The organism is Leptothoe spongobia TAU-MAC 1115, assembly GCF_018739885.1.
GTDB classification, from domain to species: Bacteria; Cyanobacteriota; Cyanobacteriia; order Phormidesmidales; family Phormidesmidaceae; genus Leptothoe; species Leptothoe spongobia.
In genome coordinates this window covers 1-57,671 of sequence record NZ_JADOES010000010.1, presented here as the reverse complement: position 1 = coordinate 57,671, position 57,671 = coordinate 1, and the positions used below count along the sequence as shown (strand labels likewise).

Sequence of the window (57,671 nt, the reverse complement as noted above, 5' to 3'; positions counted from 1 at the left end):
ATCAGCCAATGTACAGAATTCGTACAAACAGCCACCGTGCCTTCTACGTATTATTACTAGGGTGATGAACGTATCGCTGTTTGATTTTGCTTTGTGGGATGGCTAAAAGCGTTCCACATCATTAAACGTGGTCGTTTCGGCTATAGCTGCCTCACCGCAGGTTTTGGGGGTCGGAAATAGCTTAGTTGGATTGGCGAGTCCCTCGGTATTAATCGCATGGCGGACCCATTGCATAGTTTCAAGGTCAGCGTCAGTAAACATTTGTGGCATATAGCAGCGTTTGTCTGCTCCGATGCCGTGTTCACCGGAGATACTGCCTCCGGCTTCGACGCAGAGTTTGAGGATTTCGCCACCCAATGCTTCGACGGTTTCGAGCTGACCAGGGATAGCATTGTTGTACAGAATTAGCGGGTGTAGATTACCATCTCCAGCATGAAAGACGTTGGCAACGTCATAACCATATTTTTGGCTTAATGTTTCGATCTCATTGAGGACATGGGGTAGTTGGGCTCTGGGAATGACACCATCTTGAACGTAATAGTCGGGACTGAGTTTGCCCATGGCGGCAAAAGCGGCTTTGCGACCTTTCCAAAGGCGTAGGCGTTCTTCGGGGGTGGTTGCGATCGCAACGCTCCGAGCCCCATTTCCCTTAACAATTTCACTCACCTTTTGAGCACTGGCTTCCACATCTGCGGGAGAGCCATCCACTTCAACGATGAGAATTGCAGTTGCATCACGGGGATAGCAATCAAGGGCAACGACTTTTTCAACGGCGTTGATACTAAAGTTATCCATCATTTCCATTCCAGCTGGAATAATGCCCGCACTGATAATATCGGAAACGCTCTTGCCTGCGGCTTCGACGGTACTAAAGTCGGCTAGTAGTGTTTGGGCACTTTCCGGTGATTTGAGGATGCGTAGAGTAATTTCGGTGGCGATTCCTAGGGTCCCTTCGGAGCCGACAAAAATGCCAGTCAGGTCGTAGCCTGGAGTTTCTGGCATGTCGCCAACATCGACGATATCGCCGTTAGGTAAGACTAGCTTTAGTCCTAATACATGGTTAGTTGTGACGCCGTATTTAAGGCAGTGAACACCGCCAGAATTTTCGGCAATGTTACCGCCAATGGAGCAGACAGACTGGCTGGATGGGTCGGGAGCGTAGTAAAAGCCTTCACCGCTAACGGCCTGGGTCACCCAATTGTTGATGACACCGGGTTGGACGACGATGCGCTGGTTATCGTAGTCGATGTCCAAAATTTGTCGCATACAGGCGGTGACGATCAGTACACTGTCTTCGATGGGGAGGGCTCCGCCTGAGAGACCGGTGCCTGCACCACGAGTAACAAAGGGGATCTGATTGCGATCGCAGATTTTAACGGCTGCTGCTACTTCTTCAGTGTTTTTTGGCAATACGACAATGGCCGGTCGCTGACGATAGCTGGTGAGACCGTCACATTCATAAACGAGTAACTCCTCTTTGCGACGTATCACCTGGTCATCATTGAGTACCTGCAAAAAATCTTGAACAATTGGTTGCCAGTCTCGTTGTCTGGAGGATGTTGTTTTATTGAGGGCTGCACCAGAAGTCATCTATCGTCTGCCATGGGCATTAGGTATAGCTTGATCCTAACGCAGCACGCCAACGAGTAATCCTTGAATCAAATAATTGATTTTGAATGCTTCCAGTCTCCTTGGATGGTAGGTAATGCCCATTGGGTGGTGGGTTCCCACCCTACACCAACCTTTCTCCATGGAGCATCTTGTTGGCGGCATCTAACAGGGCTTCTTCCAAGTATGGTTTGGTAAAGTAACCACTAGCTCCCAGATCGACGGCCATCTGACGATGTCGATCTGCACCCCGTGATGTCAGCATGGCAATGGGAATTTGCTGGAGTCCATCATCTTTTTGCAGACGAGACAGGAGCTCTAATCCATCCATTCGTGGCATTTCGATATCACAGAAAACTAAATCACAGGGCAATCCAGAACGTAGTTTTTCCCAAGCTTCCTGACCATCTCGGGCCTGCTCCACCCGGTAGCCCACCTTATTAAAGCTCATAGATAGGAGCTCACGTACCGTGATGGAGTCATCCACAATCAAAACTGTAGGTTCAGACTTCACCTTAGCGGGTTCTTCTTGGGATGGAGCAGATTCTTCCAATTGAGACCATACAGCGGTAGTAGGATCACGACGAACTCGACCCAGGGCTAAATCAATTAGTTCCAGAACATCGGCAATTGGCATTACTCGTCCATCACCTAAGACGGTAGCTCCGGCAATACCCGTAGGCTTGGGTACAGGACCTTCTAGCTGTTTGATGACAATCTCTTGTTCACCCATTACTTGATCTACTTCTAAGGCGATGAAACTATTGGCACTACGCAATACCACAATGGAAATCATATTCTCATCTTGGTTCCCGCCATATACTCGTCCCCGACCTAGGGTGCGGTTAAACGACAGCAGATCCGATAGGTTTTGGAAGGGTAGCAAGGTATCGCGCCAGAGAATACAATCCTCATCTTGATCATTTTTCTGAATACGCTCTCGTGACACGTCAAACATGTCTTCCACACCGTCCATGGGGAAGGCGATGCGAGCCTGATTGCTAATACAGCTTAGGGCTTTAGAAATACTGAGGGTGAGGGGTAAACGAATAGTGAAGTTTGTTCCCCGTCCAAGTTCAGAATCGATGGTGATATTACCTCGAATATCTGCCAAGGATGTGCGCACCACATCCATGCCAAATCCTCGTCCGGCAAAGTCATCTGCTTGATCTCTGGTACTAAAGCCAGGATGGAACAACAGGTCATAAACATCCAAAACTGTCATTGTTTGGATATCTGATTGAGAAATCAATCCTTTCTGTAATGCCTTTTGCTTAACAATATCAGGATTAATACCGGCTCCATCATCTCCGACCGAGATAACTGTTTGATTGCCTTGGTAAAATGCCCGGACTGTAATAACACCTTCTGGTGTTTTCCCAGCTAACCGTCGCTCATCGGGGGTTTCTACACCATGGGTAATGGCATTGTTTACTAGATGGGTCATAGGATCATAGAGCTGTTCTAGGATCATCTTGTCGATCAGGATGTCGCGACCCTCAACGATTAGGCGAGCTTCTTTGCCACACTTGACGGAGATATCTCGTACTGCTCGAGGTAAGCGAGATGCGGTTTGGGCAAAGGGTACCATGCGAGCTTTATTAAGGCCTTCCTGTAACTGATTGGTTACCTGTCTAAACTGACGAGTGACTTGATCAGAGGATTCGACCGTATAGGCAATGTCAGACGCTGATTCTCGAACTCGCACAATCAGCTCAATCATTTCTTGAGATAAGGTATGGAACCCGGTGAACCGGTCCATTTCCAGAGCATCAAAAGATTCACCTGTGGCGTGATCGCTCAAATCTGTCTCGGCAGGAGTACTTGTAGACGCTGTCTGATATGATTGTCGGCTAGAGATCAAAGAGCTTTCCAATAGTGAGCGCTCATAGAGGTCACGCATCCGCTGACCAACATCATTGAGTTGTTGCACCTGGAACAATAGATTATCTAAAAACTGACGCAGGCGTTCCTGATCCTGCTCTAGAGTATTGCGGTTGACTACCAATTCCCCAACCAGATTGCTCAAATTATCTAAGTGACTGACCGATACACGCATAGTTTGATCGGTCACTATGCGACGACTGGATAATCGGTTAGATGTAGGTCGATAAGAGGTAGAGCTGGCTGAAGTTGGTGCTAAAGTTTGGTCGGCGTCCTGTAATAGAGCCTCAAGATCGCCAAATTCATCATCGCCGGATGTTGATGCTGCTGGGGGAGTTGGACTAGTTGACAATGTTGAGGGAGCTGGGCTGACTGACTCTTCAGAGGTATCTAATAGAGCTTCGAGATCACCAAATTCATTGTTGTCGTCAGTCTCAAGAGTCGTCGCTTGACTAATCTCTTCGGGGAGTTCTGAGGAAAGTAAGGAGTCTAATGGTTCTAAAGCTTGCTCGCTTGATATAGTGTCTGGTGTATCGAACAAGTCATCAACTGCCGAGGGTGACTCAGCTGGTTCTAAGGCCTGTTCGCTCGATGGAGTGTCTGCTGGTGTATCGAACAGGTCATCAATTGCCGAGGGTGACTCAGCTGGTTTTAAGGCCTGTTCACTCGATGGAGTGTCTGCTGGTGTATCGAACAAGTCATCAACTGCCGAGGATGACTCAGCTGGTTCTAAGGCTTGTTCGTTCGATGGAGTGTCTGCTGGTGTCTCGAACAAGTCATCAACTGCAGGGATGGACTCAGCTGGGTCTAAGGCCTGTTCACTCGATGGAGTGTCTGGTGTCTCGAACAGGTCATCAATTGCCGAGGGGGCTTCTGCAGCAGGAGTCTCAGTAGAGGAAACCTCAATAGTTGAATCTTCTAGTTCGTTAAGTGAGTTTTCCAGACCCAGTTCATTGAGTTCTGGATTGAGGTCAGTGAACGGCGCGGGTACCACCTCATCAGTTGCCATATCAGTCAACAGATCGGTCTCTGTATCGTTATTTAGGCTAGTTTCAACATCATTCTCCAGATTGTTATCATCAGTGACAAAGCCTGTGACAATGCCATCGTCTTCAAGATCTAATAGATCAAATTCAATGTCGTTAGATGGAGGCTCACTGACAATGTCTGTTGATTCGAGATTGCTATTGGTAGGATTTAAACCGCTTAGGCTTACATCCAGATCAGTCATATCTGAAATGCCAGTCGCTGACTCAGCCAATTCTAGGTTTTCTAACCCATCGTCTAGCCCAGCTATATCTGACGCAAGCTCTGCTGGACTGTCATTAAATAGATTATCTACAGCAATTTCAGATGCGATATTGTCACTAAACGGATTGTCTAGTCCCTCATCTAAGGAGAAAACATCGAGCTCAGGCTGTGTCCCATCACCAGGTAAATCAGGATTTTCAAGGTTCTCACCAAAAAGACCATCAAATCCCTCGTTTAGAGATGATGAGGTACTAGTCTCTTGAGCTGAGTCGTTAGTTAGCTCAGGACTAGTATCGCCAAATAAGCCATCATCAGTCGTTAACTCAGGGCCAGTATTATTAAATAGATCGTCTAGTTCTGCCTTTGGAGAGTCTGTAGAAGCTACATCAGCCCCAGCTTGCGTTGGTTCTGCTATGGCTGCATCTAGGTCAATATCCTCAACAGATGCCCACACATCATCCAACTCCAGGCCGTCTAGGTTGTTGTTGTCGGGTATGTTTTGTGTTGATGTATCTATATCAGTATCAGTGATGGCAGCATTATCAAGGCTTTGTTCTGGATTGGAGTCCCAGATATCTGGTGATAGCTCGCCTAATGGTGTTGGTGCAGAGGCACTGTCTGAACGATTATTTTCTGTCCAAAGCGCGTCATCTAAAGAACCAGATACTGCTTTTTGAGGGGGCTCGGCAATGGCCTCATCCACAGTGAAGAAATCATCAAATTCGGACTGCTCAGAATCCGAGCTATCAGATGTTTCAGGTGTACTTGTGTCTTCACTAAAGAAGCCGCTGTTTGTTGCTTTGGTCGCGACTTCTAGACTATCGCTGAGTAAAGCGTCAGTTTCTGAAGTGACGGTAGCATTGTCCAAGGCTAAATCGATATCTGTTAGGTCGTTGCTGGTGGTTTCTAAGGAAGTGAGTGCACCAAGTTCATCCAGATTACTGGATATGTCTAAATTCTCTTGAATACTAGGTTCTGGTAAACTTTGATCTACGTCACCGAATAGATCGTCAACGCTAGCTACTTCATCGGTTGTTGCCATGTCGCCAAATAAACCATCAAGAGGGCCAACATTCTCAGCTGGTGAGGTGTCGGTCGGCGACAGATTGGTTGTATCTGATGGTTGATTTGGATCTTCTAAGCTGTTATCCAGGTTGTCTAAGCTATCGGTATTATCAGTATCGCCAAATAGGTCGGCTAGCTCACTGCCTGATTCAAAGTCATTGAGGTTAGTCCCTAGCTCTGATGAGTCATCGTTTAACAGATCCTCAAAGTCGGGTGAAATGTCGATATCTAAGGACTCTGAAGGCGATGTACCTTCGGTGATGGGCACTTCCTCTTCTTGCCAGTCACTGTCGAGGGCATCTCCACTAGTTTCGAACAAGTCGGCTAAGCTAGTGAGCTCTGCAGCGCCTACTTCTGGGCCAGACGGAGTAGAGACTGCGTTGTTTAGAAGGTCATCTATGGAGATACCATCCTCGGTTGGTGAGGGTGAGGGTTCTACGCTGTCAATGTCTAAATTGGGTTCTAATGCTGACAAATCATCAATATCGATCGCGTCACTATTAGCGGTGACACTAGTATCTTCTGACTCATTGGTTGTAAACAACGCATCGTCTGCAAATAGATCATCCAAGCTATCGGGAGTATCTACGACATCTTCTGGGGCTGCCCCCAGTGTCTGTAATTCTTGAGATAGTAATATTTCACGTTCCCGACCAGCTAAAACGAGGTCCTGTGCTTTTTTGATTTCTTTGATGAGCACTGGGGCTAGGGTGCGGTAGTCATTGTTGCGATCGCACACGGCCCAGCGACCATGCTTCACCAGATTCATCCAAGTGGGCAAATTAAACTGCTCACCAAACCTTTCTAACATTTGGCAGCAGGCCTCTAACGCCAAGCGACTTTCATCCGTATCGGCCTGCTTGAATCGAGCCAGCATCTCTCTAAGAGCGGCTGATACATCGCTACTAAATACAAGCTTCAAAGCGCTTTCTTCAACTGGTTGAGGCGAAGGAGATGTAAAGGCGACAGGAGCAACCTCTTCCAACACTTCGTTGGTATCTGCATCAGCTACAAGTTGGTCCAGATGTTCCTGAAGTTGCTGAAATACTGGCTCTACACCAGCCATGATGCTTTGTTCTTTCTCCTCGGTCAGACCAAATGGTCCCTGCAGCTGTTCGAGCAGTTCTTGGAGGGCATCAAATACCCGTAAGAACATAGATTCTAGGGACCGATCTACCTTAATTGGAGCTTCTTTGAGCAGCTTGAAGTAATCCTCCATGCGATGGGCAGTGCGCTGCATACTTTCAATGCCCAGCATCGCCGCCCCCCCTTTGACAGAGTGAGCGGCCCGAAAAACTTCATTGGCCATCTCTGGATTGACAATGGTGGCCTGAAGATTTAGCAAACCCTGCTCAATAGTATTGAGATGATCCTTGGCTTCTTCAATAAAGTAGCCTAATATACGCTGTTGTTGTTCAGGCAGCATCACCCTCGTCTCCCTAGATAAAAATTGTCTTTATCCCTCGACAAATAATCGGACGTGAATAGACTACTTATTCTCACTTTCTACCTTAAATCGCTCAACGGATGTCAGCAGATCACGGGCTACACCCACTAGATTTTGGAGAGAGCCCGATACCCGCTGAGACTCTTGAGAGGTTTCTTGGGCACTTAGTTCAACCGATTGCATAACTTGAGCAACTGCCCGTGAGGTTTCCGTTTGCTCAACTGTATCCGCTGTAATAGAACGTACCAACACATCAATACGGTTCGATACTTGAATAATATCCTCCAAAGAACGTTTTGCCTGTTCTGCCAATCGTGTCCCTTCGATTACCTGTTGAGTGCCCTCTTCCATGGCAGTCATTACACTACTAGTCTCACCCTGAATTTGCAGAACGATTTGTTCAATCTCTTTCGATGCTTTCGCGGCTCGATCAGCCAGCTGGCGAACTTCATCGGCCACAATAGCAAAGCCGCGTCCTGCCTCTCCCGCACGAGCTGCTTCAATACTAGCGTTGAGTGCCAAGAGGTTAGTTCGAGATGCAATTTGCGAAATCAACGCCACAATCTTAGAAATTTCCTGGGATGATTCTGCTAAGCGCTTTACCTTCCGTGTGGTTTCAGCAACCGTTTCTCGAATCTCTAAAATACCGGCTACAGTTCGCTCCACCGCTTCACCACCGCGCAGAGCTGTGGCTGAAGCTGAGCGAGCTACCTCTTCAGCTTCTTTTGCACTGTCTGCTACCCGCTGAATTGATTCAGTCATCACCTGAACAGAATTCAGGGTAACGGCCAACTCTTCAGCCTGGCGCAGGGCATCTGCCGATAGGCTACGAGCAAACATCTCATTGTCAGAAGAACTCTTAGTCACCTGTAGAGCGGCTGCACTCACTTGTTGCACAATCTCTCGCAAATTTTGAATGGTGAGGTTAAACGAGTCAGCAACCGCACCCAATACATCCGCTGTAACTTCTGCCTGTACCGTCAAATCACCACGAGCGGCTCCTTCTACATCGTCTAGCAAACGAATCACTTGACGTTGGAGGTCTTCTTTTGCCTGTTCTTGCTCTTGTGCTTTGCGTTGAGCTTCGCTGGTGGTGGTAAGAATTACCCGAGCCATCTGATTAAACCCTGTAGCCAACTGTCCTAAATCATCGCTGGAGTAGGCTGTTGCCCGAGCATTTAGATCGCCTTGAGATACCAGATCAAACTGCTGTTGTAAGTTGTCGATAGAGCGTTTGGCCTGGCGATCGATTAATACGCCTAAACCCAATACAGTCAAGAAGCTTGCGATACCGGCCGCGCTACCCATGATTGCAGGCCGTACCCTAACAATAAGATTGCGATCCTTCTGAGAAATATTATTGGACAAACCTCCCAGAGTAACCGAGCTAACGCTAGCAACAGCAATCAACGATACCAGTCCAGCGACACTTGCCATGAGCAAACGCTTGGTTGCTAGTGGCGCATTGCTTAACCAGCTGAGCGTACTCTCATCCTGCACTTCAGGTACAACCACAGGGGATTCATCACCTTGGGTGAATGATGGCAGTTGATCAGCGGTTTCGATGCTAAAAATGTCATCTTCCCCAATAATTGCCTGATCATCATCTTCGACCAAACTAAAACCAGATCCCCCACGGAGTGCGGGATCCTCAGAAAATACCCCTTCTGAGTTATTGACAGATGGTTCCGTAAATTCAGTAGATCCTTCAGAAAGGTCAAATTCCGGTAGGCTTCCTAGATCGTCAAACTCATCAAACTCATCTAGAAAGTCAATGTCTCCCCCTTGCTGACTTTCCAATCCCTCCATAGTGTCGACACCTGGAAAAGTTTGTTCCCCAGCCGGAAAGGTTTGCTCACCAGTTTCGTCATCTATTAGTTCATCAGGCGAAGCCTCAATACCCGAGAGTGTTGAGGCTTCATCAAAATCCTGAAAATCCTGTATAGCATCAGCTGGAATACTTGCCTCAGGCTCCATCATGAAGAGCGTTTTATCTTCTGGCTCTTCTAACAAATTTGATTCTGTCAAATTTGATTCTGTTGGTGGATTATCAATGCCGGGAGTATTGTCAGTTTCGAGGAAATTATCCACATCGGGAAAAGCGTCATAGTCACTTTCGGAGACTTCTCCTGATGGAAATGCTTCGTCAAAATCGTCTTGATCAAACTGTGATAATTCTTGGGTTGATGTGGAGGGACCATCTCGTACAATGCTGTCGAGAGTAATTTCCTCTTCCTCCGAGGATTCAACCAGACCTTCTAAGCTACTGTCTGCAAATGGATCTAAAAGTTCAGCATTACCCAAATCTCCACCGACTGACAAATCGCCCAAATCTCCAATGGAAAACGGATCATCACTGGCTAAGTCGATATCTTGATCACCAGAAGTGCTTTCATAATCAGCTGTGGCATTAAAAGGGTCTGCTACAGCTTCAGTAGCAAGGTCATAGCTATCGTCACGGGCTACGACATTTGGCTCTACAGCATTAGTATTTAAATCAGTAGGGGGGGCTGCGGCTGATTCACCTTGAACACTAGTACCATCTTCAAAGGACAAATCTAGTCCGGCACTTAAGTCGTCTCCTTCTTCCCCCATATCTCCATAGAGCTCTATGGAATCGAATAAACCGTCTGCAGTAATATCCTCAATGCCATTGTCATCAACTGCCTGTGCCTGGCCAACATCCATCTGTTCAGCGTAGGTAAGACCATTATTGGCATAATTGACAAACTCAGGATCAGACGTGAGCTCCAAGACAGATTTGTATTGGGTCCGAGCAACATCGTATGAACTGAGTCCATAGCAATAGATATGACCCTTGAGCAAGAGCACATTCGGATCGCTCGGGTAGTTTTCCGCCAATTGCTCAATGATGTCAGCAGCTTGCTCATAACTGCCTTGCATGTATGCGCGCTCTGCCGCTTGATATGTTTGAGCGTAGTCTATACCCGATGCCATCTGTATTCTCCTGCCAGTCTAAACATCTCCATTTGTCGAACCCGTTGAATTAAGCGGCCCAGCGTGCTGAGCGTAATATGGCAACGTGGTCTAGTAGGCGTAATGAGCGATCCGTATTTGCATCTAATACCCATTCGCCTCTTAGAAAAGGTGCCATCGTATCGGAGTAATCGCGAGACATCTTCATACGCTCCGCATCTAGCCAATCTGTCCCAACTATCTGATTAACGGCTAAGCCTAACATAGTCCCCTGATGTTCGACAGCGATTACTGGAATTTCTGCTCTGTCTGTATTCATCGGCTGAGGGTAGCCAAGAAACTGTCCGAGATCAGCGACCCAAATCACTCGCCCTTGCTCATTTAAGGTCCCAAGCAATAAAGGCGATACGTTGGGGACGGGGGTGATGCGATCGGGGGGATTTTCAATAATTCGGCGAATACCAATGGCAGGTAGAGCAAATTCATCCCTGGAGCCCACATAAAATCGCAAATGAAGTTCACCATCAGGCGTTTCAATTTTCTGTAGTTCAGGGTCTTGATCTTGCCCTACTCCGGTTTGAAAGTCTGGATTACCTACCATCGGCCCCTGTCACCTCACAAATCATTGACATTTCAATCGCGTAGCAGCTGTTTGACCGTTCCCACTAGCTCAGTTGGCTGAAATGGTTTTGCTATATAAGCATCGGCTCCTTGTTTCATACCCCAATAGCGGTCAAACTCTTCACCTTTAGATGAGCACAGTACAACGGGCAAATTTTGAGTTGCTGGATCAGACTTAATCCTTCTACAGACCTCATAACCATTCATACGAGGCATCACGATGTCTAGTACAACGAGATCGGGTAGATCTCCCTGAATATGAGCTAATGCTTCAACCCCATCGCTAGCAACGGTAACTTGAAGACCATTACCCTGGAGTAAGTCAATAATCATTTCTCTCTGGGCAACGCTGTCTTCCACCACTAAAACCGTACTCATAACCTGAATTTCGCCGTTTAAGACCGGTTCATATCTTGATTCAACTCATTATGCCCTTCTAAGGGGAAATAACTATTTAAGTTGAGTCGTATGCCCAGTTGAGTTTGACCATTTTGGTCAAGCAGCGATTGGTTGACCATCTAAGGCTAGTAATGCACACCCTACCGCTTGTGCCTAATAAAATACCCACCCACATCAAATTTATTAAACTTTCATCAAAATTCTTTTATTAGTTTTGTTTGTGAAGTGTCCGAACGGTGCTTAGGAATATATACGAATAATTCTAAATAAGGCTATAGAAAGCAGTGGCTTTCATCCATTAGGGTATTACTGATTACTCCAGCTTTCAGGGTTTAAAGTGGCTGATATCTCTTGTTCGAGAAGGGTTTCAGGCGCAAGGCGCTTGGGATTTCCCCGACCTACATATTTTTCTACCAAGGCTAATAGTTCGGGTTCGCCAAACGGTTTGGTGAGATAGTCTGTGGCTCCGACCATATTGGCTTTGACTCGATCGACGAAGCTATCCTTCCCCGTCAGCATCACAATGGGGACCGATTGAAACCAGGGTGCTTGTCTGAGCATCGCACATAGCTGATGGCCTTCTAGCTCAGGCATTGCTACATCACATAGGATGAGGTCTGGCTTGAGACTAAAAAGTAAACTCAGAGCTTTGACTGGATTGGCAATTGATGTGACTTCATAACCATAGGCATCCAGCATCATTTCTATGGCCTGGCGCACAGCTAGGGTGTCGTCAATACATACGATCCGAGGGACGGTATTGATAATTGGTTCTCTGACTTGCTGTTCCGAGGTTGTTTGCGGACGGTGTAGTAGCTGGAGCTGTCCTTTTTGGATGTAAGGGTAGAGCCCATTAGCAACGCTAAAAATATTGCGATTGAGATGACGAGAGATCCGGATAATGGACGTTTTACCATTGGCCATGGTCAGCAATGGCGGCAGGTTTTCGGCTGTTTCTAGTTGATCCTTATCCACTAATAGGGGGCAATCGTAAAATGAGCTAAAGTGAGGCTGGAGCTGTAACCATCCCTGGAGCTGGCGAATCACTTGTTTTACGAGGGGTAAGCTGCTAAATTCGGTCAATTGAGGACTCAGGGATACGCGGAAGCGAAAGGAAAACCGTCCTTGGTGTAGGCTGATGACCTCAAATAGCGTTTCTTCGATTAGGCGGTATAGGATGGAACGAGCTTGTTGGGTGGTGAGATAGTTATTTTCTAAAAGCCACCAGAGTGCTCCATATTCTGGTGGTCTCAGGGGTGCCAAATTCGATAAGTTAACGCTAGCCCAATTTATAGAAAGTTTAAGGGGGTGCAAAATATCTTGCAGTCTTTCGAGTTGCTCATTGGTCCGTCCGGCGTAGAGGACGCCTCCATTGGCAAAGAACACGAGCCATGAGTTGGATGGCTCTTCGAAAGACTCAATGTAAAGTTCTCCGGTTTGCTGACCAATATCAATCAGTTGAAAAATACTGCGAATATCCAGCTCGCTTAACTGGCCCTGCATAGATTCTGTCCTAGGGTTTTCCTGAGTTTGTCTTGGAAAATTGAAGGCTTGCTATAGAAGCGGCTGCTAATAGTGCAATTTTTAGCTTCATAGAGTAATCGGTCTTGGAACTTGGTAACTAGGTTAGCTACATTGAGGCACGGCATTAGCTACAATTATTAGCATTTAACTGCAGCTATACAGTTTCTATATGGGGTGACTCTTTCATCCGGATGGTTTAGCTACTGTTTATAAAGTTACATTTTTTATGTGAATGGTATGTGTTGGAGCTTGTTTATTACCCGTATGTGCACGTAGGAATGTACATATTAGGGGTAAAGGTATTACATTCTGGCTTAATGACTAGGGATTATTAGCTAAGCTCTAGTTCATTAGGGAATTGTTTTAGAAATAGAGTTTTCTACTTGAGACGGATACACTAAGTGAACTGCTTGAAATTACTATGTACAATCTCGACTGAATAAATATTTCTTGATTATTGATTTTGCTCCAATATTTTGATAGATCAAAGTTCCCTGGGTGGTGCCTTGGGCTTCTATATTACTAGCTGAACGAGACGTGGATGTTGTGTAGGTGAGTAGCTGTTATTCATAGCTATTTGTATAGACGAAGGGGATGCCAGCGTGCGTTATTTGGCCGAAGTTCAGAAAAAAAGCGGTTTTATGGGTGGCAATCGAGCTGAGTTTAAACTCTTAGCTTGTGAGCGTTCAGAGCAAAATTGGAGTGCTGTATCGGGGGATGAGTTGGTTCCTGCTCCAGATGATGCGGGTTATGGTTCCGGCACTCTTGTTTTAATTGAACTTTCTAATGGTCGTCAGGTGCAGCGCCACTACGAGGCAGGACGTCAGTTAGTAAGTATTCTGCAAAATTTTTCTAGTCTCAACAAAAAATTTAAGACCCAGGAAGATGAGATTGAGCAGTGGAAGGAGTCTTTGACGTATCAAAGTCAGGCACTCAATCAGCGTGAGTTGGAGCTGGATACCCGTGAAGATGAGGTCAAACAAGCGGCAGCCGATCTAGATCAGTTAGAGGACCAGAAGACACAATTAGAAACGTTTCGTAGTGAGCTAGATCAGCAGAAGCAGGACTATGAACGTAAAAATGCTGAACTTGAGGGAGCTTGGGCCCATCTAAATGGGGAAAAGCAAAAGCTGGAAGAGCAGCACGAAGCTGTATCGGCCCAAACTGGTTTGGATTCGGGGCAGACGCAAAAGCTGCGAGATGCTGTAGAGCATCTGATGGCCAATGTGTTACCTATGGAGGATCTACGTCAGCAGTTAGGTGGTACAAGGGAGGTTTTGGGGGTACATCAAGTACAGCTTCAGGACGGGCAGCATGCAGTCAGCGAGCAACAGGCTCAGTTACCCACTAAGGAAGGCGATGTTGAGCGGTTTAGGCAATCTATTCAGGAGCTTTATGTTGCTTCTGATGCGGAGCGTTCAGCTTTAAATGATCTGTGTTTAGAGCTTCAACAAGCGAGGGTTGAGCTGGCGCAGAAAAAGCAGCAAAATCAGCTGGTATCAGAGCAGGTTAATCAGCAGAGTGGTGTCTATCAGAAGGTCTATGAGCTTCTAAATACCGGCGATCAGGTGCGTTTGGGTAAAAAAATTGATCTGACCAAGCTGGAAGAGATGTCTGTAGAAGACCTGGAGACGTTGGTTGGGAACATGGAGACCGACTTGGAAAAGATGTCTCGGTTTGTCAGCGATCAAGAAGAAGAGCTGAACTATCAGCAGCAGGCAATTGATGAACTCAAGCAAAAGGCCGAGGCTGCTAGTGAGTACGATCGGATGCAAATTGAAGCTGATATCGGCGATGAGCAGGATCGCTATGACATGCTCAATAAGACTCTGGTGGGACAACGACGTAATCTGCTGGAGCGAGAAGAGGTATTGAGTCAGCATCGAGCAGTTTTGCTGCGACGCCAAGGGCAGGCAACGGTTGATAGTCCAGTGGCGAATTCTGCTGATTTGGAGCCGGTACTAGAGCATATTGACCAGGTGCGTCAGCAGCTGGCGACTCAGGCAACGGAGCTAGAAGAGTTAATTGCTGATTTAGAAGGTCGTTGTGAAACGCTGCAGCAGCAGGTAGATGCTAAGCAGGCTGATCTATCGACGAAACTGGCAAGCCTTGAGAAGGAACGATCAAACTTGGAGCAGGCTGTGAAGGATTGGGCCGGTTTGGAGAGTGTGATCGCCACCCGCAATGATTATCTTGGGTCTGCTATGGATAAAATGAACGCTGTACAGCAAATGCTTGAAAGCGTTTTTGGTACTTTAGAACGTTTTCAAGAGGTTAATGACTATCAGCTGCAAGCCATTGCTGAGATGCAACAAACGATTCAAAGCTTGTCTAACGAGCCAGCGGCAGCTTAATCTTGAGTCCTATCCATCGCACTTGCGCCATGATTTGGGTAAACGAGCATATTGATCCGTCAGGTATTATTTATTCGGCGATTGCTTGCTGCGATCGCAGCGCTGCCGAAGATTGCCATGATACGTTTCAAGCTGCCCTCACGGACGAGCAAAAAGAAGCGGGTTGGGTTGCTCGATTACGTACCGTCGATTCCTGGGATGATGTTCCCATCAGTGCTTTAAAGCTTTCATAAGGTGGGGCAAACGCCCACCATCCAAAATAAATTATGTCCGAGCATTTTATTAAGCTGAGTCAATTTCTCAAGTTCAACGATTTAGTACAGTCTGGTGGCGAAGCTAAGCATTTGATCCAAGCAGGGCATGTATTGGTCAATGATGAAGTGGAACTGCGACGAGGCCGTAAATTATATACAGGGGATCGAGTCACATTTGCTGATCAGACTTATGATGTCGTCTCCGATGTAGATAGTTCAGACGGTTCCAGCTAAACCCTGCTTAAGTTCTTTAAAAATCGCATAATAAATAAATCCGCTTGGATGATCAAGTGGAGCATCCAGGCGGATTAAAACCGATATTCAAAGATAACGGTGTGTCTGTCTTCTATTTGCGTAAAGGAGCAGACTGTAGATTTTTCTTAGCAGGATGAGTATGCCCGTTATTGTTGATGGGCACAGGGACGCTATGATCACCGTTTTTATGGTTATTGCTAGCCCCTGCAGGTCGTGGCTGAATTAGGCCATACCCACCATGATTTCGTTCATACATGACGTTGATCTCATCGGTTTCTGTGTTGTAAAACACATAGAAATCGTGATCAATAAGCTGCAAATTTTCTAAAGCCTCCTGTACTGACATGGGAGTCATGGCAAAGTACTTAGTCCTCACCACTTCTTCTGGTAGCTGAGGTTGACGCTGTTCTAATAGTTCAGTTACCTGCAAATCGGCATCTTGAGAACTATCATCAACAGTCATAGATCGCACTGATACATGTTCAGAACTGCGACGTTTTTCTTTATATTTACGTAGCTGTCGGCTAATTTTATCAGCGACTAGATCAATGCTGGCATATAGGCTGTCACTGCTTTCTTCTGCGCGTACCACAGCCCGATTTACATAGACCGTAACTTCAGCACACTGTCGGGTGGGCATTTTTGTTCCACCAGCCACAGATAAGCACACATCAACCTTATTGATCATTCGTTGAAAGTGGCTAACTGACTTTTCAATTTTTTGAGAAACATGCTGACGAATAGCCTCTGTGATTTCAATATTTTTTCCTTGGATAACAAGCCTCATAAAGCTGCCTCCACTGATAGAAGATAAGCGATTAATTTCACTTTAGCACTTTAATTTTGAGAGAGTTTTCTTCTTTGAAAAGATTTTTATCCGTTGATAATTCTTTAGATTTAATGTGGGATCATTTTAGTTGCAATGGTTTTATTTAGGTCTGTATTTTCTTTTATGATGGGACTCCCAGCGGTTTTTTGAAGCTTTCATCGGTATAGGCCAAGGTGCTGATTCAATCCTATTTTAATTATTCTTTAATCTTGATGCATGTCGGTGTTTATATTTAATTAGTTCTTCTTTAAAGGTTTGATTGATGATTGTCGAATTCAAATCTCAGTAAATATATGGCTGGCTAAATTACGTATCAACCCTCACAAAATTGATGTTTTTGTGATGATTAAAGATAGAAAACTTATTGTTCAAGATCTTGGATTGATGGCCTATGAATTGGTCTGGCAACATCAAAAAAAAGAGGTGTCTGCTCGGAAGCAAGAGCCTATGCTGGACGATGTTTTGATTCTGGCTGAGCATGCACCGGTGTATACCCTGGGGACGGGCTCTCAAACCCAGTTTGTCCACTTTGATTTAGCCGATCCGAGCTATGAAGTGCATCGAGTGGAACGTGGGGGGGAGGTGACTTATCATTGCCCTGGCCAATTGGTGGGATATCCTATTCTGAATTTGCGCTATCACCGGCAGGATTTGCACTGGTATCTACGTCAGTTAGAAGAAGTTTTAATCCACTGCCTGGCTCACTACGGACTTTTGGGAGAACGCGTCAAAGGGCTGACGGGTGTATGGATTGACGGCTATAAAGTGGCTGCCATCGGCATCAAGGTCAGTCGATGGATCACCATGCATGGTTTTGCTCTCAATGTATGCCCTGACCTGGCAGGGTTTAAGTTAATTACTCCCTGTGGTATTGCCAATCGGCCCATAGGTTCTATGGAGCAGTTTGTGCCTGGTATCGCTGTCGATGAGATTAAGGCAGTGCTTGTAGCGTCATTTGCTGAGGTGTTTAACCTATCGAATGCAGTGGTTGGATTTGGATACTGACCATTGTTAAGCCATGGTACCAATCAGCGATATAAAAATTTAGGTACGGGTGAGTGGGTGTCAATTTACACACAGATAGACCTGTGAGACTTGGTTAGCTTTAGTTGTGGGCTCGCTAGTAAACCCCAATAGTGGTTGTGAGTTACCGTCTATGATGGCGAACCGCCTTATAGGCCAATACAATGGTTTGATAACGGACATTTAGCCTATGCCCGACCATAGTTTCCCTGAATCCAAGTCAATCAATAGAATACACTCGTCTATCCATACCCTAGTTGGAGTTGAGCAGACATCTAAATCTGTTTTTCCATCATTTGTAGAGTCCAAGCAGGACTCCTGGGGTGGCATTACTTTACAAGCTCGTTATCAGCCTGAGGTCAATAGCTCGCCTCTGAGCCCATTAACATTCCATGCTGAGCCCTTGGCTCCTTTGCGCCAGCGTGATCAACAGGCCTTGGAGGAAATATTTGATGATACCCAGGTTGAAGACATTGTTGCTGATATCTGTATGAGGCTTAAGCAACTATGTCCTGAACCCTGCTGGGATGATGATCCTTTTGAATTTTTAAAAGGATATGTGTAAGTTAAGTTTGTCCCGCAAGGTTGCAAGGATTGCTACCAGAACAGGGGCCGTAAAGCTCATGGGTGCTTTAAATATTTTATGGAAGCCTTTTGAACTTTAGATTTGCTTAGGCAAGCATCAAAATAGCCCACCTGTTCCTGACATTGGAGCAGGTGGGCTATTTGTTCTACTAAGACTAGAACGGGATTTCGTCGTAGTCGGGGGTGCTGCTGGCTGGCTGTGTGGCTGTGGGAGGACTGGTGGGGGCGGCGGCGGCAGGACTACTATTGCCTTGAGGGTTGTTTCCTTCGGCAATGGGAGCAGCCTCTGCCATCATCATGGCCTGCATTTCAGCAATACGATGCAGGCGTTGTACAGTGATTTCTGCCTGTTTTTCGCGAAATCCTTCAGGCCGATCCACGCTTTTCATCGTCAAGCGACCTTCAATCACTACCCGATCACCTGGACCGTAGCTGGCATCCTGAATAGTCTGCGCCAGATTACCCCAGCCTATGGCCTTAAATTGGGATGGACTATCATCCGGACGCAGACCGGCTATTTTGACCTTGAATTCGGCAATGGGCGTTTGATTGTCGGAGGTATAGCGCAACTGCGGTACCTCAACGATCTCGGCCATTAGGATGCAATGGTTCATACGACTTGTTCTTCTCGAATACCCTGCTCTTTTTCAATGAATCCTTGAACTCGCTGACGATAATCTTGCAGATGGGTATCGACCCAATCTCGATCGGCGCTATTAGCAAAGATATGAACAAGTGGATCGCCTGCGTCCGGTAGAATCAACACCCAGCTATTGCTAGCGCGGTCAATGACCTTGACACCATCTACCAGTTCAAGGGTATCAGCAGGATGACTTTCCACAAGATAGCGCATGAGGGCACCCTTGATGGTCCATGGACAACGCAGGGTTTGGACACGATGGGAAATCCGAGGTAAATCACCCCAAATCCGGCCCAGAGACTGTTCCTGAATTGTTAACATTTCTATCAGTTTGGCGATGCAGAACATGGCATCGAAGCCTGGATGAAGTTGGGGGAAAATGAAGCCCATGTCGCCACTGCCTCCAAGGACAACATTGTCGCTGGCCTGACAGGCTTCCATCAGAGCCGTTGGATTGGCTTTGGTGCGAACTACGTTACCACCATGACGGCGGGCAATTTGTTCGATGGCTCCTGAGGTATGTACAGGGACAACAACGGTTCCCTTGGGCTGAGCCGTCAGGATCATGTGGGTCATTAGGGCCGTCAGCATCTCCCCACGAATGGGTGAGCCTACTTCATCCATCAGTACCAACTGCTCTCCATTTGCCGCTACCTGTACGCCAAAAGTAGCTTGTAAAGCTTGGACCACTTGCCCTAGCTGTCCTAGCATGCTCTCGCGTTCGTTATTGGAAGGGGCCGCCTGGCTTAGACTGGCATTTAGCACGACCGCATCACAGCTAAATTTTCCTAGCAAACGAGGCAATACGGCTCCTGAGACCGCATAGGCATAGTCGATCACTACTTTGGATTTGCTGTGGCGAATGGCTTCAACATTGAGACGCTTTTCAAACTCAGTTGTGTAGATTTCAACCAGGTTTGCCGGGTAAGCCACTTCACCAATTTCATGGATTTGAGAGCGTCTTAGATTTTCTTTGAAATAGGCACCTTCAATTTTCTTCTCCTTTCCTTTGGGAATGTCGATGCCGTTTTTATCAAAAAACTCAATCAGGATTTGATCCGCTCGATCAGGATGGATGCGTACATGGATACCGCCTGCAACATCCAGAGTGGGCAGAATGGCACGGGCTAATGGGATTGCTGTGGCCTCTAAGTTTTGAATGTTAATGCCCACGGACATTAGTCCGGCGATTAGCGATCGCGACACCATCCGTGAAATACTGCGTTGATCCCGTGAGACAGTCACATGGGATCCCGGTTTTAGGGTAGAGCCATAGGCTGCTCCCAACTTGACTGCAAATTCAGGGGTAATGTCGATGTTGGCCAAACCTGTGACGCCACGCTGACCAAACAGGTTACGTTGGGCCGTATTACCCCAAATCAGGTTGATATTTAGCGTTGCGCCAGATTCGATCCGCTTACTCGGCCAGACTCTTACCCCTGGACTAATTTGTGCTTCTTCCCCAACGGTTGAAAGTGCCCCTACTACAGCGCCTTCTAGGACGTGGGCCCGGCGGTCAGCGCGGGTACCCCGAGCAATGACACAGGCTCGCAGGTGGGTCTCATCGCCGATAATTGCACCATTCCAGATGATGGGCCGTTTTAGATCCGCGTCGCTACCGACCGTGACATTATCGCCAATAACAGTACCTGGCTCTAAGGTCACCCGTGCGCCGATCCGACAGTTACGACCAATTAGGACCGGGGGCTTAATGACCACTGTCGGATCGATGTGGGTGTTTTGTCCGACATGAACACCTGGTGAAACTTCAGGGTAGGCAAAATCCACTAGTACTTTGCTATCGAGGGCATCATACTGAGCCTCACGGTAGGCTTCGAGGTGGCCCACATCACACCAGTAGCCTTCGGCTACATAGCCATACATGGGATCGTCCTTTTCTAGGAGTAAGGGGAAGAGATCCTTAGAAAAGTCCTTTTCTTGGTTGGGAGGCAGATAGTCGAGTACCTCAGGTTCCAGGATATAAGTACCCGTATTAACCGTATCTGAGAAAATCTCACTGGTGGAGGGCTTTTCAAGAAAACGCTTGATACGTCCTTCCTCATCGGTGATCACTACACCAAACTCAATTGGGTTAGGAACTCGAGTCAGTACCAGGGTTGCTTTAGACCCCTTTGCTTTATGGAAACGAACCGCTTCCTTCAGGTCAAAATCAGTGATGCTATCACCGCTAATCACGAGGAACGTGTCATCAAGGAGCTCGGCAATATTTTTGACGCAACCGGCGGTGCCCAGGGGCTGATCTTCTTCAACGGCATAGGTCATCTGTACGCCAAAATCATGCCCATCTTGGAAGTAGTCACGCATGACGTCAGGTAGGTAGTGCAAGGTAGCGATGACCTCCTTGATGTCATGTCGCTTGAGCAAGTTAACAATGTGCTCTGCGATGGGACGGTTGAGCACAGGAACCATGGGCTTAGGTAGGTCACAAGTCAGGGGTCGAAGCCGGGTCCCAGAACCACCAGCCATGAGTACTGCGCGCATAATTCCTCCTATGATTTTGTGAAAACTCAAACAATTGTTATTAGGGGTTCGTCGTAGATGAATAACGACGTTACCCTTTGAGATGCACCCTGGCAGGATTTGCTGTGGGTGATGTCATTTCTCTACTGTTGTTCCTTGTCTGCAGTGTCAATTGTACTTGTTTTATTAAGCTGAACTTCATATTCATTAAGACAGCCTTCAGATTACTTAGTTTACGGCCATACATACCCGTTGACTGTGTTTTATGTCCTATCAAAATTAGCCTCAGTCACCTGGAGGCCAATTGGCAAACTAATTTTGATACGTTATCGTTGCACTAATTTTTTGTGAGGATGAACCTATGCCCACTCTATTAGGTCTATTGCTACTGGCTGGTTACGGCTACGGTGCTTGGAAATTTTGGACCGGATTTAATCGCACTAATTTCAGCAGCGGCAAGCTTTACCTAACGCTGCTATGGCCTGTATTTATAGTCAGTGCTTCCTATCGTCAGAATTTTACTAAAGCGTTGAAGGGACGTTAGAGGTAATGTTCAGATGAACACCAGCAGAAAGTAGGAAGAGCAAGAATGGTAGTAGGCCAATTGCAGGCAGTTGCCCAGAGATTTGACCAAGAATATCGAGGCGAATCATTTGAGCTGCCAGACGAGGTTGAAGAGATGGCGGTGTTTAGAGAATGGGTGGCTGGTAGCTTGACGCCGCGTATTACCAGTAAGTTCTGGGAGCTGGCTAAACCTAAGAAAGGACAGCGCTGTCTGGATCTTGGCTGTGGTTTGAGTTTTTTGATTTATCCCTGGAAAGAGTGGCAAGCCGCATTTGTTGGGCAAGACATTAGTAAAGTTGCCCACGCTGCCCTCAATCAGCGTGGGCCTCAGCTAGATTCAAAGCTTTTTAAGGGGGTGCAGCTAGCACCCGCTCATAAGCTGGACTATGAACCAGCCACATTTGACCTGGTGATTGCCACTGGGGTGAGTTGCTATTATCCGGTGGATTATTGGGAGCGGGTGATGACTGCAGTGAAACCTTGCCTAAAGCCAGGGGGAAGCTTTGTATTTGATGTGGTTAATCCAGAAGAAGAGCTGGCAGAAAACTGGGCGATTTTAGAAACCTACCTGGGGGTGGATGTTGAACTGGTGGAATTAAAGCAATGGCGTACCCTGATCAAGACTATGGGAGCCAAGGTCACTAAGCAGGTTGCAGGTGAAGTTTTTCACATGTATCGAGTTCAGTGGGCTTAGGGTAATGACGTTGCTAGTTGAGATTTAAGTCCTGATGATGGCCCCAAGCTTAGTATCCGTTGACTAATTTGGAAAATTAATCCTCTCTAGACATAACCCTGATCCACGGCCAGAACTGTAGTTTTGCCGTAGGGGAAACTACAGTTCTAGCCTTGGTCGTGGTTTAGTTTGAGAAAAATACCCTTGACTGTTATGTCTGAGGTGTTATGTTGGTGTCTAAAATTTTGCATCGACGATTTTATTTGAAGACTTATAGTTAACGATAAATATCTAGTTGCCAATCGTGACCTTGACCGCTATATTGCCTTCCATTCGCTGGTGGTTTTTTGACTCTGCTGCTCCTGAGGATGGACTTAATCTGATAGATTCTGACAAATTGTCTTCATTTCAGTTTGGTTTTCTCAGTAATCAGCAAAATCAATCGTCTTAATTCCTCTATTGCCCCTAGATATCGGCCTTGCTGTCGATTGTGCCTATGTCGCCCAGTCCCTCGCTACCCTTTAACTCCCTTCCCGAGGGCAGTACTCTGCCGGGCGGCACCCCTGTATTTGCGCTCAAAGAGCTGGTGGCGCGATTACAGCGAGAGCAGTACAAAATTCAAGATTTGCTGAGTTCTTTGGGGTTTGCCCTTAGAAGTCTCAATAATATTAGTCAGTTTTTAGAGCTGATTCCGATGATTGCCAGTCGGGTGACCGATGCGACTGGCGGGGCCTTAGTCTTATTTCGTCCCAACGGACAGCTCCGATTAGAACGTCTTTATTGTCCAGCTAATGACACCTGTCAAACCGTGCGCTGTGCCCTGGAATCAGCTACGCGTCAAATTACGTCTTCGTTGACGGGGTCGCTGGGTACCCAGGGAAAGGATGGTGAGACCGTTGCGCTCACTCACCAGGCTGCTCGGAGTGCTATGGTCACCCTCGATCAGCAACTCAACCACTTTCTAGCTCCTGATCTGCAGCTATTTGGCACGTCTATTATTGTCCAAAATGTTGAACGTGGGCGTCTCTATGTATTTAGTGACGATGCGGACTATGCCTGGACAGAAACCCGACAGAAGTTGGTCCGGTTGGTGGCTGATCAAACCGCTGTTGCCATTGAAAATGACGAACTGACCCTGGCTCTACGTAAGAAAGAGCGCCTGGATCGGGAGCTAGAACTGGGTGCAGAGATTCAGGAAAAATTATTGCCTCGTCAATGTCCGGTGATTGAGGGTGTGGATTTGGCTGCCCGTTGTCAAACCGCGCAAAAGGTTGGTGGGGACTACTATGATTTTATTCCTACCACCTATGATCAGCTTCGCAGTCCGACTACTCGGATATCATCGGCCCAACCCTGGAGTATTGCCATTGGCGATGTGATGGGAAAAGGCGTTCCTGCTGGGTTGATTATGACGATGCTGCGGGGGATGTTGCGGGCTGAGGTGCTGAACGATCATTCCCCTGGACAGATTTTGCAGAATCTTAACTGCGTCATGCACAACGATTTGGAAAGTTCCAATCGGTTTGTCACCCTGTTCTATGCAGAATATGATCCCAGGACCCAGTTATTTGCCTATGGTAATGCGGCGCATAATCCACCGTTGTTGTGGCAGGCGTCTACCGGTATGATCAATCGGCTAGATGCCGATGGCATGTTGCTGGGGTTGGATATTGATACTCGTTACCATGAGGGACAGATGCAGCTCTATCCCGGAGACGTGGTGATTTTCTACACGGATGGCTTTACCGATGCTGCGAATATTCGCGGTGAGCGATTCGACGAAGAAAATTTGATTAAGGCTGTATGCTGGGCTTGCCAAAACTTGGGCAGTTCTCAAGAGATTTTGGATTATTTGTTTAACTTACTGCGTCAATTTATTGGGCCAGATCGATCAAAAGATGACGATACAACGTTGGTGGTGATGAAGGTTACTCAACCGGCTGAATTTCGTCAATTGTCTGCGATTGAGGGGTAAAGGGTTACTAAATTGTGGAGTTGTGCCATATAACGATTCCACAATTTGATTATTGGCTTGATGTTATTGGGAGGGAATGCAATGATCGGGTTGCCTCCAAAACTAAGTTCAAGTTAAAACCTGAGATTGCCTCTATGGCAAAACTACAGTTCTGACCGTGGACAAGGTTCAATTAATTGTCTACCAATTGTTTAGTACACCCCATGAAAATCGATACCAATACTTTGTTCCCTGGCGATTTGACACCCTCTGCTACTCAGATATTGGGTCAGCCAACTGCCCTGGTGACGCAACCTGTGATTGCTCAGAAGTTTGAGGAAAATTTCTTTGATCGCTCTGGAGAGATTCTGGGTGACTTTGTAGATTCTGGACAGCTGTGGGCTTTGCTGATTGGTGTCGTAATAGGTTATGTAATTCGAGGTATTACGACTTACTAGCTCATTCCATCATGGGGTAATCTCATTCAGCAGGTGTCGATAAGTAGACCCCTGTATGGCAGCTAGCGGATGCATTTGGATGTATTTGGTTAGTTGCTCGCCAGGTTAGTTTTGTAGCTTAAGACTTTCAGGGATACCCGTTGTCCTAACTAACCTGACAGATTTATTACCTGCAGGAGATTTTGCGCTTTGAGTACGTCATCCACCCCCTGGAGTCAGCGGTTTGATCAGGGGTTACATCCGGTGATTGCTGAGTTTAATGCCAGTATTGGATTTGATATTGCCCTGGTTGAATATGATCTGACGGGGTCCCAGGCCCATGCCCAGATGCTAGCCAAGGTCGGTATTATCTCAGAGGCCGAAGGTCAGCAGTTGGTGGATGGATTGGAAACGATTCGTCAGGAATATCATCAGGGTAGCTTTATCCCAGGAGTGGATGAGGAAGATGTCCACTTTGCCGTGGAACGACGACTGACTGAATTGCTGGGTCCTCTGGGGAAAAAGCTGCATACAGGACGCTCACGTAATGATCAAGTCGGTACAGATATTCGGTTGTATTTGCGATCGCATATCCATACCCTCCGCACCTTGCTCAGAGACTTCCAAAAAGCCCTCCTCACCCATGCTGCCGACCATGTAGAAACCCTAATTCCTGGCTATACCCATCTACAGCGAGCCCAGCCGCTCAGTTTAGCCCATCATCTGCTGGCCTATGTAGATATGGCCCAGCGCGACTATGAGCGTCTAGGAGATGTCGCTAAGCGCGTCAATATCTCTCCCCTGGGCGCAGGGGCATTGGCCGGTACTCCCTTTCCCATCGATCGTCAGTACACGGCTGATCAGCTAGGGTTTGAGCGCATTTACTCCAATAGCCTGGATGCCGTTAGCGATCGCGACTTTGCCATCGAGTTTGCCGGGGCTGCCAGCCTGATCATGGTGCATCTGTCCCGCCTGGCTGAGGAAATTATTTTCTGGGCCTCAGAGGAATTTCGGTTTGTCACTCTGACGGACAGTTGCTCCACTGGGTCGAGCATTATGCCCCAAAAGAAAAATCCCGATGTCCCAGAGCTGGTACGAGGCAAGACCGGACGGGTATTTGGTCACTTGCAGGGGCTACTGACCATGATGAAGGGGTTGCCCCTGGCCTATAACAAGGATTTACAAGAAGACAAGGAAGCCCTTTTTGACACCGTTAATACTGTGCAGGGCTGTCTGCAGGCTATGACAGTTTTGCTGCACCAGGGGTTGGAGTTTCGGCCTCAAAGATTGGCAGAGGCGGTGGCGAGCGATTTCTCTAATGCTACTGATGTGGCAGATTATCTAGCTGCCAAGGGGGTGCCTTTCCGCGATGCCTATAATCTGGTGGGGACTGTAGTGAAGACCTCGTTGGCTGCTGGCAAGTTGTTGAAAGACTTGACTTTAGACGAATGGCAGGCGATTCATCCAGCGTTTGCAGGGGATATCTATGACGCGATCTCACCGCAGCAAGTCGTCGCTGCCCGCAATAGCCTAGGCGGTACCGGTTTTGAGCAAGTTAAACAAGCACTAGCCAAGGCCCAGAAGATAGTGGAAAGCTAGTTAGAACTAGCGATTGAAAAAAAAGAGTGAGGAGGGGGAGCAGAGGGGGCAACACTCCACCCTTCACAACTCTCTTCTTTACCGATACCGAGAATCGTTCCAGTCGTATCCCGATACGGAGGAAGACGTTGTAGGGGTGTGATAACCATGGTCACGTTTGGGATGCCAGGACGTTTCACCATAGGTGCCAGGCCGCCAAACTGTCCCATGGTTATCTGAGTGATGATCATGGGAGGTGGCATGCCCTGTGGCATATGCAGCTGCATAGGGTTCAGCTGCGTAGGGTTCGGCTGTTTGGGTAGGAGGCCGTTGTCTGTCCGCCATCGACTCTCGCCGTGCTGCTCCAGCCCGCTTACACTTGCGTAGCAACGATTCCCAGGTAAGGTTCGGCTGTCCTAAGGCGGCTCGAAACTGCTCCAGCAGAAGTGCGTCGTTAGATGGTGGCGAAGGATGATGGATCAACGGGCGAGAGGCTCGGAGAGGATCAACCTGGACAGCGGCAATCGCCTGCCTTACAGCGTTATAAATTTCCTTACGCAGTTCGTGTTTGGCCTTCTGATATTGAGTATGCCAGCCTTTCTCGCTCGCGGCATACAGAGAGGGCAACCGATTTAAGGCGTAAGTTTCTACCTCAATCGGTTTGACATACTTGAGAATACGAGTTGGTAGCTGGCGTAGCTGGTGCTCCACCTCTTCTGCTACCAAAATTTCCATGACGTTAATGTATTCCCGCGGGGGAGGTGCTTTCACATCAACCATGGTATTTGTCACCTACTTAACAACAATCCTGGCATAAAGCCTGCTCAATCAGGTCGGTTGGACCTATGTAATGTTGAAACCGATGTCGGATCCAACATTCGATTTGGTGACACGTATATAAAGTGACACTCAGGAAACGCTCCAAACATAAAAAGGTATGAAAGCGTTAAAGCAAACCCACCTTCTATGCAGGAATAGATCCAAACCACTAAATGATTTTCCGGATCACTGTTCTCAAATCAGGACAACTGTGGATTTAACAATCTTGCAGTGAGTCCTAAACACTTGAACGCTCGTAATTACGAAACCTTATACGGGGGGTGTTACACCCTATCAGTATAACTACTTGGCTGACAAATAATGTCTAAAGCTATGAACAGATGTTTTTTTCTGAGGATTGAAAAATATAGTAAAAAATGCTGATTTGTAGGCCTATTGATAGATAATTAAGCTGTTGAATAAAATATAAAGAATTGCATCTTCTAGAAACTCATTGTTTGTTTAACTAAATCAATGTCTGAAGTCTGTAGGTCTTGCCGTATATGGGATGTACGGTATTGTGAACGGATTTGATGGATGAGATGAAGTATGGGTTGACAACATTTAGATTGACATATTCGATGGATTCATAAGTTCTTGAATATCGCACTTAAGCATGGCCAAGAAGTGACTGTGGACCTGCTTTAAAAATGGATTAATTTAGGAAATGTAGAGGATGGAATGTTGATTATCTAAGGGGGTAGAAAAAGCCCAAATGGGTGGATCTACGTACTAACCCACGTCCAAGTTGAAACCTGTAGTTTTCCCCACGGTAAAACGACCGTCCTGGACGTGGACAAGGTTTAAGTGTGAGTGGTTGGAAGTCTATGGGTGATTCGAGCACCCAAGCCTTGTTGGCAATCGGCCTGGGTGTTCGATGGATTAAGAACGTTAGATTCCTTTAGCCCGTGGATATGTGGATGTCGGTTGACTCGGACTAGCTAGACGAATGAGGGCATCCATAGCCTGGGGTAAAAAGCGATGGAACCATAGGGCCATATGACTTTGCCAGCCGATAGTAATTTCTGGGTGACGGGATTTGAGACCGGTGATCAACCCTTGAGCCACTTGCTCTGTGCTCAGAGGCAGGACCCAGCGAAATAAATTAAACTCCTGCACCATGTCAGTATCAGTGAGTGATGGCAGCAGCGTCACCACTCGGACATCATGGGGGGCAAGCTCATGACGGAGGGCTTGAGTGAAGCCAACGATGGCAAACTTGGTGGCAGAATAGGTGGCCATGGTGGGAGCCGCTACTTTACCCATAAGGCTAGACACATTGACAATGGTGCCCCGACGCCGGGAGGCCATGCGACGACCCACGAGCCAGGTAACTGTATAGAGTCCCATCAGATTAGTGGAAAGTTCGGCATGGGCCTGACCGAGATTGGTTTTGAGAAAATTGGACTGGTAGGCGATACCGGCACAGTTTACCAGCAGGTCAAATGGACCATAGTCTTTCCATGCCTGAGCGACAACAATATTGACAGATGTTGGCTCGGTCAGGTCAACGGAGAGAGGAATTGCCTGGGCTCCATACTGACGAATTTCTGTTGCCACTTCCTTCAGCTTCTGAAGATTGCGGGCAATGAGCAAAATGTGGCTAGCACCTTGTTTGGCCAGCTCGATGGCAATGGCACGACCAATACCCCGTGAGGCTCCGGTAACCAGGGCCGTCTTTCCTTGCATATCCATTTTAAAAATCTCCAAAGGTATCTGGTACCGAGCCCTATCAAAAGGCAGGTAGGAACCAGAGCTGTACTGATGTCGAAATATTCTTGGGGGTGGGAACGTAGAGGAATTCGCTTATGGTTACTGAAATCCTCTCGATGTAAATCGTTGCTGATCTCTGGTATGAACCAGGTTTCGGTCTATTGATGAGTTGTCGTAACAACTGACACAATCATTCTCCAAATCAGCGACGGGACAGATGAATTGCAACTTAGACATTGATGATGCCTGGGTGATCATTTCAAACGGCATCACAAAACAATTCATGGGTCACACCTTAGCAATTCGAAACAATAGCTGCAACATTTATTTAACAAGAGCATGACATTTTAGCGAATATTTGGCCTTTGGTTTGGTTGAGAGTGTTGCTGTAAAAGAGATTCAAGAATTTCCGATTTTTTTAAAATTACTCCAGCCCCATGGCGATCTGCATCACACCATTTAAGTGTTTTACGATACCTTTGCTTGGGGCTGAATTGGCAAAGTCCAATGGTTTCAGGCTGTTCAGCCCTTGTCAAAAATCTTCCATATTTCTGTGGTGGTAAAAATTTGCGTAAGGGGCATCACCCCTAGCATTAGAAAAATGAATAACAGGGTTCGGATATTTTGAACCAATTAATGTAACCAAAGGGAGAGGAAATGATTTGTAATCAGATTTGAGAAGAGTATTCGAATTCAGAATGAATGGTTCTCCTATGGGAAACAATAATTTGCAATGGGGAAACCTATTCAAAATGATCATGTAGTGATGGAGATCATTGATGGTGGATAACGCAGACATCAGACCATGGCTATTTGTGTGGGAGTAAGTGGCCATGAACGGGCAGACGTTATATTAGAGCTGTGCCCAAGGTCTAGAAATGGTTGCTATATCTGTCAAGCGATTTACAACGAGCGAGTTTCACCGGTTGGGTGAGTTGGGTTTCTTTGACAATGGACCGGTTGAGTTAATTCGGGGTGAACTAATTGAAATGTCTCCAAAGCGTACACCTCATTCTGTGTGCAATACGAGATTGGTGAGGCGACTGATTTTATTGCTAGGGGAACGAGCGACGGTGCGGGGGCAGGAGCCGATTATGTTATCGGAACACAGTGAACCATCGCCAGATGTAGTCGTCGCAAAGTATCGTCAGGATGATTATTTAGAGAGGCACCCTGGCCCAGATGATTGTTGGGCGGTGATGGAGATTTCGGACTCGACGCTGGGCTATGATCGTGGCAACAAGCTGTCGCTCTATGCGGAGTCGGGAGTCAGACAATATTGGATTTTTAATTTGGTCAATCGGCAGTTAGAGGTTTATCGTGAGCCGTATCAGGATAGTCAAGGAAACTATGGCTATCGGCAGAAGCTGACGTATTTGGCGACGGAAAATGTGGAGCTGCCGATGGGGGATTGTGTTTTGGAATTGGATGGGTTGTTTCCTTAGTTTGATCGTTATCTCACTGCATAAGGAGTGAATTGACGTTTAAACTCTGAATGGAAGCCGAGAACAATATCGGACTCTGGAACACCTAAGGCGACTAACTGCTGGGCGACAGGGGCTTCTGTGCCGTTGTATTGAACCCAGATTTTGCCGTCTTGAATATCAAAGTGTAGAACGGGGCCAAATACTCTCTTTTTGCCTTGCCAGCCAACGTAGATTAGCTGGTAATGTCTTCTTTTATCATCAAAGATAAGCTGGTTTTGGACGGTATCGGTTGATGGAGAGGTGTCGGCATGATCGCTCAGGATTTGTTTGATCGCATTTTGATACTGAGTTAGTTTATCCATTGCTGAATCTCCTCTGACTCGGGTTCGTATACGATGAGCTTTACTTGATAGCGTTGTATGGACCTTTGAATAAAAGGTAACTGAATGAAATCCTCATACGTGCCAGCAGGCAGTGCTAGAAATATGAGTCTATCGGGTTCTTGTTCTTCTAAAGCTTGAGCATAGTTTAGGTACTGCCCCAGAGCCATATGAAATGAGCTAATGTCTGACTCACTGACAAAGCTTTTGATTTCGACAGCTATTTTTTCGCTGCCTCGTTCCGCAGCTACTGTGCTTTCTGCGGCCAGATCTATCTGTAGCTTAATGGCTTCGCTAATGCGGATGGGATATGGATCGTGGGTAATTTGCCATCCATCTTTGATCAGGGCGTTTTTGACCTGCTGATGGAAAACATCTCTGGCCATCGTTAATAGACTGTGATTAAGCCTTAATATGCTAGCACTTGTGTATTCGATAATAGTAGAGGTAATGACCTTGTCTGGTTCGACTGCGCTTACCGTCAAGGTCTTGCCCTTCGATCGTGATTGCCGTGTGCCGATCGTTGAATGAACAGTCGGATGAGTGGCATAGGTCATCCAGGGCACCCACAAGGGGATGCCTCTACAGAATCTGTGAGGATTGCCAGGGTTGTTGTGTAGGAGCATTGCAAGCAATGCCCGTGGACTGGTTCCCAGGCTCTGCCTGGTGAACGGTGCTGTGGCTCTGCCACCTGTGATTAGCAGGCGGAGCCTGGGGTGGGGGTGCTCAGCCGGAAGCTGGGCACCAGGAGGTGAGGAGAAAACAACATGGCAAGATTAAATGTTGTTGTTGGCAGACAGACTGAACCTGGACCATGGGACGAAAACAACGCATTTTGAAATCTAATTGTTGCTATCACGTCACGTTGCGGTGTAATAATCGAGAGTTTCGCCTAATACAGCAAGAATGTCGCAATGTATTTCTCTATGCTATTCAGCAGTGTCAAGAGAAATATCACTTTCATCTCTATGCCTTGTGCATTATGAGCAATCACGTACATTATTTGTTGGCACCAGCCCAGCCCTATGAGCTACCCAAAATTATGCACTGGATCAATTGGTATACGGCCATGTGCTTTAACCAAATGCTCGGACGTACGGGGCATTTTTGGGAAAAACGCTATCACAGCAACAATTTTGCCATGGATGATTTCCGTCGTGCGTTGAATACCATCCGCTATATCCATGCCAATCCTAAAGCGGCCAATATGCAGCATGGCTTTTTTTATGATTTTAGCAACTATGGTAGCTATCATCGTTTGACTGACGATGGTCTGACTGAATGGCATCCTGCTTTTTTGGACCTGGGGGCCACGCTTGAAGAATGTGCCGATGCCTACCATAAGTTTTGTCGAAACTATAAACCTAAACCCAAGCCAGAGCCAAAACCTCGGTGGGGTAGCAAACTACTAGCGGGGCTAGCCCCAGAGAAAGCGAAAAAATCTAAACGGACCAGTCCTGGGCAGCAAACTCTGTGGGAAAAAGCTGTACCTGACCAGAGTGAGGTGGAAACAGTAGCGAAGAAGTTCGTTGAGGCTAATAGGCGGCCAGGGGGGAAAATGCAGGCGGAGCCTGGTGGGGGATACCCAGCCAGAGACTGAGTACCAGTGACCTCATGGTGCCAGGTAACGCTGCGGAGGAGTAACGGTAAATCAGGAATTTCAGGGCCTGAAAAATTAGTTTGGGAACTTTTTAAAGTCCTTGCTGCTCACATGTTGCAAGCCTGGATGCGAGAAAAGACCATCAACGAGAACCTACTCAATCGGGAGATGGGCTAACGGACTATCCGTAGAGTTGAACTATCGGGAGATGGGCTAACCATCCCGGGAGATGGGCTAACGGACTATCCGTAGAGTTGAACTCAAGGTTTTCATAGCCAATAAATTTATCATCTTGATACCAGCCCACTGCTATTCGGAACTTTTTGTAGCTTTCGTAAGCTTCACTAGTCCATTTCCCATCCAGCTTACCGCCACACTGGACCCAGATTTCCTTTTGTACACTAAAGCCAAACTTGCCATCACTATACTTAACCCACAGCCCATCGATACGCAGTAAATCCTGGCAGGGAAAGGTAAGGAGTTCCTTGGCAGTAAAGCCTTGACCATAGGACTTGCCCAACACTTGAATCATCAGGCGATAGGTATACTGATCTGCCGCTTTCCAGTTACCCTCGACCATGTATTGCTCTAGCTGGCCGTAGCACTGTTTCTGGAGCGCTGAAAACACATCGGGTGGCACTCGATTAGGGTTTTCTAGCCAGCAGTCATAGGCCAAGGCTAAGGATGTGCGATCGCCTCTAGCCAGCAAAGTATTAATCAGCGCTGTAGGGTTTGCCTGGGCCGCATAAAACAGTACAGCCCCTTGCCATTCTTCTTTGAGATTAACTAAAGCCTGATCACGGCCCTGCTTTTTGACCTCAACCGCCGCCAAATACTCTTGGAAACTACGGTGGGCAAACTCTACCTCATCGGCTGATTCTCGTTTTACAAACAGCTCACTAACGTCTTCAACATCTTGAATAAATTTTTGAGGGGCCGCTTTTGCATCTGTCTCACGCGCCATCAAGCCTTGCACCAAGCCTATCAGTTCTGTTTTCGGTATGGCAATAGTGTCTTTTTGAACCATTGCCCAGGCCACCCCTTGCAATACGGCCTGGGCCTCTTCCGCCGGTAGCGTCATCGGCTGACCTTTCGATTCAGGACGATCCGCCAACAGCATTTGGCAAAATCCCTGGTACAGCTTTGTCCGCTGTCGCGGCAGCTCGCTACTGGGACGAAACCGATGGAATGTGGCAATCATGCATAGCAATAGGGGATTATCTGCCATTTTTGCCAGCTCAGACCGCTGCTCAAGCTGATTGATCAAACCATCTGCAGCTTTGTCAGCGACGGTTTTGACATAGGCCAAATCTCGCCCTGGTCTGGACAGCTTGGCCTGACATAGATACCATCGTCGCAAGAAATCATCTCGCTGTTCATCGTCAAACGCTTTGACCTCTAATGGCATCCAGGGTTGAGTATTTTTATAGCGCTCATACCCTACAGGACGCGACGTGAGTAAAAAGAAAGCACTGTTGCCATAGGTAGTCACTGCTTTATCAATCCAGGCACCGACTGCTTCGTATTGGTCAGTGGCCACTTCATCAAACCCATCAATCATCACCAGGGCATTGCCCTGCCGCAGCAGCTTATCTGCCCAATGTTTATCTAATTTCAGACTACTGCTAATTTCTGGTAAATGGTGTTCTGCGATCAGTGTTGCTAAATCAGGCGCATCAGCCTGAGCCATTTCCTAACCAATTAGAAAAAGACTGACTATGGCGTTTACCCAGTTCACCAGCACTTTCATTGGAGGTACTAATAAAGTTGCCGGTATAGGCCGCCCACGCTCCGGTAATTAACATGACCGGAAACATCAGTACCGCATATATCCACTCTTGCTGGCGCAAAAAATGGACTAATATCCAACCACTGCCACCGACTGGTGTAATGCGAATAACAGCATTCACAATTTGCGTGACAAACTTACTCTCAGGCCCAGGGGGCGGGCTATTCGAAGCGGTCATAGGCAAACAGGGATACCATAGCTACACCATAGCGATTTACGTCTGAATACACCTGAAAATGCCATGATGCCTTCAAGGTAAGGCTGATCATACTGTTGATTGCATTACTTGCCAGCTTTTTGGAATATGGTCCTGTAATTTGGGGTTGGCACAAGGCACAACCCCTACAGGGCATCCAGGGGCAATTCAAAGATCCCCCAAATGAATTTGGTTACGTAACAGGGAACACACAAGCAGCCATCACATCATCAGCTATGAGTAATGCCTAGCAAACAGCCTGGGGTCAGAAACTCCATTGGCCTATCCACTAGAGTTTGACATCTCATGTTTAACTAATGACTTCTTCAGTCTATACATCCCAATTCAGTAGAATCCCTGATAGATATCGGGTAGATTTTCCAAATTTGGAAAAATTGTCCCTAATGTCTGTAAGCGTGTTTACGGGCGAAATGATCTGAAAATGCAGTGATATGACGGACTTCTTTTGCAGGCGGAGCCTGGTGGAGGGGGTGCTCAGCCAGAGGCTGGGCACTAGAAGGTAAAGGAGTCTGGTAGGGGGAAATGCAAAAATTGGCTATAAAGGATAATAAATCAGTGGTTAGACGGGGTGAGGCTGTGGGATGCTGATGCATGAGTTTAGTCTATTCATTGCCTCTACGCCCAAGGCACCTTATGAATATCCTCTTTCTACATCAGAACTTTCCGGCCCAGTTTCGGCATCTGGCATCGACCCTGGCCAAAGACCCCCAGAATACAGTCGTCTTTGGCACTACACGCAAAAACGGTTCGATTGCCGGAGTGAATAAGGTCATCTACCAACCCACCCGACAGCCCCATCCTGATGTTCATTATTATGTTCGCCCTTTAGAAAGTGCAGTCCTCGAAGGGCAAGCGGTGTATCGTGTTGCCAGCCAGCTCAAAGAACGACACAAGTTTGAACCGGATATTGTCTATGCCCACTCGGGCTGGGGACCGGGGTTATTTATGAAAGACCTGTTTCCCAACTCCCAATATCTCTGTTTTTTTGAGTGGTTCTACCATGCCCACGGCAGCGATACTGATTTTGATCCTGCATTTCCTTGTAATGAAGAGACCGAGGCCAAACTGCGGATTCGTAATGCGCCGATTTTGATTGATCTGTATAGTTGCGATCGCGGCCTCACCCCCACCCATTGGCAACAACAACAATTCCCACCTGAATATCACAACAAACTTACCGTTTGTCATGACGGGATCGATACCAACTTCTTTCGTCCCAAATCCGATGCCAAACTTGTGATTAAACCCACCGACCCGATTGCCTGTCCGTCTCCCCTGGACTTATCCGAAGTGGATGAGATTGTTACCTATGTGGCCAGAGGGATGGAACCTTACCGAGGCTTTCCCCAGTTTATGGAAGTGGTAGAACAGTTGCAGCAAAACCGCCCCCAGTGCCATGTGGTTATTGTGGGAGAAGATCGAGTGGCCTACGGTTCCCCTCGCAAAGATGGCAAAACTTATCGGGAGCATATGCTAGAGCAACTCGATTTAGATTTGACCCGGATTCATTTTACTGGCCATTTATCCTATAAACAGTATTTAATCGTACTACAAGCCTCCTCAGTCCATGTGTATCTCACCTATCCTTTTGTGTTGTCTTGGTCTATGTTAGAAGCCTTATCCACAGGATGCGTGGTGGTAGGGTCTAAAACACAACCCGTGGAAGAAGTTATCCAGGATGGTGTCAACGGCATATTAGTAGACTTTTTCGACACAAAGGCCATTACCGAGAAAGTCAATAATGTTTTGGACCATCCCGAACAAATGCAGATGATGCGAGAACGCGCTAGACAAACAATTGTCGAAAACTACAATTTAGATGACTTATTGAAAACCCACCTGGCTTGGATGCAAGGACAATAAAATCCAGGATGGGGCAAGGTTAAGGCATTAGCCTCTCATACGAAATCCTGGCTGATAGCGTCTGGTATCGAAGGGCCTCTACAGATGATTCTTATTGGTGTACCTTGCTAGCAAAATAACGCCTAGAAGAACGACTGGCGACCAGCCACACCCCTGGAAAAATTTGTAGTCCCAAAATGAGTAGCTCCCAGAGAACTTTTCTAGCGAGCTGGGCGTAGCTGTTGTAACCGCAGAAGATAACAACATTATTCCAAAGATTCTCTGGTTGCCAACAGTCATAGGGCGGTGTATGTAACCCTTTGCCAGGTTCCATCGCCCGAAATATGAGCTGTATATAGTGCATATCATCAATATTGGTAACAGCCACAGCAATCATGAGAATACCGATTAGCCATCGAGCATAGGGTAGTCCCTTCTCAAGGCCATAGAGCAGCCATAGCTGGATAGTCAGCACAATAACGCTCAGCAAAAGTTGGAGGATAAACGCCTGTGACCAACAGGATTCAACCAAGTCTGGGGTTGCACAAAACTGATAGCTCAGCCCCATCGAAAAGAGCGTCCCAAGACACAGAAATAGCAGATACCCCTGGATCAGCCATACAACCAAAGGACGCTCTGATTCATTGGTAAGAGGATTGTCGGTTGGCATGATTAAACCTGTATATGACTGCAGTGAAATGCTCCCTTATAGTCACTTCAGCCCAGGCCTCTGGTTTTTTGGAAAAACTGGTGGTCTATGCCGTATAAGTTTTGCTCAAACCTAGTTTTGCCAAGCCTTGGCGGTAGGCGATAGACGTTTTATCGGCTGGGATGTGATATTCGCTACGTAAATCTAGAGGCAGGTCTTCTGGATACTGAGCCTCGACGACTTCTTTATCTTCTGAAAAAATCTGCCGGTTAAACTCATAAACCGGTTCTAGGGGCTGGTCCTGGTCAAAATTGCGACACAGTGGAGAAAACAGCCGGGTCTGGCGGGCCGATATCGGTGAGGGGGCATTCAAAATACACAACCGACCGCCTTCGGGAAAATGCACTCGTAAAATAGCGGCAAAGGGTAAAAATACATCAAATATTCGCAGCCATTCAAAATCCTTTGGGGCCCGGTGCTGTAACTCTTTGGGAAAGTTACTGACGGTACTGGTATATTCTGCTCGCAGACCTTGGGCGGTAGGGGTAACTGTGTAAGGAGGCACCACCGGATTATCGCGGCTGGCAAAGGCCTGATGGTGCACCCAGGCAAAGTGAGCGACATCGAGAAAGCCTTCCATTTGACGTCCGACGGCGGCGTTGATATCGATGCTGTCGGGCAAAATTGGCTGATAGTCAGGTTCGTCCCATTCAGGTAGCTGGGGTAGATTGGCATCGCTGCCATTGCCTCTCAAGGTGGTCCATACGAGGCCATAGGCTTCGCGGACGGGATAGGTTTTTAGGCAGAGGCGTCGAGAAATGGTGGCTTGGGGATTTGCCGGTATTAGGGTGCAGTTGCCGCTGGCGTCGTAGTGAAAGCCGTGGTATTTGCAAATTAGCTGATCGTTGTCTATGTGGCCCATGCTCATGGGTACACCGCGATGGATACAGAGGTCGTTGGCGACCGATATACCCTGACTGGTGCGCCAGATAACTAGTCTTTGGTCCAGTAACGTGGCAGCAATAGGACTATCGGTGATGTCGTGGCTAAAGGCAATCGGGAACCAGAAGGGTGCGATCGCATCCCAATCTCCTTCAAAAAAGGTACAACCACGCGGATATTGCCTTGAAGATTTACCCACCTTTTCTGCATCCATAGCCTTGCCGATCCGCTAAAATTCTATCCGTAAAAAATCATATGATTGTCATGGTGGCTAATCGCAACCGCTTTGTCTGTCATCGTTTTGACGGTTATGGGCGGTTATTGCGCAGACGCTCACCTGAGCCTAATCCCTATTCAGTTAGATTGTCCGGGACTATAGACGATGACCTGCATTACAATCCCTTTAGCCTTTCAATCCAATTCATAAGGGAAAAATATCGTTACTTCTGGTTACGCTTCTTAAAAAAAGTACATAATAGGTCTGGCTATATAGTTTGGTTTCGGCTGTCGCGGCCATTGAAATCGCTCACTGAACAGGAATGACATCCTTCGTGTTAGGCAATTTACCATTTCCAGGACAGAGCGGTGACCAGGTTGTTAGCAAAGCAGTTACCACTGCTATTGCCGCACTGTTTAAGCGCACGGGCAAATTAGATGCGACCGTGCGGGCTGAACCTGTAGCTAAGCTACTCCAGGGTAGTGTTGATGGCTTTGATTTCATGGGTACTAGTATGCTCATGTACAACGGCCTCCGCATCGAATCCATGGAGCTTTATTTGCAGGCCATTTCGCTAGATTTTGGCGCTATTTTCAAGGGCCAAATCAATCTGCGTCAACCTACCCAGGCATCCATGCGAGTGGTGTTGACTGAGGAGGACTTGACGACGTCGTTTAATACTAATTTCATTGTCGATAAATTAGAGCAGCTAGAAGTCGATGGCAAAAAGCTGCATTTTCAAGACACGACATTTGCTCTGGGGCAGGATAAAACCTGCACAGTTAAAACTAAGGTTAAAGCTGGTGACTGGGCTCCAACGCTAGACATTGAGTTCGTTGCTCGACTAGAGGTCCAAGAACGTCGAAAAATTCAGTTTGTAGACGTTAGCTACAGCGGTGACGAAACGTCCGTTGAGTTGAGCAAGGCAATTATTGAACATGTCAATTCTCTGCTGGATTTAGATAAATTTGCTTTGCAGGGGACCCAGTTGCGTGTTGATCGCCTGCGACTACGAGATAAAGAATTAGTATTTTATGGAACTGCTGACATTAGGCAATTTCCAAGGAAAAAATAGAACTCATTTCGTGTGATAGGTTCGTGCATTATTGTCAATGGGTGAGAATAGGTTCCCTTTCGATCCTGTATAACCAGCAGTGTCGTTAACACTGGAGGCGGTTATGAGCCGTCTTCCCTAGCCCTCAGATTTAAGCGATGATGAGTGGGATTTGATTTAGCCATTAATCCCCGTCCATCAGGGTATCGGTCATCCTCAAGAAGTCAACGTTTGACGAGCATTGATAGTCAATCTGTGAGGACCTCAGAGAAAAAAGGACCTGACCCAGGAATTGATGGCCATAAGTGGGTCAAAGGGCGTAAGCGTCATATCGTTGTTGACATCTTAGGCTTGGTGTTAAATTGTTTTGTCAGTGCCGCTAATGTGGTAGTCATTAAAGCAGCAGTGGTGGTGTTAGACCCGTTATTAGAGGCCTATGTGAGAATTGAGAAAGTGTTACTGACCAGGTGTATCAAGGCAGGCTAGGAGAGAATCTGGAACAAGCTCATCACTCTATTCTAGAGGTGATAACAAAACTGGGGGAGAGTTTTGTTCTTGCTTCATATTAGTGATTTGAACTAAATAAAATGCCAAATGCAATGAAAGCAAAGATACTACCCCTAGTTCGCCGGTCAAATATTGGAAAGTATCTCTAGGATTAGAAAAGTTCCCAGAGACATTGACCTTGTACGAAATGTGATATTTGGATGTTGTTGAGATGAACTTGCTACTACCCAACCCCTGAAGTTACTGGCAAAGATATTGAAGCATTTAAGTAATTGTACATATTCTGTAAAGTCACCCGCAAAGAGATAGCACACAAATTATATTTAAGGCATCCTTATATCTTATGCAGAGAGAGACAATGTCTCTTTTTGAGTGTTTGCTTAAGTGGTCACTGTAACAATTAGCACCTAAAAGCCTCATGAAAAATTTACTTTCCTGGTGTTTAATATTGTTACCCTACTTAAGGCGTATCACTAATGCCTCCTGAACAATCAGGCAAATTATTAGAGATACCCTAATAAGCTCAGTCAATACGTATCCAATACTTCAATATTGGAGCAGTGGTTAGTTGTGCTACAACTTTTAGGCCACCCTCTCGCAAGAGTTTCATCAGGAATAGCATCGACGATTACTTTTTAGAGAATATTCGATCTATTGATATTGATACTATGAGATGTAAATATATTTTCGGGGTTGTGGTTCCAGCAATGGTGCTGGCTAGTACAGTGGCCACATCCGTATCTGCCTTTAGTCTCAATCGCTTAGGTGGCACTCAAGTTGAAGGTGGAGCAGAGATTTCTGCATTCGATGCTGATAGCGCTAACCTGTTTGTTACAACGGGCGATACCATTGAAATTTTTAATCTCAGTAACCCCAGTACACCTACCTTTGTCAGCTCTATTGATTTGACTAAGTCCTCGAATATTGGCGGATTCGAGAGCGGCAGTGTCAATAGTGTCGCTTTTAGTAATGGTGTCTTGGTAGCTGCCATCGAAGCCGATGTGGCACAGGACAACGGCATTGTTGCCTTTTTCGATGCCCAAGGCAATTTCCAGCAAAAGTTTGAAGTTGGTGCCCTACCTGATATGGTGACCTTTACCCCCAATGGTGACAAGGTGTTAGTCGCCAATGAAGGAGAGCCTAGCGATGACTATACTGTGGATCCAGTAGGGTCTGTCAGCATCATTAATATAGCTAATAACACAGTAAAAACCGTTGGCTTTGATAATGTACCGATCGATCCTGAGGTGCGTATCTTTGGCTCTGGCGCTAGTCCTTCAGAAGATCTTGAGCCTGAGTTTATTACAGTCTCTGCAGATGGTTCCACTGCCTATGTTACCTTGCAAGAAAACAATGCCATCGGCATTTTAGATCTGTATACTGAACGCTTCACTGAGGTGAAAAGTTTGGGCTTTAAGGATCACAGTATTATTGGTAATAATTTTGATGCCAGTAATGAGGATGGTGGTATTAACATTCAAACCCGTCCAGTATTGGGTATGTACCAACCGGATGCAATCTCAAGCTACACGGTCAATGGAGATACCTACTTAGTGACTGCCAACGAAGGGGATGCGCGTGACTACGAAGGCTTTTCAGAAGAAGAACGGGTAAAGGATCTAGTCCTCGATCCCTTTGCCTATCCCAATGCTGCTGCACTACAGCGCGAAAACAACTTAGGTCGTCTGAAAACTACCAGTGCCTTGGGTGACACCGACGGCGATGGCGACATTGATCAAATCTACAGCTATGGTGCTCGTTCCTTCTCCATCTGGGATGCGGCAGGTAATCTAGTCTTTGACAGTGGCGACGACTTTGAGCAGATCATTGCGAATAATTTCCCGGAGCTGTTCAACATCAATGGGGGAGAAGTCAACGAGCTTGATGACCGTAGTGACGACAAAGGTCCCGAGGCTGAAGGTGTGGCTCTCGGTGTTTTCAGAGGACATACCCTTGCCTTTATCGGGCTAGAGCGTACGGGTGGTGTTATGGTCTATGACATTTCCAATCCTGCGGCCCCTACGTTTGTGACCTACGAACCCAACTTTAGCAGTGATTACAGTCCCGAAGGGTTACTTTATATCGATGCAGACAATAGTCCGATTGGGGCACCTTTACTGGTAGTCACCAATGAAGTAAGCAAAACCTTTGCGGTATATCAGGCTACCCCTTAGTCTCATGAGCTCGAATTAGCCTGAATTATAAGGTGAAGTGGCAAATATTTCTCCAATACATTAGACCTGCGTCGTATTTCTGTTATTTCTGCGTTATGACTCAGCGTCACATACAATTTGGCTATGTATTGTTAAGAGTCTTACTTGGCCCTGGAAACACCCTTGCGTTTTGATTGTAAAAACCTCTTTGAAAGTATTTCTTAGAGGTTTTTTATTTCCATAAATAAAGTTCTCCAGTGCCTGGAACAATCGGTGAGAGTCCCTTAAACAAAAAAGTCAGGAAACTTATCAGAAACTTATCCTGAACCATCCCGTCGATAATCGTAATGTCCATATGGATACTTCTAATCAGCTGTTTGTAGTTAGGACGTAGTCAAAGTTTTTCCCGATTGAGAAACAGTCGGTTGCTTAATTAGTCCTTGATTAACAGTAACTATAATTCGTTTCAGGCATAGAGAGAGAACAAAAAGTTCAGGGATACAGCTAATCGATCACGATAACTTTCGACAAAATTCTAACCAACATACTACATACACTATGCTAAATAAACTAACTTCATCACTTCTATTGACTAGCAGCATAATATTTCTCGCAGGCTGCGGTTTTAGTCAAGCAGACTCCACCCCTAAGGGGGCATCTGGTGGAGAATCTATTATCCTTACAGATGTTGATTTTGATCCTGAATCCTTAATTCCTGAAACTCAGCCTATGGCTGATTACCTCGCTTCAAAACTAAAGAAGGTCGGTGTCACGCAAGGAGAAGTAAAAATTGCTCCAGATGTGGACACCGTTGCGGAATGGATGGCATCAGGCGAGGTCAATCTTTACTTTGATAGTGTTTTTCCAGCGATGCAGGTAATGGAAAAATCAGGAGCCACTCCAATTCTACGCCGTTGGAAAGATGGTGTGCCTGAGTACAACACTTTATTTATTGCTCGCCAAGACAGCGATCTATCAGATTTGGCCTCTCTCCAGGGGAAAATGATGGCAATGCAGAAGCCCAGCTCCAGCTCAGGGTTTATGTTTCCCTTGATTGAACTGATGGACAATGACTTAACCCCAGTAACCAAGGCAGAAGCCAATCATCCTGTTGATGAGGATGAAATTGGCTATATCTTTTCTGGGGAAGATGAAACAACTGTGGAATGGGTCCTCAACGGTAAAGTACAAGCTGGAGCCGTAGATAGTGAAACGTGGGCCGAAGTCTCTGACGCGGATCGAGCTCAACTAATGGTCATCACTGAAACTCCAAAATATCCTCGGCATATGGTAGTGGTTGGCCCTAGTCTGAGTGACCAGCAAATTGCGGCCGTCAAAGATGTTTTGTTAGATATGGAAACTTCTCAAAAAGGTCGTGCAGCTCTTGTTGAGTTTAGTGAGACAGCAGAATTTGACGAATTTCCTGAAGGCGTGGATGAGGCCATTCTTAAGCTTCAAGACTCCTACAATCGTGTACAAGAGCATCTTGCTGCCCAACAGATTTCTAGCTAGCTGCGCTTGCAATTTTAGATATCGCTCTAACATCTACTCTCACTCAATGTTTTGATTCCATGTCTTATTCCTACGGGACTAAGGCTGTTATCAAGCCTATTTGATATACGTATTTTCTAATTAAGTGATCCTTCAGTAGCCTTAGCCATGGTTCAACAAAATGCAATGACTGGTCAATCAAAACCTAACCCGGCGTTGGGCGTTGTGGGCAATTGGCTAGGACAATGGTTGACACCCCAGGGAAACACCCTACGAAGTCAACTCCTATTGACTATCCTGCCAGTGGTTTTAGTGCCGCTGTTAATTGCCAGTGGCATTGGCTATCGAGTTGTGCAACAGCGGACAGAAGAACGCTTACAGCGGCAGTTGACAGACCAGTCGTTACTGGCTAGTGGCAGTACTCTTGCTGTTTTAGACGAACTCCTTACCCTCCCACGTGTCATTGCGAACAGTCCCCTGGTCATCAATGAAGCCCTAGCTGGTAGTAATGAAGCGGCCAACGCTGGTTTAGATAAGCTATCTGTCTCAGAGCTGGAATCTAAATTTACCAATACCAAGCTACTGCGGGATCACAAATCTTTAAACAAATACCTCCAAGAAACGGTTGAAACTGCTGAAATCTCAGAAATCTCAGTGACTAACCGCTACGGTTTTAATGTGGCCTATAGTCGTCCGACCACCGACTTTGTACAAAGTGATGAAGATTGGTGGCAGAGAGCTAAACAAGATGGTGTATGGATTAGCCCACCTGACTTTGATTTTGCCTCTAAGGCTCGCACAGTAGAACTAGTCCAGTCCATCATCAATCCTGGTGATCAACAGTTTGTGGGCGTCATTCGTGCCGTATTACCCGCTCGAAAATTCAGTCTCCTGGCCGACTATCTACAACGGACAGGGATTAGCGGTAGTCAGAGAGTCCAAATTATTGATAGTCAGACCCTAGGAATTATTGATACGTTTTCTCCCCAAGGTTTTCGGAAAGAAACTAAAACCATTGGTGCTGAGACTGTCGAGGCTGTCATTACGGCTCTTAGTGAGATTGACTTTCCAGCAGATGCGTCGGCTACGAACATAGAGGCGTATGAGGCTCAAATTACTAAAGCCCTGAGCAATCAGAAACAGGTGCGAGAACTTTCCCTCATCTTGTCAGAGAACAATATTGTTTTACTGTCTTTCATCCATAAAAACAGACTGTATAAAGTCGCGACTATTCCAACGACTAAATGGGTGGCGATCGCATCAATGGAACGTCGAGAAATTGCGAGTGCAGGACAGGAGCTATTATTACTGTTTGCAGTCACAGCTATTCTACTCAGCGGCTTAACGTCAGGACTGATTATTTTGCTAGCTCGTCAGCTTTCATTGCCACTGGCTAATTTGGCAGACTATAGCAATCAGGTAGCATCCGGCGATCTGACCGTTGCAGCCACCCCAGAAGGAACTCGCGAAACCCGTCTCTTAGCTCGCACCTTCAATCAGCTTGTTTCGCGTACCCGGACGCTGCTAACGGCACAAGAAGCCGACACCCACAAGGCTAAACTCTTTGCCCGTATTGCTAGCGCTCCTGCAGACAATTTGCGCGCTATGCGTACTATTGCTGAAGATGCTTTGCCTGATATACAGGAAATCTTGCAAGCTGATCGAGTTTTCTTTTATCGATTGAGTTCCAATGGTAGTGGACTAGTCGAATCGGAAGTGACAACATCCAATTATCGTCGAGCTACCAGCTATCCTAACCAAAAAGCTTTTATTCCTCCAAACCTGTTGACAGAAGATATTGAAGTAACAACAACAGTAATCGATGATGTGGCAAAGGAAATAGGCGAAGATTCAGATGCCTATTATCAGTGCATGGAGCTACTGGATGTAAAGTCTAGCTTGATAGTACCCATGGCTGTTGATAATGCGTTATATGGTTTTTGGATGGTTCACCACTGTGAGGCATTGCACCCATGGCAGCCTGTAGAAGTGGCGTTTGTAGAACAATTGTCTGTCCAGTTCCAGTTAGTTGTTGAACGCTTAAATTCTCTATCTGAGGCCCAGGATGCTCGTCAAGTAAGCGAAACGTTATCGAAAAAGCTACAGCAGCAAAAAGAGAGGCTTCAGCAACAAATAGCTGAGCTCACACATACGTTCAAGACAGAAACCTCATCCTCACAATCAACCCCTAAAGCGTTGGAAGTTAATGCCTCTGAAGATCTTTCTGATGTTTTCCAAAATACCTTCACCCATTTACTTCAACTAACCGCTAATGTAGAGCACATCAATAGTCAGCTTAAAACATCGCTCGCTCAAACCGAAGAAACTGCGGTCAAGGTGGTGGAGCCGATGACGTACCAAACCCAGGCTGCTCTGACAATGCTAGCAACCCTTCAACCACTCATTCAGACTATTCCAGAGTTAGTGGATGTAGCCCAGAAGGCTCTCCATCGATGCCGTAGCTTCTCAGGGATTAGTAACAATATAAAACAGTTGCAGGCTTTGGATCAGCCGCATGCTCAAAATATTGAGCAAGAGACTGACAAGAGTGCAAATAGCACATCAGTGTATTTAGGCTTGATTGATAAGGAAATCGGGAATATTAGTAACACCTTAAACAAGATTCAAGTACAGATTAATAATGGTACTGAATATGTAAAAGATGCTCAGCACCATATAGAAGAAGTATTAAAAGGTGAACAACAGATTGATCAGCTGCTTCAAGGTCTGTCTTTCATTAACATTAATCAATTGCAAATGACCCAAGCTGTGGATAATTTGGCGAAGAGCATGACGCTTTCCTCGGAACGTACTTCAAACTTGACCGAAGAAATCGACAGCGTTCTGGATGCAGAACATCGGCTATAACGTGTTTCCCTCGGTTCGTTAATTTACTATTCAATGAGATAAAAAACTGTGGGCAAACCCATCAAATTCAAGGGTATCAACTTAATGTGGGACGTTTTCTAGAAGATAGTAGTTAGTAGTTAGTCGTTAGACTCCAGTCAGGGAATAACTACCAACCCCGAACCATTAACTTCCTTACCTGATCAGAATTTCCCGGCTTACGCGAATACCCCTTCTCTTAGCTCAAAATTGATGGTTGAAGATTGATGGTTGAAGTGGGGCATTAGCTGAGAAGCTGGGTTTTTCTAAATTGGAGAGGATAAACGGGCCGTTTACCCATTGTTTTTTATGCGATACTTCCTGTTGAGCTGAAACTATCAGAGAAGCATATATTTATTGAGTTTGCGGTCATCTTCGGCAGGTGCAAACTATGATGACCTAGCAAGCGTCATCTGATCAATACGGGCAACTAAAAGAGAATGACTCAACCTATTAAATACGCTAACGTCGCAGACTTATATGATAGTTATGTTCAAACAACCCTAGATATTCCTTTTTTGCTTGATCAAGTTAAGGGGGTATCATCGGATGTTTTAGAATTAATGTCTGGAACAGGACGGATTTCTATCCCGTTAATCGAAGCAGGGGCAAAGTTAACCTGCATCGATAAATCTCCTGAGATGCTGGCTGTACTAGAGCAAAAACTAGCTCAACGCGATCTATCAGCTACGATTCACCCCGTTGATGTTTGCCTACTTGATCTCGATCAACAGTTTGATCGGATCTTGTTGCCATTTCAAACTTTTTCTGAGTTGTTATCCTCCGCAGAACAGCGACAGGCTCTTATCCGGATCTATCAACACTTATCAACCGATGGACGCTTTATTTGTTCACTGCATAATCCTCATGTTCGGTTGCGGACTGTAGATGGCAGACTCAAGTTGAGGGCTCGGCATGCTTTGCCAGATGCACAAGGTTCACTGATGCTTTGGACAATGGAGACCTATGATCCAGAGCAGAAGCAGGTCCATGGCTTACAGTTTATTGAGACCTATAGCCTGCAAGGGATACTACAGACTAAGCGGTTTATGGACATTGAATTTAGCATTCTTGAAAAAGAAGCGTTTGAAGCGTTGATCAAAGAAGTTGGATTTGAAGTATTGGCATTGTACGGGGATTATAACTATGGAGACTTTCAACTGATGGAGAGCCCATTTATGATCTGGGTCCTTGGCAAGAAATTGTAAAAAAGATATGGGTGATCTGAGACAAGACTATCTTCAGACCTGTCTCAGGCGAGAACATCGAGGGATAGAATCTCTAGTTGCATTATGCGGACAGTACGACTCGGCCAACCGGTCGAGCAACACAGACCAGGACATGATTATTTTTGCGATCGCTATCCGATAGTCCCCCTGGTTCATCATCATATTCCACATCGCCTTCTAGTAACTGGTGCTTACACACGCCACAGCTACCCATGCGGCAGCCACTGGTCAGGTCAATGCCAGCCTGCTCTGCCACATCGAGCAAACTATCTTCAAGATCGCAACTCACTTCCTTATTAGAGTTAGCAAAGATAACGACCGGATCATCGGTACCTTCTGACTGAGCCAGAGTCGGCGCTGCGACTTCAGTCGGTTGAGCCTGGACCTTAGGCGGTGTCTTGCGAGGGGCTTTAGCCGCACCAAAACTCTCTTCAAAGTAATTTTTCATCGGAAAGCCGAGGCTCTCGAACAAGGATTTTGTACTACTCATAAAGCCCTGAGGACCACATACAAAGGTGGTGAAACACTCATACTTAGGTACGATGGCCTTTAATAAGCTTTCTCTCAAACGTCCACGATAGCCTGTCCAGGCAGAGCCAGTCGTCGGTCGCGTGAGGGTCCAAGCTAGCTCCAGATTAGGATTTTGACGGGCTAGCAATTCTAATCGTTGCCGACAAATAATGTCCTCAGGTGAGCGAGCGCTGTGGATAAAGACAATCTTTGACGTAGAGCCAGTATCACATAGCCACTGAGCCATGGACATCATCGGGGTGATGCCACTCCCTGCAGATACAAATAGATAATTATCCGCTGGATGGTCAATACAGTTAAAGTGACCAAACGGGCCTTGAATATCCAATGTCTGGCCTACAGTCAGGTGATCATGCAACCAGTTAGAGACAAGGCCAGGGGGCATACTTTCTTGAGCCGGAGGGACACGTTTGACGGTAATTTCTAGAATATGGGGACGAGACGGGCTGGATGAGATGGAGTAGGAGCGATTGACTGGTTTGCCATCAATATTGAGCTTGAGGGTGACAAACTGGCCTGGTTTGTAGTCAAACAGTCGGGTGGGCTCTGCCCGAAACCGAAATGTTTTGACATCGACGGTTTCTTGAATGATTTGGATACACTGTACTGTCATCTGGTCCACCATTGGACTCCCTGAGGGAGTCGCTGTAGTCGACTGAACCTGCTGTGAATCAATGGATTCGACTAGGAGAGCAAACTCTCCTACACGGATAACGTCATCGGTAGCCAGGGCGTAGGGCTGGGTGACTGCAATGGATTCGTTATTGAGACGAGAGCCATCGGTACTACCCAAGTCGGAAAAATAACAGCGCTGGTCCTGGAACAGAATGCGACCATGAACACGGCTGACGGTGGGGCCATCCAAGACCAGGTCACAGCTAGGGTGGCGGCCAATTAAGCATTCGGGGGTGTTGGCCTGTTGTGGTTGTAGGTCGCTTTCGTAGAAGGTATTGGTGGCTTGGTTGATGACTTTGAGTTTCAACATGGTAGTGCTGGAGTGATGCCTACAGGAACAGTTGGACTAATGTCCGTCTCATTGTGACCACATTCTGACGGGTTGTTTTTCCGTAGGAGGAATGACAGTTTGAACTTTGGTCGTGGTTGTTGGGATTTGTAGAGGCGTTGTATGTAACGCCTCTACAACGCGCCCATGGTGGGTTGTTTAAGGGGTGCGATCGCTACGCATAATGGTACGCTGGTGGCCAGAACCTTGCCTCAACACCGTGCGTGGCAGGGGCGGTGCGATGGGATGGATCGCTTGCTGTACACCGGTAGCAGCCGTCAGCTCTGCGAGCAAGTCATAGTGCTGCTGCGGGGTGATTTCTAGTTGCTCTTGTAAGTAATGTAAGCGCATCAGGCTATTGGCTGACGTGACTTGTTCAGCTTCTAGGGTTTCTTGCAGGACACCTTTATAGAGCTTACGTCGATCATACTGGGCGGTATGGGGTAACGTTTTTGCTAATACATAGATCTGATCAGCACTGAGCCGGTCAAGCGAACCACCGATTAAAGGGGTTAATAGCCCCGCTGGCAGCTTGGCTAATTGTCGTTTGAGTTTATCGGCAACACTTTCGCGCAGATATTGATCGGGGCTACGTTCCCATGTTCTATAGAGCCAGATGCCACTGGCAAGGGTAATCATGCCCTGAAAGGCTAGCTGCATGGCCAAGGGCCAGCTGTTGATCTCTGGACGACCACCATAGATAAAGAAAATGTTGAAGGCGAGAAAGGTGCAAATGGCAAAGAGCCGATGTTGACTTTGTTCTGAACCAAGGTGAGGGCTGTTGCTCTTGAGGTAGCCACGATAGCGTTTTTCTAGACGGGTGCAGAGGTGGAAGATTGCGATCGCAAATCCCCCCAACGTCAGCGGTGCAGCTATCAGCTTCGGAATTGGCACAGCCATTCCAAACCAATAAAACCCAGGTTTCCATAGATTATCCAAAGCTGCCGCTTCATGGCTCCACACCCCAGAAAAGTAATAATCAAAATTACCCGCATAGAGCCAGTAAAACAGAAAGTAACCAATCACCAGGCCCAGGTAGCCATACTGTACCAACCGTCTACCCGGCTTTTGCAGATGCTCCCAGTAAGACTTCTCACTGTCAATATCCATACAGAGAGACTTACATGAGATACAGGCACTTTTCTCTTGCCGAGTTGCATCCACGGTCCGGCACATAGACTGGGTGACTCCCTTCGGTTGTGATACATGGGCCTGGCTATCCAGCAAGCCCCGAGGGCCAGTGAATACTGTTTGCACCATGCCAAAGGGACACACATAGTGACACCAGCTGCGCCCTCCCAAGAACCACACCACACCCGCTGAGCTTAATAGTGTCAACACTAAAAACGTACCTAATACAGGACGAATAGAATTAACCAACAGAATGCGCCCATTGAGCCCCAAAAAGAAGAGGCCAAACTGTAAATAAAAATGATTGCGTTCTAGCCAGGGAAAAGACTTAATCGATGAACGAGGGGGTAAACCTAACGCCCGTGGAATCTGTGAAAAGAAATATAGGGGACAAATGCGTCGCCAGGTCTCATGGCCAAAGACAAACACAATAAAAATGCCACAGGGCACCACCATACCCCAAAAGATACGCGCACCAATCTGATAAGGCTCAAGATCCACACAGGCACCCTGCACCTGGACACAGCGATTCGGATCGAGGGTAGGATCGCCCAAGAACCCCCAAGGGCCATTCGGAATCGTAAGCACAGAGGAAATCGGATCATAAAAAAGGGACAGAATCAATACGCCCCAACCAATAATTAAAACCCATCGGACAACGTGCATCCGCCGTTCTGAAATTTTCGCTAGCATAATACGCCTCCTCCCTTTTCTTCACTGTGGAAGATGGCGTATCAATTGGCAGTACCTTTAAGGGTAATCTTTTACAGACTATGTATTTTGTCCGGGTAAGAGATTAATATAAATCCTGCTAAGCAACATTATTGGAGGAGTTGTATGTTCGAGATCCTGTGCAGAAACCAGCCCAGAACATACATAATCGTCCTCGCCGTAACCCCAATTTAGTGTCATTAGGGATAACCTGGTACGTTGGGTTGTAGGGCGGCGTAACGGCCCTGCCCAGGGGGTTTGGGGAACTCGGAGGGACCCCAAGCAACCCCTTTAAACTCCCCATCAGTCACCCCAGTTCCTTATCTACGCAAAAAGGGCACTTACAAGAAGTGCCCCTACAGTGTGATTAAAATTCTGCCATACCTAACAATTCCAGGGCACCCACCAGGGATGCTCCTACCAAATGCCCTGAAATTATTTACTGCTGTAAATTCTCCGGTCTCACATCCAACCGCTTCACATCACCATTTCTGTTCACCTCAACTGTCAACTTTTCGCCAACTTTGCCATTGCCGACAATACGCTGGACCTCAGCGGCATCCGCTACAGCAGTACCATCGATAGCCGTAATGACATCGCCAGCCCGCAGACCACCCTCGGCTGCTGGTGAATCCGACAGTACCCGAGCGATTAAAATCCCGCTATCCTCATCAACTGTCAAGCCACTGTTGGGATTGCTATTAATCTCCTCCTTCACATTCGGACTTAGGGTAATCATCTGAATCCCTAAGAATGGATGCTGTACCTCACCATTTTGAGCGAGTTCTGTGGCAATGCGCTCCACCATGTTGATAGGAATGGCAAAGCCCAGCCCTTGGGCACCGTTGATGATGGCCGTATTCACACCAATGACCTCACCCTGCTGGTTGAGCAGTGGTCCACCAGAGTTACCAGGATTAATTGCTGTATCCGTTTGGATAAATTCCACCCGTTTGTCGGGCACCCCCACCTGGTTACTGGAACGCCCTACGGCACTGACAATGCCGACGGTAACGGTATTGTCGAGACCGAGGGGATTACCAATAGCGATGGACCATTCGCCGGGTTGCAACTGATCGGAATCACCCAGTTCAACGGTAGGCAGGTTCCGTTCATCTACCTTAATGACGGCAATATCGGTGACGGGGTCGCTACCCAATACTTGACCATCTAAAATGCGGCCATCCTTGAGGGTAACCGTTACCGTATCGGCTCCATCGACCACATGGGCATTGGTAATGATCTGACCATCATCGCTGATGATAAAGCCTGAGCCCAGACCACGTTCTGTCCGTTCTTGGCCTCCCTGGGGGACTCGTCCACCAAAGAACTGACGGAAGGTGGGGTCGTTAAAGACATCGGGGATCCGCTGACTCACGGTGCGGGATGCGTCGATACGGACGACCGCAGGTCCGACGTCAGTGACGACATCGGTAATGAAGTTGGGGTTAGCGACGGGAGTAGTTGCTGGTGCAGTTTGGGCAACGGCGACCTGGTTTTCGTTACGCAGGGGTGATTCGGGTGCCCAGGCGAGGTAGCTACCTGCTGTGGCGAGGGTGGCTCCCATGAGGACACTGCTGAGCATGGTTAGTCTGCGGGAGCGGGGCTTAGGGGTTTTGGGATGAAGGGGATAAGACATGGCTTGGGACAGCTTTGATTCAGTTATCCATAGCTTAAAGAGGCAATATGACTTTTCTGTGACATCTGGTTGTCAGTTATGTGTTGGGTGGCTTAATAAATGCTGAGATGGTTGGGCGGAGTCGAAGCCAATGGATGATCCAGAGGTTGGAGGTTGATATTTGCCTATTTCATTAATTCTTTCGCGATGCGCTGAGCTTTGATGTCTTTAATCGCTTCTTTGATTGCAGTTTCCACATCGTGCCAGGCTTCGTCGCGATCAGACCAGGATGTAATGGGTTTTGCATTGGGAGGAAACGCTTGAAGGGCGCTAAATGGTGTGTCAGTCCAATCAGCATGCCGCAGAATAATTGGAATTACTCTCGCTTCACCAGCATAATGACGTTCCATGGCTTGCTTGAGTTCGATTTCGTAGCAGTAGTCCGAGGCGATAAAGTCAGCGCTAATCAACAATAGAATAATGTCTGCTCGTTTGAGATTGTCGTCAATTTCTTTGGCCCAGTCTGTACCGGCAACAATACAGCGGTCGTGCCAGGGTTGAATAAGCTTTTGGCGTTGGAGGATTTTGAGGTGAGTGTCGAGTTGATTACGTAGGGTTTCGTCCTTGTGGGAATAGCTGTAGAAGAGCTTTAGGGCCTGATCACGGCGTTCTATACCAGATGCACTTTGGCGACTACCTTCGATATCTACGCCGTTGAGTAAGTCTTGAACATTGAGGTCAATTAGCTCATCTCCGACGACTTCCTCAAATGATTTTCTGCCTTTGTTTTCTCGGATTAGCAGATCTTTGTAGCTGACAGCGATATTGTGATAACCAGGGACCGGAACGAGTTCTTTAGGGGTGAACTTAAAGTTGCTGTGGATACGGTCAAAGTCAGAGCGGATAATTGCTAATAGGCGACGGCGACTAGAGATGGGGCCATTGACACTTATACTCACAGATTTGTCTTGAGGGTCGGCTTTAACTAGGGCTTGATTGCCTTCAAAATTCAGAATAACGCCAGTGCGCCAGCGGAGTTGATGATCGCTTAGCACATGGGTACGGACGATAAATCGGGGAAGCAAGCCTTCTGGCAAAATGGGGTACTTATAGCGAAAGTTGAGACATTCAGAAGGTTCAAACTGCGATGCGGCTTTAGGTTGTTGTTTGTCCAGAAGGTCCGGGATAAGATAACGCTTTTCGTCATCTTGGAAGGGAAAGCACAACTCAAACTTACGCATGAGCCCCAACAAGAAGTCATGGCGTTCTAATGGATAGTCTTTTGGGTCTAACAGCCTGTTGAGGCAGTCAATTTCTAGTTCGCCATTTGTTTCGGTAAGCTCGTGGTCATTGAGGAGGGTATAAATGCCGTTAGTAACCCAGTGAGGATCGAGGACGTGAGTGTCACGGAGACGGCTATCATCTTTATAATTAAGGGCGATACCGAGACTATGGAGATGTACCGCTAATGAGTTCTGAGCAATTGGTTCAGGTTCTCCATCTGCTTGGCAAATTTCTCGATACTTTTCAAAGGAGATGTAGTTGGCAGCCATTTTGGACAGGCGCTTTTTGATTTCGAACCAACTGCCAGGGAACGGGTCCCGCAGGTGCTCTAGTCGGTCTGTTTCTCTTTAAATTGCTGTGCGTAAAGTATCAATGCCAGTTTCCGTGTCACAGTCAGTCTGGATGAACTCACGAATGTTAGGAAACTTTTGTTGGAGGGCGCGGCGGTTGACGTCAAAGGGGTGCTCTGCCACTTTGTTGAGTACAACGATGATGGGGGAATCTCCCCCAAAGCTTTGGATTAGCTCTAGCCAGTATTCGGCATCGGTGTCTTCATGGCCTTGGCGACCGTTGAGGACTAGCAGGTAAAGGCTGCGTTCGGTGAGAAAGAATTGGTGGGTGGAGTGCATGATCTCTTGCCCCCCAAAGTCCCATACATGGAGGGTGATGTCTTCGCTTTGGTTAAGTTGTATGGGCCATTGGGTAATGTTAATGCCCTCGGTTTTCTTTGAAGTTTGGTCAAAAGTATTGTGAATCAAACGGTTAACCAGGGAGGTTTTACCCACAGCACCAAAACCTACAAGAATGAGCTTTGCTTCGTTTAGGGGCTGGCGATCGTCCTGTATGCGGAAGTAATAGTTGAGAATATCTGCTGGCTTTGCAGGTGTTGCACCAGAGTTAACTTCTTTCCGAGTAGGACCAAGGATTTCGACAGAAACTCCCAATTGGTCATTTTCATGGAGGAAAAGATTGGTCAGGCTATTGAGTTGCCAAAGTTCTGCAGGTAGCGAGGTGAGTTGATTGTGATCGAGGCCAACATCTGTAAGATTGCTGAGCTGGCCGATTTCCGTGGGCAGCAAGGTCAGCTGGTTTTGTGAAAGGTCAAGGTCTGTGAGATTGTTGAGCTGACCGATCTCTTTTAGGAGTGAGGTGAGCTTATTTTTTGAAAGATCAAGCCAAGTCAGGCTATTGAGCTGGCCGATCTCTTTTGGAAGTGAGGTGAGCTGGTTGTGAGAGAGGTCAAGCTTTGTTAGCTTATTGAGCTGACCGATCTCTTTTGGAAGTGAGGTCAGTTGGTTTTGTGAGAGATCAAGCCGAGTTAAGCTGTTGAGCTGACCGATCTCTTTTGGGAGCGAGGTCAGTTGGTTTTGTGAGAGATCAAGCCAAGCCAGGTTGTTGAGCTGACCGATTTCTTTTGGGAGCGAAGTAAGTTGACTTTGTGAGAGATCAAGCCGAATCAAGTCATTGAGCTGCCCAATTTCATTCGGGAGTGAGGTAAGCTCTAATCTTGATAAATCCAGGTTCGTTGATCTATATGCGATAGCCGTCTTAATACGCCTTTGAGCTAAAGCGAATGCTTTGCTATTGCTTGAGTGAACTTCAACAGCCGTAATTTCTCTTGGTGTCACTGTCAATACCCGAGCAATGGCTGCAAGGCTCACCTCACTCACGCGCTTTTCCCAACTCGGGTGAAACAGCCGCATCACCGTATCCGTTTCCACGCCAGCCTGCTTAGCAATCGCAGCAAAGCTCAGATTCAGTGAAGCTTTTGCAGCCTCTAGCTTTTGCAATCCTTCAGGGCTGGCCATAAAACCACGCGGTTTTGACGACATAGACGGCATTTGGTCAGTATCGCTACTAAGATACTCGGCTTAGCCCCAGACTGCCAGGAATCCCTAAAATTTGTAATGGGTCATGCGCGATGCAAGCCCTGCCAGCTACTGCCAATCAACAAGTTTAAGATTCGGTATTCTTACAAACTCTCTGGTGTTGTGAGTCACTAAAGTTAATTCGTTTGCCAAGGCAATTGCAGCAATTTGTAAATCATAGGCTCCTACAGGAGTCCCTTTATCCTGCAAGTCAGCACGAATGGCACCACAGATTGCAGCCGCCTTGCCATCAAAGGGTAAACTTGCAAATTCAGCAAATAGTATTCTTAAGTTTTCCAGGTTCTCAGTTTTGCGCTTACTCCTGTAAGCCCCGTAATACAGCTCAAACTTAACCACATCACAGATGCATACATCGTCAGGCGATTGCGCAAGCAAATTTTCATAAATCAATTGACTACTGCGGTTAAGATACGCAATACATGTGTTGGTATCCAAAAGGTAGAGCATCATTTGTATATCTTTAGAGCAGAGGCTCACGCTCTGGCTGCTGACCTTGCGGTTCTCTGACTAAAGGTTCTCCTTGCCATGCACCAAACAAATCTAGGAACGTTTGTGACCACTGACGCTTTTGAGTAACCTGAACCGACTGATAAACAATCAGAATCTCAACCTCTTCATTATGATGATCTGGGAGTTGAACCTGTAACAAACCGAATTCATTAATATGGGATCTCAAACGAATCGTTTTCATATAGGGTTCCCTCCATTCTGACTGTCGTCATTTGCTTATATTCATTGTAGACGGAGCATTCACTAACTGCGAATACTGAAAATCACCAAAGCCACCGAGCATCTGGTTGTCAACCCATAATCCCTGCCCTTAAAGACTCTCTGGATAATTAATCGATTGGGTTGATATCGGATAATAGCTGAAACGATCGAACGGTGCGCAGGGCGCACCCTACGAATTCCCTCCTTACGACCGGCCACCAAACCTCTGCCACTGCTCTGGCGGCGGCAACAAAAACTCATAGGATCCCGCCGCACTCCCCGGCTTCGCCGCCAACACAATATCAAACGACAACGAAATCCGCTCCCCTTCTGTATGATTCATCGTCACCCCATGGCGCTGCTTCGACGGAAATAAAATCAACCGCCCCTCCACCGGCACATACATCGCCTGATCCTGATTTAGAGCATTCCACTCCACAATAATATTCGTATTCTCACTGCCCAACCCAGGACTTACCTCATTGGGCCGCATATCATCAAAAAACACCAGACTGCCCGCCTCATCACTACCCGAGTTCGGCACCGATACATAATACACAGCACTAATATGAGACGTATTATGGCAGTGGCTCCCCACTTCCTGCTGATAGCGAGAAATCACAGGCCATGCCCGCTGAATATAGAGGGCGATTTGGTTTAGATCTAAACCCAGCCCTTTCAAATATCCCTGCACATGACTTTCCACCTGCCCCACGATCCAGGTAAACCGAGGGTCAGTATGAATCCGCTCCGCCCCATGCAGGTCCCCCGTCCAGGCCATCTCAGGGAATGCCCGCCGCTCATAGCCATCCTTTTCAAGCTGCAGTGCCGCATCCATCAGCTGCTTTTTATGGGCTGTAGCATCCGGCAGGTCTTCGTAATAAACAGCAAGGGGAAACCAGGTATCAATGGGCATTTGCTGGGCTTCGAGGGTAAAGGTATCCGGATTGAGTAGCTTATCAGACTTCAGAAGACATGCGGTGCGTTACGGCTTCGCCTAACAGCACCCTACTTGTCACTATCCACCCTTTACTTTTTACTCTTTACTTTTTACTTTTTACTTTCTTTATCCATCCGCTGAATCCATTCATGTAACAGATGCCAGCAAGGCAGAAAATGCTGGGCCAGGACTGCATCCATCTGCCAGAAATTACTATAGCCGTCACCGGAGCAAAAGCAGCCAATAAAAATCATTACCAGGTCATGGTAGAGCGGCGGCTGAGATTGGTCTGCTGTTTCTAACCGTGTTATCACATCGCGATAGGCATCGACACAGAGATGGTTAATGGTATTTTGCAAATACACTAAATTTGTTGCTGCCTGACCAAACAGACCCGTACTCGACTTTAGCGATGACAAATAGTGTTGTCGATAATCGTCTAAAAAGAGTTCATGGAGACGGCTTAATTTTTGTTTTAGATGAGCCTTAAGCTCTAGGGGTATTAATTCACAGGGTCCCCTGAATTTCTCGTCAATATTGCGATGATCAGGTAGTGTAGTGGCCATGAGTCGCTT

The 57,671-nt window shown here is 46.9% G+C and carries 44 protein-coding genes and 1 pseudogene; 19 read left to right on the top strand and 26 right to left on the bottom strand.

Annotated features, from left to right (window positions below; all coding sequences use genetic code 11):
• Positions 1 to 102: 102 nt before the first annotated feature.
• The 6 genes from glcD to IXB50_RS07290 form a co-directional block, all read right to left on the bottom strand.
• Positions 103 to 1,590, bottom strand: coding sequence for a glycolate oxidase subunit GlcD (gene glcD, locus IXB50_RS07315; protein WP_215608299.1), 1,488 nt, complete (start codon positions 1,588 to 1,590; stop codon positions 103 to 105).
• A 142-nt stretch (positions 1,591 to 1,732) separates the two neighbouring features.
• Positions 1,733 to 7,234, bottom strand: a complete 5,502-nt coding sequence (locus tag IXB50_RS07310; protein ID WP_215608298.1) for a hybrid sensor histidine kinase/response regulator — start codon at positions 7,232 to 7,234, stop codon at positions 1,733 to 1,735.
• 63 nt (positions 7,235 to 7,297) lie between these two features.
• Positions 7,298 to 10,213 (bottom strand): methyl-accepting chemotaxis protein, encoded by a 2,916-nt coding sequence (locus tag IXB50_RS07305; protein ID WP_215608297.1) that lies wholly within the window; start codon positions 10,211 to 10,213, stop codon positions 7,298 to 7,300.
• A 49-nt stretch (positions 10,214 to 10,262) separates the two neighbouring features.
• Complete coding sequence (locus IXB50_RS07300; RefSeq protein WP_215608296.1) at positions 10,263 to 10,793, bottom strand: chemotaxis protein CheW; 531 nt, start codon at positions 10,791 to 10,793, stop codon at positions 10,263 to 10,265.
• A gap of 32 nt (positions 10,794 to 10,825) precedes the next feature.
• Positions 10,826 to 11,191, bottom strand: coding sequence for a response regulator transcription factor (locus IXB50_RS07295; RefSeq protein WP_215608295.1), 366 nt, complete (start codon positions 11,189 to 11,191; stop codon positions 10,826 to 10,828).
• Between the two features lie 327 nt (positions 11,192 to 11,518).
• Positions 11,519 to 12,715, bottom strand: a complete 1,197-nt coding sequence (locus IXB50_RS07290; RefSeq protein ID WP_215608294.1) for a response regulator — start codon at positions 12,713 to 12,715, stop codon at positions 11,519 to 11,521.
• A 623-nt stretch (positions 12,716 to 13,338) separates the two neighbouring features.
• Between IXB50_RS07290 and hmpF the strand changes: the two genes are divergently transcribed.
• Genes hmpF through IXB50_RS07275 form a run of 3 tightly spaced genes read left to right on the top strand, consistent with a single transcriptional unit; the run spans position 13,339 to position 15,578 of the window.
• Positions 13,339 to 15,090: a pilus motility taxis protein HmpF gene (gene hmpF / locus IXB50_RS07285; protein WP_215608293.1), complete on the top strand. Its 1,752-nt coding sequence runs from the start codon at positions 13,339 to 13,341 to the stop codon at positions 15,088 to 15,090.
• Between the two features lie 29 nt (positions 15,091 to 15,119).
• Positions 15,120 to 15,323: a glycogen debranching protein gene (locus IXB50_RS07280; RefSeq protein WP_215608292.1), complete on the top strand. Its 204-nt coding sequence runs from the start codon at positions 15,120 to 15,122 to the stop codon at positions 15,321 to 15,323.
• 33 nt (positions 15,324 to 15,356) lie between these two features.
• Positions 15,357 to 15,578 (top strand): RNA-binding S4 domain-containing protein, encoded by a 222-nt coding sequence (locus IXB50_RS07275; RefSeq protein ID WP_215608291.1) that lies wholly within the window; start codon positions 15,357 to 15,359, stop codon positions 15,576 to 15,578.
• A 112-nt stretch (positions 15,579 to 15,690) separates the two neighbouring features.
• Here the strand turns inward: IXB50_RS07275 and hpf are convergent, their stop codons facing one another.
• Complete coding sequence (gene hpf, locus IXB50_RS07270; protein ID WP_215608290.1) at positions 15,691 to 16,386, bottom strand: ribosome hibernation-promoting factor, HPF/YfiA family; 696 nt, start codon at positions 16,384 to 16,386, stop codon at positions 15,691 to 15,693.
• A 384-nt stretch (positions 16,387 to 16,770) separates the two neighbouring features.
• On the opposite strand from hpf, the gene lipB reads away from it, so the two are divergent.
• Together lipB and IXB50_RS07260 are read left to right on the top strand one after the other, a co-directional pair.
• A complete protein-coding gene (gene lipB / locus IXB50_RS07265) occupies positions 16,771 to 17,433 on the top strand; it encodes a lipoyl(octanoyl) transferase LipB (protein WP_215608289.1) in 663 nt (220 codons plus the stop codon).
• A gap of 208 nt (positions 17,434 to 17,641) precedes the next feature.
• Positions 17,642 to 18,016, top strand: coding sequence for a hypothetical protein (locus IXB50_RS07260; protein ID WP_215608288.1), 375 nt, complete (start codon positions 17,642 to 17,644; stop codon positions 18,014 to 18,016).
• A gap of 175 nt (positions 18,017 to 18,191) precedes the next feature.
• Here the strand turns inward: IXB50_RS07260 and IXB50_RS07255 are convergent, their stop codons facing one another.
• Positions 18,192 to 18,632: a single-stranded DNA-binding protein gene (locus tag IXB50_RS07255; protein ID WP_246564221.1), complete on the bottom strand. Its 441-nt coding sequence runs from the start codon at positions 18,630 to 18,632 to the stop codon at positions 18,192 to 18,194.
• A 14-nt stretch (positions 18,633 to 18,646) separates the two neighbouring features.
• A complete protein-coding gene (locus IXB50_RS07250) occupies positions 18,647 to 21,178 on the bottom strand; it encodes a mannose-1-phosphate guanyltransferase (protein ID WP_215608286.1) in 2,532 nt (843 codons plus the stop codon).
• 340 nt (positions 21,179 to 21,518) lie between these two features.
• On the opposite strand from IXB50_RS07250, the gene IXB50_RS07245 reads away from it, so the two are divergent.
• The 5 genes from IXB50_RS07245 (at position 21,519) to argH (ending at position 26,384) form a co-directional block, all read left to right on the top strand.
• Positions 21,519 to 21,701 (top strand): hypothetical protein, encoded by a 183-nt coding sequence (locus IXB50_RS07245; RefSeq protein ID WP_215608285.1) that lies wholly within the window; start codon positions 21,519 to 21,521, stop codon positions 21,699 to 21,701.
• A gap of 45 nt (positions 21,702 to 21,746) precedes the next feature.
• Positions 21,747 to 22,415 carry a class I SAM-dependent methyltransferase gene (locus tag IXB50_RS07240; protein WP_215608284.1) on the top strand — a complete coding sequence of 223 codons (669 nt, stop codon included), beginning with the start codon at positions 21,747 to 21,749 and terminating at the stop codon, positions 22,413 to 22,415.
• A 475-nt stretch (positions 22,416 to 22,890) separates the two neighbouring features.
• Positions 22,891 to 24,369, top strand: coding sequence for a PP2C family protein-serine/threonine phosphatase (locus IXB50_RS07235; protein WP_215608283.1), 1,479 nt, complete (start codon positions 22,891 to 22,893; stop codon positions 24,367 to 24,369).
• Between the two features lie 203 nt (positions 24,370 to 24,572).
• Positions 24,573 to 24,806 carry a hypothetical protein gene (locus IXB50_RS07230; RefSeq protein WP_215608282.1) on the top strand — a complete coding sequence of 78 codons (234 nt, stop codon included), beginning with the start codon at positions 24,573 to 24,575 and terminating at the stop codon, positions 24,804 to 24,806.
• Positions 24,807 to 24,995: 189 nt separating this feature from the next.
• On the top strand, positions 24,996 to 26,384 hold the full coding sequence (argH, locus tag IXB50_RS07225) for an argininosuccinate lyase (RefSeq protein ID WP_215608281.1): 1,389 nt from the start codon (positions 24,996 to 24,998) through the stop codon (positions 26,382 to 26,384).
• Between the two features lie 78 nt (positions 26,385 to 26,462).
• Here argH and IXB50_RS07220 read toward each other — a convergent pair whose 3' ends face one another.
• A complete protein-coding gene (locus tag IXB50_RS07220) occupies positions 26,463 to 27,143 on the bottom strand; it encodes a late competence development ComFB family protein (RefSeq protein WP_215608280.1) in 681 nt (226 codons plus the stop codon).
• A gap of 930 nt (positions 27,144 to 28,073) precedes the next feature.
• A complete protein-coding gene (locus IXB50_RS07215; RefSeq protein WP_215608279.1) occupies positions 28,074 to 28,877 on the bottom strand; it encodes an SDR family NAD(P)-dependent oxidoreductase in 804 nt (267 codons plus the stop codon).
• Between the two features lie 896 nt (positions 28,878 to 29,773).
• Here IXB50_RS07215 and IXB50_RS07210 point away from each other — a divergent pair.
• Positions 29,774 to 30,340, top strand: a complete 567-nt coding sequence (locus IXB50_RS07210) for a Uma2 family endonuclease (protein WP_215608278.1) — start codon at positions 29,774 to 29,776, stop codon at positions 30,338 to 30,340.
• 8 nt (positions 30,341 to 30,348) lie between these two features.
• Here the strand turns inward: IXB50_RS07210 and IXB50_RS07205 are convergent, their stop codons facing one another.
• Complete coding sequence (locus IXB50_RS07205) at positions 30,349 to 30,684, bottom strand: XisI protein (RefSeq protein ID WP_215608277.1); 336 nt, start codon at positions 30,682 to 30,684, stop codon at positions 30,349 to 30,351.
• Positions 30,672 to 31,088, bottom strand: coding sequence for an element excision factor XisH family protein (locus IXB50_RS07200; RefSeq protein WP_215608362.1), 417 nt, complete (start codon positions 31,086 to 31,088; stop codon positions 30,672 to 30,674). The genes IXB50_RS07205 and IXB50_RS07200 overlap by 13 nt, the downstream gene beginning before the upstream one ends.
• Before the next feature lie 428 nt (positions 31,089 to 31,516).
• Between IXB50_RS07200 and IXB50_RS07195 the strand changes: the two genes are divergently transcribed.
• Positions 31,517 to 32,302, top strand: a complete 786-nt coding sequence (locus IXB50_RS07195; RefSeq protein WP_215608276.1) for a transposase — start codon at positions 31,517 to 31,519, stop codon at positions 32,300 to 32,302.
• 181 nt (positions 32,303 to 32,483) lie between these two features.
• Here the strand turns inward: IXB50_RS07195 and IXB50_RS07190 are convergent, their stop codons facing one another.
• Both IXB50_RS07190 and IXB50_RS07185 read right to left on the bottom strand, forming a co-directional pair.
• Positions 32,484 to 33,992, bottom strand: a complete 1,509-nt coding sequence (locus IXB50_RS07190) for a GUN4 domain-containing protein (RefSeq protein WP_215608275.1) — start codon at positions 33,990 to 33,992, stop codon at positions 32,484 to 32,486.
• Entirely contained in the window at positions 33,979 to 34,269 is a 291-nt protein-coding gene (locus IXB50_RS07185) for a hypothetical protein (RefSeq protein WP_215608274.1), read from the bottom strand. Before IXB50_RS07185 ends, IXB50_RS07190 begins: the two co-directional genes overlap by 14 nt.
• A gap of 672 nt (positions 34,270 to 34,941) precedes the next feature.
• On the opposite strand from IXB50_RS07185, the gene IXB50_RS07180 reads away from it, so the two are divergent.
• Complete coding sequence (locus IXB50_RS07180; RefSeq protein ID WP_215608273.1) at positions 34,942 to 36,171, top strand: glycosyltransferase family 4 protein; 1,230 nt, start codon at positions 34,942 to 34,944, stop codon at positions 36,169 to 36,171.
• 91 nt (positions 36,172 to 36,262) lie between these two features.
• Here the strand turns inward: IXB50_RS07180 and IXB50_RS07175 are convergent, their stop codons facing one another.
• Both IXB50_RS07175 and IXB50_RS07170 read right to left on the bottom strand, forming a co-directional pair.
• Positions 36,263 to 36,820, bottom strand: coding sequence for a hypothetical protein (locus IXB50_RS07175; protein ID WP_215608272.1), 558 nt, complete (start codon positions 36,818 to 36,820; stop codon positions 36,263 to 36,265).
• Positions 36,821 to 36,905: 85 nt separating this feature from the next.
• Positions 36,906 to 37,955: an aromatic ring-hydroxylating oxygenase subunit alpha gene (locus tag IXB50_RS07170; RefSeq protein ID WP_215608271.1), complete on the bottom strand. Its 1,050-nt coding sequence runs from the start codon at positions 37,953 to 37,955 to the stop codon at positions 36,906 to 36,908.
• A 325-nt stretch (positions 37,956 to 38,280) separates the two neighbouring features.
• Between IXB50_RS07170 and IXB50_RS07165 the strand changes: the two genes are divergently transcribed.
• From IXB50_RS07165 to IXB50_RS07140, 6 genes are all read left to right on the top strand, one after another.
• Positions 38,281 to 39,033: an LmeA family phospholipid-binding protein gene (locus IXB50_RS07165; RefSeq protein WP_215608270.1), complete on the top strand. Its 753-nt coding sequence runs from the start codon at positions 38,281 to 38,283 to the stop codon at positions 39,031 to 39,033.
• A 144-nt stretch (positions 39,034 to 39,177) separates the two neighbouring features.
• Positions 39,178 to 39,498: a transposase gene (locus tag IXB50_RS22400; RefSeq protein WP_215608269.1), complete on the top strand. Its 321-nt coding sequence runs from the start codon at positions 39,178 to 39,180 to the stop codon at positions 39,496 to 39,498.
• Positions 39,499 to 40,226: 728 nt separating this feature from the next.
• Positions 40,227 to 41,693 carry a choice-of-anchor I family protein gene (locus IXB50_RS07155; protein ID WP_215608268.1) on the top strand — a complete coding sequence of 489 codons (1,467 nt, stop codon included), beginning with the start codon at positions 40,227 to 40,229 and terminating at the stop codon, positions 41,691 to 41,693.
• Between the two features lie 537 nt (positions 41,694 to 42,230).
• A complete protein-coding gene (locus IXB50_RS07150) occupies positions 42,231 to 43,184 on the top strand; it encodes a phosphate/phosphite/phosphonate ABC transporter substrate-binding protein (RefSeq protein WP_215608267.1) in 954 nt (317 codons plus the stop codon).
• Positions 43,185 to 43,331: 147 nt separating this feature from the next.
• Positions 43,332 to 46,031, top strand: coding sequence for a HAMP domain-containing protein (locus tag IXB50_RS07145; protein ID WP_215608266.1), 2,700 nt, complete (start codon positions 43,332 to 43,334; stop codon positions 46,029 to 46,031).
• Between the two features lie 458 nt (positions 46,032 to 46,489).
• On the top strand, positions 46,490 to 47,257 hold the full coding sequence (locus IXB50_RS07140; RefSeq protein WP_215608265.1) for a class I SAM-dependent methyltransferase: 768 nt from the start codon (positions 46,490 to 46,492) through the stop codon (positions 47,255 to 47,257).
• A gap of 82 nt (positions 47,258 to 47,339) precedes the next feature.
• Here the strand turns inward: IXB50_RS07140 and IXB50_RS07135 are convergent, their stop codons facing one another.
• The 9 genes and pseudogenes from IXB50_RS07135 to IXB50_RS07095 all read right to left on the bottom strand — a co-directional run.
• Positions 47,340 to 48,794 carry an FAD-binding oxidoreductase gene (locus IXB50_RS07135; protein ID WP_215608264.1) on the bottom strand — a complete coding sequence of 485 codons (1,455 nt, stop codon included), beginning with the start codon at positions 48,792 to 48,794 and terminating at the stop codon, positions 47,340 to 47,342.
• A 177-nt stretch (positions 48,795 to 48,971) separates the two neighbouring features.
• Positions 48,972 to 50,636: a 4Fe-4S binding protein gene (locus IXB50_RS07130; protein ID WP_215608263.1), complete on the bottom strand. Its 1,665-nt coding sequence runs from the start codon at positions 50,634 to 50,636 to the stop codon at positions 48,972 to 48,974.
• Positions 50,637 to 51,093: 457 nt separating this feature from the next.
• Positions 51,094 to 52,293: an HhoA/HhoB/HtrA family serine endopeptidase gene (locus IXB50_RS07125; protein WP_215608262.1), complete on the bottom strand. Its 1,200-nt coding sequence runs from the start codon at positions 52,291 to 52,293 to the stop codon at positions 51,094 to 51,096.
• A 164-nt stretch (positions 52,294 to 52,457) separates the two neighbouring features.
• Entirely contained in the window at positions 52,458 to 53,879 is a 1,422-nt protein-coding gene (locus tag IXB50_RS07120; RefSeq protein ID WP_281413245.1) for a COR domain-containing protein, read from the bottom strand.
• Between the two features lie 24 nt (positions 53,880 to 53,903).
• Positions 53,904 to 55,388 (bottom strand): leucine-rich repeat domain-containing protein, encoded by a 1,485-nt coding sequence (locus IXB50_RS07115; RefSeq protein ID WP_215608261.1) that lies wholly within the window; start codon positions 55,386 to 55,388, stop codon positions 53,904 to 53,906.
• A 105-nt stretch (positions 55,389 to 55,493) separates the two neighbouring features.
• Positions 55,494 to 55,922: a type II toxin-antitoxin system VapC family toxin gene (locus IXB50_RS07110; protein ID WP_326520738.1), complete on the bottom strand. Its 429-nt coding sequence runs from the start codon at positions 55,920 to 55,922 to the stop codon at positions 55,494 to 55,496.
• Entirely contained in the window at positions 55,906 to 56,136 is a 231-nt protein-coding gene (locus IXB50_RS07105) for a hypothetical protein (protein ID WP_215608260.1), read from the bottom strand. Before IXB50_RS07105 ends, IXB50_RS07110 begins: the two co-directional genes overlap by 17 nt.
• A gap of 225 nt (positions 56,137 to 56,361) precedes the next feature.
• The gene (locus IXB50_RS07100) at positions 56,362 to 57,072 is read right to left on the bottom strand and encodes a TIGR02466 family protein (RefSeq protein ID WP_215608259.1); all 711 of its coding nucleotides are present in this window, start codon (positions 57,070 to 57,072) and stop codon (positions 56,362 to 56,364) included.
• A 134-nt stretch (positions 57,073 to 57,206) separates the two neighbouring features.
• Positions 57,207 to 57,671: pseudogene (locus tag IXB50_RS07095) on the bottom strand (hypothetical protein); the annotation flags it as partial.

Bases quoted from the DNA above. Each gene is read 5' to 3' on its own strand.
- glcD (WP_215608299.1), bottom strand. From the start codon at position 1,590: ATGACTTCTGGTGCAGCCCTCAATAAAACAACATCCTCCAGACAACGA.
- IXB50_RS07310 (WP_215608298.1), bottom strand. From the start codon at position 7,234: ATGCTGCCTGAACAACAACAGCGTATATTAGGCTACTTTATTGAAGAA.
- IXB50_RS07305 (WP_215608297.1), bottom strand. From the start codon at position 10,213: ATGGCATCGGGTATAGACTACGCTCAAACATATCAAGCGGCAGAGCGC.
- IXB50_RS07300 (WP_215608296.1), bottom strand. From the start codon at position 10,793: ATGGTAGGTAATCCAGACTTTCAAACCGGAGTAGGGCAAGATCAAGAC.
- IXB50_RS07295 (WP_215608295.1), bottom strand. From the start codon at position 11,191: ATGAGTACGGTTTTAGTGGTGGAAGACAGCGTTGCCCAGAGAGAAATG.
- IXB50_RS07290 (WP_215608294.1), bottom strand. From the start codon at position 12,715: ATGCAGGGCCAGTTAAGCGAGCTGGATATTCGCAGTATTTTTCAACTG.
- IXB50_RS07280 (WP_215608292.1), top strand. From the start codon at position 15,120: ATGATTTGGGTAAACGAGCATATTGATCCGTCAGGTATTATTTATTCG.
- IXB50_RS07275 (WP_215608291.1), top strand. From the start codon at position 15,357: ATGTCCGAGCATTTTATTAAGCTGAGTCAATTTCTCAAGTTCAACGAT.
- hpf (WP_215608290.1), bottom strand. From the start codon at position 16,386: ATGAGGCTTGTTATCCAAGGAAAAAATATTGAAATCACAGAGGCTATT.
- lipB (WP_215608289.1), top strand. From the start codon at position 16,771: ATGATTAAAGATAGAAAACTTATTGTTCAAGATCTTGGATTGATGGCC.
- IXB50_RS07260 (WP_215608288.1), top strand. From the start codon at position 17,642: ATGCCCGACCATAGTTTCCCTGAATCCAAGTCAATCAATAGAATACAC.
- IXB50_RS07255 (WP_246564221.1), bottom strand. From the start codon at position 18,632: ATGGCCGAGATCGTTGAGGTACCGCAGTTGCGCTATACCTCCGACAAT.
- IXB50_RS07250 (WP_215608286.1), bottom strand. From the start codon at position 21,178: ATGCGCGCAGTACTCATGGCTGGTGGTTCTGGGACCCGGCTTCGACCC.
- IXB50_RS07245 (WP_215608285.1), top strand. From the start codon at position 21,519: ATGCCCACTCTATTAGGTCTATTGCTACTGGCTGGTTACGGCTACGGT.
- IXB50_RS07240 (WP_215608284.1), top strand. From the start codon at position 21,747: ATGGTAGTAGGCCAATTGCAGGCAGTTGCCCAGAGATTTGACCAAGAA.
- IXB50_RS07235 (WP_215608283.1), top strand. From the start codon at position 22,891: ATGTCGCCCAGTCCCTCGCTACCCTTTAACTCCCTTCCCGAGGGCAGT.
- IXB50_RS07230 (WP_215608282.1), top strand. From the start codon at position 24,573: ATGAAAATCGATACCAATACTTTGTTCCCTGGCGATTTGACACCCTCT.
- IXB50_RS07220 (WP_215608280.1), bottom strand. From the start codon at position 27,143: ATGGTTGATGTGAAAGCACCTCCCCCGCGGGAATACATTAACGTCATG.
- IXB50_RS07215 (WP_215608279.1), bottom strand. From the start codon at position 28,877: ATGGATATGCAAGGAAAGACGGCCCTGGTTACCGGAGCCTCACGGGGT.
- IXB50_RS07210 (WP_215608278.1), top strand. From the start codon at position 29,774: ATGGTTGCTATATCTGTCAAGCGATTTACAACGAGCGAGTTTCACCGG.
- IXB50_RS07205 (WP_215608277.1), bottom strand. From the start codon at position 30,684: ATGGATAAACTAACTCAGTATCAAAATGCGATCAAACAAATCCTGAGC.
- IXB50_RS07200 (WP_215608362.1), bottom strand. From the start codon at position 31,088: ATGGCCAGAGATGTTTTCCATCAGCAGGTCAAAAACGCCCTGATCAAA.
- IXB50_RS07195 (WP_215608276.1), top strand. From the start codon at position 31,517: ATGGGACGAAAACAACGCATTTTGAAATCTAATTGTTGCTATCACGTC.
- IXB50_RS07190 (WP_215608275.1), bottom strand. From the start codon at position 33,992: ATGGCTCAGGCTGATGCGCCTGATTTAGCAACACTGATCGCAGAACAC.
- IXB50_RS07185 (WP_215608274.1), bottom strand. From the start codon at position 34,269: ATGACCGCTTCGAATAGCCCGCCCCCTGGGCCTGAGAGTAAGTTTGTC.
- IXB50_RS07180 (WP_215608273.1), top strand. From the start codon at position 34,942: ATGAATATCCTCTTTCTACATCAGAACTTTCCGGCCCAGTTTCGGCAT.
- IXB50_RS07175 (WP_215608272.1), bottom strand. From the start codon at position 36,820: ATGCCAACCGACAATCCTCTTACCAATGAATCAGAGCGTCCTTTGGTT.
- IXB50_RS07170 (WP_215608271.1), bottom strand. From the start codon at position 37,955: ATGGATGCAGAAAAGGTGGGTAAATCTTCAAGGCAATATCCGCGTGGT.
- IXB50_RS07165 (WP_215608270.1), top strand. From the start codon at position 38,281: ATGACATCCTTCGTGTTAGGCAATTTACCATTTCCAGGACAGAGCGGT.
- IXB50_RS07155 (WP_215608268.1), top strand. From the start codon at position 40,227: ATGGTGCTGGCTAGTACAGTGGCCACATCCGTATCTGCCTTTAGTCTC.
- IXB50_RS07150 (WP_215608267.1), top strand. From the start codon at position 42,231: ATGCTAAATAAACTAACTTCATCACTTCTATTGACTAGCAGCATAATA.
- IXB50_RS07145 (WP_215608266.1), top strand. From the start codon at position 43,332: ATGGTTCAACAAAATGCAATGACTGGTCAATCAAAACCTAACCCGGCG.
- IXB50_RS07140 (WP_215608265.1), top strand. From the start codon at position 46,490: ATGACTCAACCTATTAAATACGCTAACGTCGCAGACTTATATGATAGT.
- IXB50_RS07135 (WP_215608264.1), bottom strand. From the start codon at position 48,794: ATGTTGAAACTCAAAGTCATCAACCAAGCCACCAATACCTTCTACGAA.
- IXB50_RS07130 (WP_215608263.1), bottom strand. From the start codon at position 50,636: ATGCTAGCGAAAATTTCAGAACGGCGGATGCACGTTGTCCGATGGGTT.
- IXB50_RS07125 (WP_215608262.1), bottom strand. From the start codon at position 52,293: ATGTCTTATCCCCTTCATCCCAAAACCCCTAAGCCCCGCTCCCGCAGA.
- IXB50_RS07115 (WP_215608261.1), bottom strand. From the start codon at position 55,388: ATGTCGTCAAAACCGCGTGGTTTTATGGCCAGCCCTGAAGGATTGCAA.
- IXB50_RS07105 (WP_215608260.1), bottom strand. From the start codon at position 56,136: ATGAAAACGATTCGTTTGAGATCCCATATTAATGAATTCGGTTTGTTA.
- IXB50_RS07100 (WP_215608259.1), bottom strand. From the start codon at position 57,072: ATGCCCATTGATACCTGGTTTCCCCTTGCTGTTTATTACGAAGACCTG.